At 59.9% G+C, this 56,360-nt stretch carries 49 protein-coding genes and 6 pseudogenes (1 of these 55 running past the window's edge); 19 read left to right on the top strand and 36 right to left on the bottom strand.

Annotated features, from left to right (window positions below; genetic code table 11):
• Positions 1-598: the 3' portion of a hypothetical protein gene (locus BN1800_RS14990; RefSeq protein WP_086998838.1), read on the top strand. The gene continues 83 nt to the left of window position 1, outside the view; only the last 598 of its 681 coding nucleotides appear in the window; its start codon lies off the left edge, out of view; it ends in the stop codon at positions 596-598.
• Positions 599-625: 27 nt separating this feature from the next.
• Here the strand turns inward: BN1800_RS14990 and BN1800_RS14985 are convergent, their stop codons facing one another.
• The 3 genes from BN1800_RS14985 to BN1800_RS14975 are packed head-to-tail and all read right to left on the bottom strand — an operon-like array spanning position 626 to position 3,716.
• Complete coding sequence (locus BN1800_RS14985; RefSeq protein ID WP_086998835.1) at positions 626-973, bottom strand: hypothetical protein; 348 nt, start codon at positions 971-973, stop codon at positions 626-628.
• Positions 973-1,398 (bottom strand): DUF6484 domain-containing protein, encoded by a 426-nt coding sequence (locus tag BN1800_RS14980; protein WP_086998831.1) that lies wholly within the window; start codon positions 1,396-1,398, stop codon positions 973-975. Before BN1800_RS14980 ends, BN1800_RS14985 begins: the two co-directional genes overlap by 1 nt.
• A gap of 11 nt (positions 1,399-1,409) precedes the next feature.
• Positions 1,410-3,716, bottom strand: coding sequence for a type VI secretion system Vgr family protein (locus BN1800_RS14975; protein ID WP_086998827.1), 2,307 nt, complete (start codon positions 3,714-3,716; stop codon positions 1,410-1,412).
• A 283-nt stretch (positions 3,717-3,999) separates the two neighbouring features.
• Here BN1800_RS14975 and BN1800_RS14970 point away from each other — a divergent pair, with 283 nt between their 5' ends.
• The gene (locus BN1800_RS14970; RefSeq protein ID WP_086999285.1) at positions 4,000-6,141 is read left to right on the top strand and encodes a caspase family protein; all 2,142 of its coding nucleotides are present in this window, start codon (positions 4,000-4,002) and stop codon (positions 6,139-6,141) included.
• 11 nt (positions 6,142-6,152) lie between these two features.
• The gene (locus tag BN1800_RS14965; protein WP_244564507.1) at positions 6,153-6,740 is read left to right on the top strand and encodes a hypothetical protein; all 588 of its coding nucleotides are present in this window, start codon (positions 6,153-6,155) and stop codon (positions 6,738-6,740) included.
• Here BN1800_RS14965 and BN1800_RS14960 read toward each other — a convergent pair.
• Both BN1800_RS14960 and BN1800_RS14955 read right to left on the bottom strand, forming a co-directional pair.
• On the bottom strand, positions 6,627-8,900 hold the full coding sequence (locus BN1800_RS14960) for a glycosyltransferase (RefSeq protein ID WP_244564506.1): 2,274 nt from the start codon (positions 8,898-8,900) through the stop codon (positions 6,627-6,629). The genes BN1800_RS14965 and BN1800_RS14960 overlap by 114 nt on opposite strands.
• A gap of 900 nt (positions 8,901-9,800) precedes the next feature.
• Complete coding sequence (locus tag BN1800_RS14955; protein ID WP_027509547.1) at positions 9,801-10,127, bottom strand: GYD domain-containing protein; 327 nt, start codon at positions 10,125-10,127, stop codon at positions 9,801-9,803.
• A gap of 483 nt (positions 10,128-10,610) precedes the next feature.
• Between BN1800_RS14955 and BN1800_RS14950 the strand changes: the two genes are divergently transcribed.
• The gene (locus BN1800_RS14950) at positions 10,611-12,617 is read left to right on the top strand and encodes an ABC transporter ATP-binding protein/permease (protein WP_086998821.1); all 2,007 of its coding nucleotides are present in this window, start codon (positions 10,611-10,613) and stop codon (positions 12,615-12,617) included.
• A 267-nt stretch (positions 12,618-12,884) separates the two neighbouring features.
• Here BN1800_RS14950 and BN1800_RS14945 read toward each other — a convergent pair whose 3' ends face one another.
• The 3 genes from BN1800_RS14945 to BN1800_RS14935 all read right to left on the bottom strand — a co-directional run bounded on the left by BN1800_RS14945 (position 12,885) and on the right by BN1800_RS14935 (position 17,086).
• The gene (locus tag BN1800_RS14945; RefSeq protein ID WP_027509545.1) at positions 12,885-13,667 is read right to left on the bottom strand and encodes an ATP-binding cassette domain-containing protein; all 783 of its coding nucleotides are present in this window, start codon (positions 13,665-13,667) and stop codon (positions 12,885-12,887) included.
• The gene (locus tag BN1800_RS14940; protein ID WP_027509544.1) at positions 13,660-15,915 is read right to left on the bottom strand and encodes an ABC transporter permease; all 2,256 of its coding nucleotides are present in this window, start codon (positions 15,913-15,915) and stop codon (positions 13,660-13,662) included. The genes BN1800_RS14945 and BN1800_RS14940 overlap by 8 nt, the downstream gene beginning before the upstream one ends.
• A gap of 88 nt (positions 15,916-16,003) precedes the next feature.
• Entirely contained in the window at positions 16,004-17,086 is a 1,083-nt protein-coding gene (locus BN1800_RS14935) for a substrate-binding domain-containing protein (RefSeq protein ID WP_086998818.1), read from the bottom strand.
• Between the two features lie 202 nt (positions 17,087-17,288).
• Between BN1800_RS14935 and BN1800_RS14930 the strand changes: the two genes are divergently transcribed.
• On the top strand, positions 17,289-17,930 hold the full coding sequence (locus tag BN1800_RS14930) for an alpha/beta hydrolase family protein (protein WP_086998815.1): 642 nt from the start codon (positions 17,289-17,291) through the stop codon (positions 17,928-17,930).
• A 264-nt stretch (positions 17,931-18,194) separates the two neighbouring features.
• On the opposite strand, the gene BN1800_RS14925 is transcribed toward BN1800_RS14930, so the two are convergent.
• On the bottom strand, positions 18,195-19,187 hold the full coding sequence (locus tag BN1800_RS14925) for an AraC family transcriptional regulator (RefSeq protein WP_244564505.1): 993 nt from the start codon (positions 19,185-19,187) through the stop codon (positions 18,195-18,197).
• 435 nt (positions 19,188-19,622) lie between these two features.
• On the opposite strand from BN1800_RS14925, the gene BN1800_RS14920 reads away from it, so the two are divergent.
• Complete coding sequence (locus BN1800_RS14920; protein WP_027509540.1) at positions 19,623-20,360, top strand: SDR family oxidoreductase; 738 nt, start codon at positions 19,623-19,625, stop codon at positions 20,358-20,360.
• Here the strand turns inward: BN1800_RS14920 and BN1800_RS14915 are convergent.
• Both BN1800_RS14915 and BN1800_RS14910 read right to left on the bottom strand, forming a co-directional pair.
• A complete protein-coding gene (locus BN1800_RS14915; RefSeq protein WP_086998812.1) occupies positions 20,311-21,246 on the bottom strand; it encodes a LysR family transcriptional regulator in 936 nt (311 codons plus the stop codon). The genes BN1800_RS14920 and BN1800_RS14915 overlap by 50 nt on opposite strands.
• Positions 21,247-21,382: 136 nt before the next feature.
• Complete coding sequence (locus tag BN1800_RS14910) at positions 21,383-22,189, bottom strand: class I SAM-dependent methyltransferase (protein ID WP_425299011.1); 807 nt, start codon at positions 22,187-22,189, stop codon at positions 21,383-21,385.
• Between the two features lie 110 nt (positions 22,190-22,299).
• Here BN1800_RS14910 and BN1800_RS14905 point away from each other — a divergent pair.
• From BN1800_RS14905 to BN1800_RS14890, 4 genes and pseudogenes are all read left to right on the top strand, one after another.
• Positions 22,300-23,430 (top strand): annotated as a pseudogene (locus BN1800_RS14905) (ABC transporter substrate-binding protein).
• Between the two features lie 93 nt (positions 23,431-23,523).
• On the top strand, positions 23,524-24,660 hold the full coding sequence (locus BN1800_RS14900) for an ABC transporter substrate-binding protein (RefSeq protein ID WP_086998809.1): 1,137 nt from the start codon (positions 23,524-23,526) through the stop codon (positions 24,658-24,660).
• Complete coding sequence (locus BN1800_RS14895; protein ID WP_027509535.1) at positions 24,660-25,727, top strand: FecCD family ABC transporter permease; 1,068 nt, start codon at positions 24,660-24,662, stop codon at positions 25,725-25,727. The genes BN1800_RS14900 and BN1800_RS14895 overlap by 1 nt, the downstream gene beginning before the upstream one ends.
• Entirely contained in the window at positions 25,721-26,473 is a 753-nt protein-coding gene (locus tag BN1800_RS14890; protein WP_086998805.1) for an ABC transporter ATP-binding protein, read from the top strand. The genes BN1800_RS14895 and BN1800_RS14890 overlap by 7 nt, the downstream gene beginning before the upstream one ends.
• A 65-nt stretch (positions 26,474-26,538) precedes the next feature.
• On the opposite strand, the gene BN1800_RS14885 is transcribed toward BN1800_RS14890, so the two are convergent.
• The 3 genes from BN1800_RS14885 to BN1800_RS14875 all read right to left on the bottom strand — a co-directional run bounded on the left by BN1800_RS14885 (position 26,539) and on the right by BN1800_RS14875 (position 28,098).
• Complete coding sequence (locus BN1800_RS14885) at positions 26,539-26,868, bottom strand: type II toxin-antitoxin system VapC family toxin (protein WP_244564504.1); 330 nt, start codon at positions 26,866-26,868, stop codon at positions 26,539-26,541.
• 73 nt (positions 26,869-26,941) lie between these two features.
• Positions 26,942-27,184 (bottom strand): type II toxin-antitoxin system VapB family antitoxin, encoded by a 243-nt coding sequence (locus BN1800_RS14880; protein ID WP_086998802.1) that lies wholly within the window; start codon positions 27,182-27,184, stop codon positions 26,942-26,944.
• Between the two features lie 329 nt (positions 27,185-27,513).
• Positions 27,514-28,098 (bottom strand): TetR/AcrR family transcriptional regulator, encoded by a 585-nt coding sequence (locus BN1800_RS14875; protein WP_027509531.1) that lies wholly within the window; start codon positions 28,096-28,098, stop codon positions 27,514-27,516.
• Positions 28,099-28,184: 86 nt separating this feature from the next.
• On the opposite strand from BN1800_RS14875, the gene BN1800_RS14870 reads away from it, so the two are divergent.
• Positions 28,185-29,021, top strand: a complete 837-nt coding sequence (locus BN1800_RS14870; RefSeq protein ID WP_086998797.1) for a crotonase/enoyl-CoA hydratase family protein — start codon at positions 28,185-28,187, stop codon at positions 29,019-29,021.
• A gap of 203 nt (positions 29,022-29,224) precedes the next feature.
• Here BN1800_RS14870 and BN1800_RS14865 read toward each other — a convergent pair whose 3' ends face one another.
• Together BN1800_RS14865 and BN1800_RS14860 are read right to left on the bottom strand one after the other, a co-directional pair.
• Positions 29,225-29,884: a peroxiredoxin gene (locus BN1800_RS14865; RefSeq protein WP_086998793.1), complete on the bottom strand. Its 660-nt coding sequence runs from the start codon at positions 29,882-29,884 to the stop codon at positions 29,225-29,227.
• A 97-nt stretch (positions 29,885-29,981) separates the two neighbouring features.
• The gene (locus tag BN1800_RS14860) at positions 29,982-30,563 is read right to left on the bottom strand and encodes an RBBP9/YdeN family alpha/beta hydrolase (protein WP_086998790.1); all 582 of its coding nucleotides are present in this window, start codon (positions 30,561-30,563) and stop codon (positions 29,982-29,984) included.
• A gap of 55 nt (positions 30,564-30,618) precedes the next feature.
• Here BN1800_RS14860 and BN1800_RS14855 point away from each other — a divergent pair.
• Positions 30,619-31,029: pseudogene (locus BN1800_RS14855) on the top strand (NAD(P)H-dependent oxidoreductase); the annotation flags it as partial.
• A gap of 13 nt (positions 31,030-31,042) precedes the next feature.
• On the opposite strand, the pseudogene BN1800_RS14850 reads toward BN1800_RS14855, so the two are convergent.
• The 8 genes and pseudogenes from BN1800_RS14850 to BN1800_RS14810 form a co-directional block, all read right to left on the bottom strand.
• A pseudogene (locus tag BN1800_RS14850) lies at positions 31,043-31,240 on the bottom strand (FMN reductase); the annotation flags it as partial.
• A 657-nt stretch (positions 31,241-31,897) separates the two neighbouring features.
• Positions 31,898-32,002: pseudogene (locus BN1800_RS14840) on the bottom strand (transposase); the annotation flags it as partial.
• A gap of 84 nt (positions 32,003-32,086) precedes the next feature.
• Positions 32,087-32,977: a dihydrodipicolinate synthase family protein gene (locus BN1800_RS14835; RefSeq protein WP_086998784.1), complete on the bottom strand. Its 891-nt coding sequence runs from the start codon at positions 32,975-32,977 to the stop codon at positions 32,087-32,089.
• A 25-nt stretch (positions 32,978-33,002) separates the two neighbouring features.
• Positions 33,003-34,622 (bottom strand): ABC transporter ATP-binding protein, encoded by a 1,620-nt coding sequence (locus BN1800_RS14830; RefSeq protein ID WP_086998781.1) that lies wholly within the window; start codon positions 34,620-34,622, stop codon positions 33,003-33,005.
• Positions 34,615-35,538 carry an ABC transporter permease gene (locus BN1800_RS14825; RefSeq protein WP_086999274.1) on the bottom strand — a complete coding sequence of 308 codons (924 nt, stop codon included), beginning with the start codon at positions 35,536-35,538 and terminating at the stop codon, positions 34,615-34,617. Before BN1800_RS14825 ends, BN1800_RS14830 begins: the two co-directional genes overlap by 8 nt.
• A 10-nt stretch (positions 35,539-35,548) precedes the next feature.
• Positions 35,549-36,463, bottom strand: a complete 915-nt coding sequence (locus BN1800_RS14820) for an ABC transporter permease (RefSeq protein ID WP_086998778.1) — start codon at positions 36,461-36,463, stop codon at positions 35,549-35,551.
• Positions 36,464-36,550: 87 nt separating this feature from the next.
• A complete protein-coding gene (locus BN1800_RS14815; RefSeq protein WP_086998775.1) occupies positions 36,551-38,050 on the bottom strand; it encodes an ABC transporter substrate-binding protein in 1,500 nt (499 codons plus the stop codon).
• Entirely contained in the window at positions 38,047-38,226 is a 180-nt protein-coding gene (locus BN1800_RS14810; RefSeq protein ID WP_086998772.1) for a hypothetical protein, read from the bottom strand. The genes BN1800_RS14815 and BN1800_RS14810 overlap by 4 nt, the downstream gene beginning before the upstream one ends.
• 355 nt (positions 38,227-38,581) lie before the next feature.
• Here BN1800_RS14810 and BN1800_RS14805 point away from each other — a divergent pair, with 355 nt between their 5' ends.
• Genes BN1800_RS14805 through BN1800_RS14795 form a run of 3 tightly spaced genes read left to right on the top strand, consistent with a single transcriptional unit; the run spans position 38,582 to position 41,855 of the window.
• The gene (locus BN1800_RS14805; protein WP_086998770.1) at positions 38,582-39,778 is read left to right on the top strand and encodes a sialidase family protein; all 1,197 of its coding nucleotides are present in this window, start codon (positions 38,582-38,584) and stop codon (positions 39,776-39,778) included.
• A complete protein-coding gene (gene pdxA, locus BN1800_RS14800) occupies positions 39,775-40,737 on the top strand; it encodes a 4-hydroxythreonine-4-phosphate dehydrogenase PdxA (RefSeq protein ID WP_086998768.1) in 963 nt (320 codons plus the stop codon). The genes BN1800_RS14805 and pdxA overlap by 4 nt, the downstream gene beginning before the upstream one ends.
• A complete protein-coding gene (locus tag BN1800_RS14795; protein ID WP_086998765.1) occupies positions 40,737-41,855 on the top strand; it encodes an iron-containing alcohol dehydrogenase in 1,119 nt (372 codons plus the stop codon). Before pdxA ends, BN1800_RS14795 begins: the two co-directional genes overlap by 1 nt.
• Before the next feature lie 115 nt (positions 41,856-41,970).
• Here the strand turns inward: BN1800_RS14795 and BN1800_RS14790 are convergent, their stop codons facing one another.
• Entirely contained in the window at positions 41,971-42,672 is a 702-nt protein-coding gene (locus BN1800_RS14790) for a FadR/GntR family transcriptional regulator (protein WP_086998762.1), read from the bottom strand.
• Positions 42,673-42,675: 3 nt separating this feature from the next.
• Positions 42,676-43,710: a four-carbon acid sugar kinase family protein gene (locus BN1800_RS14785; RefSeq protein ID WP_086998759.1), complete on the bottom strand. Its 1,035-nt coding sequence runs from the start codon at positions 43,708-43,710 to the stop codon at positions 42,676-42,678.
• 288 nt (positions 43,711-43,998) lie between these two features.
• Here BN1800_RS14785 and BN1800_RS14780 point away from each other — a divergent pair.
• Positions 43,999-44,196: pseudogene (locus BN1800_RS14780) on the top strand (transposase); the annotation flags it as partial.
• A 122-nt stretch (positions 44,197-44,318) separates the two neighbouring features.
• On the opposite strand, the gene BN1800_RS14775 reads toward BN1800_RS14780, so the two are convergent.
• Positions 44,319-45,650, bottom strand: coding sequence for a hemolysin family protein (locus tag BN1800_RS14775; RefSeq protein ID WP_086998756.1), 1,332 nt, complete (start codon positions 45,648-45,650; stop codon positions 44,319-44,321).
• A gap of 174 nt (positions 45,651-45,824) precedes the next feature.
• Positions 45,825-46,399: pseudogene (locus BN1800_RS14770) on the bottom strand (FadR/GntR family transcriptional regulator); the annotation flags it as partial.
• Between the two features lie 136 nt (positions 46,400-46,535).
• Here BN1800_RS14770 and nuoH point away from each other — a divergent pair.
• The 3 genes from nuoH to BN1800_RS14755 are packed head-to-tail and all read left to right on the top strand — an operon-like array spanning position 46,536 to position 48,605.
• Positions 46,536-47,522, top strand: coding sequence for an NADH-quinone oxidoreductase subunit NuoH (gene nuoH / locus BN1800_RS14765; RefSeq protein WP_086998753.1), 987 nt, complete (start codon positions 46,536-46,538; stop codon positions 47,520-47,522).
• Positions 47,523-47,552: 30 nt separating this feature from the next.
• Entirely contained in the window at positions 47,553-48,119 is a 567-nt protein-coding gene (locus BN1800_RS14760; protein ID WP_086999271.1) for an NADH-quinone oxidoreductase subunit I, read from the top strand.
• Positions 48,120-48,164: 45 nt separating this feature from the next.
• On the top strand, positions 48,165-48,605 hold the full coding sequence (locus BN1800_RS14755) for a CBS domain-containing protein (protein ID WP_086998750.1): 441 nt from the start codon (positions 48,165-48,167) through the stop codon (positions 48,603-48,605).
• Between the two features lie 68 nt (positions 48,606-48,673).
• On the opposite strand, the gene nuoG is transcribed toward BN1800_RS14755, so the two are convergent.
• The 8 genes from nuoG to BN1800_RS14715 all read right to left on the bottom strand — a co-directional run.
• On the bottom strand, positions 48,674-51,250 hold the full coding sequence (gene nuoG, locus BN1800_RS14750) for an NADH-quinone oxidoreductase subunit NuoG (protein WP_086998747.1): 2,577 nt from the start codon (positions 51,248-51,250) through the stop codon (positions 48,674-48,676).
• 32 nt (positions 51,251-51,282) lie between these two features.
• Entirely contained in the window at positions 51,283-52,548 is a 1,266-nt protein-coding gene (nuoF, locus tag BN1800_RS14745; protein ID WP_086998744.1) for an NADH-quinone oxidoreductase subunit NuoF, read from the bottom strand.
• Positions 52,549-52,552: 4 nt separating this feature from the next.
• Positions 52,553-53,062, bottom strand: a complete 510-nt coding sequence (gene nuoE, locus BN1800_RS14740) for an NADH-quinone oxidoreductase subunit NuoE (RefSeq protein ID WP_086998741.1) — start codon at positions 53,060-53,062, stop codon at positions 52,553-52,555.
• A 17-nt stretch (positions 53,063-53,079) separates the two neighbouring features.
• Positions 53,080-54,294, bottom strand: a complete 1,215-nt coding sequence (gene nuoD, locus BN1800_RS14735; RefSeq protein WP_086998737.1) for an NADH dehydrogenase (quinone) subunit D — start codon at positions 54,292-54,294, stop codon at positions 53,080-53,082.
• A gap of 29 nt (positions 54,295-54,323) precedes the next feature.
• Positions 54,324-54,860, bottom strand: a complete 537-nt coding sequence (locus BN1800_RS14730) for an NADH-quinone oxidoreductase subunit C (RefSeq protein ID WP_086998734.1) — start codon at positions 54,858-54,860, stop codon at positions 54,324-54,326.
• Positions 54,857-55,360, bottom strand: a complete 504-nt coding sequence (locus tag BN1800_RS14725; protein WP_086998732.1) for a NuoB/complex I 20 kDa subunit family protein — start codon at positions 55,358-55,360, stop codon at positions 54,857-54,859. Before BN1800_RS14725 ends, BN1800_RS14730 begins: the two co-directional genes overlap by 4 nt.
• Positions 55,348-55,713: an NADH-quinone oxidoreductase subunit A gene (locus BN1800_RS14720; protein ID WP_027510235.1), complete on the bottom strand. Its 366-nt coding sequence runs from the start codon at positions 55,711-55,713 to the stop codon at positions 55,348-55,350. Before BN1800_RS14720 ends, BN1800_RS14725 begins: the two co-directional genes overlap by 13 nt.
• Before the next feature lie 195 nt (positions 55,714-55,908).
• Positions 55,909-56,360: zinc ribbon domain-containing protein (locus BN1800_RS14715; protein ID WP_143533975.1), on the bottom strand; the 452-nt coding region annotated here is incomplete at its 5' end.

Below are 56,360 nucleotides of genomic sequence, written 5' to 3'. Positions count from 1 at the left end.
CGCCAACCCGGACCTTCGCCCCTACAGAATTAACGACATGCGCGTAGTCAACGGCGAGCTCTTCGGCATTGGCAACGACCAGATGATCTTTCTGTGGAAGGCAAATACCTGGGTTCCAATTACCGAAGAGAAGAAGAGCCTGTACCTCTACGACATCGCGGATTGGGGTGCGAACGGACATATCATTTCTGGCGAAGCTGGGTTTTTGGCAATCCTGAAGGATCGCGCGCTCCATCGGATAGAATTGCCGACAAATGCAGACATAACGTGTGTTTTGCCACTGTCGGCAGAGCGCGTGCTTGTAACCGGATGGGACGCGACGGCGATGTTCGTCGGGCTGAACGAAGTCGTGTCAATCGATGCCGGAGCGCGAGAGCTAAACTTTCTCAATGCGGTCCGGTGGGACTCGAAAGTCCTGATCGCCGCCGAGGATGAAATCCTCGTATTGAAAGGCGATACTGTTGAAACCTTTGCGACAGAGCGCGCTGCACTTCTCAGCACGATTGGTGAGCGATTGTGGCGCCAAGGGGCTGACGGCATAGCATATCTCGATCCAGGCAAGGAATGGGTGCCGATGCCGCTCTCGGCCGATGTGTGATGATATCCTAGCAAGTAATCGTGGTTCCTAAGCACTTCTAAGCCCGGCCGCTAGATAGTTCCTCACCTTTTCCAGATCCAACCGTGCCACATTTAAATTTTCTGCCCCCGGCATCAACATCCTCAGCACAAACAACTCCCCAGCCTCCGGAAACTCGGCGTACCGCTCCTTTGCAATTTCCAGCCCCGCCTGCCCCGCCACTCTGAGCCCGTCGAGGTGCGCCTCAAGCCGCTCGACGAGGCGTGCAAGCCGCTCCTCGTCCATGTCGGGGTTCTCGTCCGGATGAAGCAGGTGGTAATCGTAGACAGTCCACAGGTATGCCGCCATCTCGGCATGCTGTCGGACGATTTCGCGAAGAACAGGCGCAGCAGGCATCAGTTGAGGTTCACCGAGCCGCCACGAATGCGGTTTGCGGCGCTGGCGTGGCTTGTCACATAGGTGCCGCGGATCGTGATATGGCCATCCTTTTCCATGATGATTGTCGCCTTGCCGCAACGAAGCTCGATGCGCTCCTCGCCCGTGATCCGCACGCGCTCTCCATCACGAACGACATTTGGCGTCGAAGACTTGCGCGCCGGCTCCACGATCCGGCCGACGATCAGCGGCCGCAACGCGTCTCCGCCTTCGAAGAGCAGCGCGACCTCGGCGCCGATCATTGCCGATGTGAGGTCGCACAAGCTTCGTGCGGGCAATGCAGTATCCCGGGGGTTGCCGGGAAAGACCACCAGTGGCGCACCGGCGTCGAAACCCAGCAGCACGCCGATCACCACTCCTTCGATACGTTCCCGTGTCTCGAACATTTGAAAACCCCTCAATTATGACTGATCTTGCTGCCCTTCCAAACGACCTCACCGGACGCCTTGCCGTTGAACTTGCCCGTGGCCCTGACCGAAATATCCTTGCCTTCGATCGAGATCGTGCCGTCCTTCTTCATTGCAATGGCCGCCGAGCCGCACTTGATGACCACCGAGTCGCCGGCTTCGATCAGCAGATCCTTTCCGATCTTGATCAGCCCATCCTCTCCGACCTCGACTGCGCTTCCTTTGGCGACCTTCACCATCCGGGCGCCTCCAATCTCGGTCGCATCATCCTCGCCGATCTTGGCGCTGCGGCCCTTGCCGATCTCGCTCGTCTGTCCGCCGCCAATCTCGATGCTTTGATTAGTGCCGATCTCCCAGCTGTCGGATGTACCGATGTCATGGCTCTGGCTGATCCCAACACTGACCGATCGCGTCGCGCCGATGGTGTTCATCTGTGCCGCGCCGACGGTTCTGGTCTCTGCGGCCCCGACCGTATCGATCCGCGCCGCGCCGACGGTGACCGTCTGGACGATGCCGACAGTCTGGGTGTGGTTGGAACCAATCGTCTCGGTGGAATTTGCGCCGATACCGATCGTCTCGTCAGCGCCGACGGTGAGAGAGCGATTGATGCCTACCGTCTCGGTGTCATTGGAGCCGATGTTCACTGTGCGGTCGACGCCCACCTTTGTCGTCTTGTTGTTGCCGACATCCTCGTCGAGGTTCACCCCGACTGAATGCTTGGCGTTGTTGTCGATGCGGTCGGACTGGTCATGTTGGACGAGCTTGCCGCGGTCGTTCTTGATCAGCAGGTTGTGGTCCTTCTGCGCCTGGAAATAGACCTCTTCGGATCCTGCCTTGTCCTCGAAACGCAGTTCGTTCCAACCGCCCCCGCCGGGCGAGGAATTCGTCTTCAATCCGGACTGGGTGGCATTTCCCGGAAGCTCATAGGGAGGCATCTCCTTGCCGTTATAGACCCTGCCAGTGATAATGGGCCGGTCGGGATCTCCCTCGAGGAAATCGACGATCACCTCCTGGCCGATGCGGGGGATCTGGATAAAGCCCCAGCTCCCGCCACCCCAGGTTTGCGAGACCCGCACGAAGCAGGAACTGTTCTGGTCCTTCTTACCGAGGCGGTCCCAGTGAAACTGTACCTTCACCCGCGCATATTTGTCGGTGAAGATTTCCTCGCCCGAAGGGCCGACAACCGTCGCGGTTTGCGGGCCCCGCATGATCGGTCGGGGCGTGGTTCGCGCCGGCCGATAAGTGACGGAGGTCGGAGCAACGTGGAGCGCCGCGCGGAAAGTTTCTTCGCCCGCAAAACCGGCGGGGCGGTAGCCAGGATCGAACAAGCGGTAGTCGGCGCTGAGGACCACATGGTCCGTGTTCTGATCCTTGCGCGGGAAATTTTCCAGTTTGAAGGTGCAGCCCGAAGCCAGTCCCCGCAAAGTGCCGGCGGCGGCGATACGCTGATGGGCTGCCTGAAGCTCCTCGCGACGCACCACGGCAATTGCGTCGCCGCGGCCAACCGTCAGATGGGCGCCGGGATGGCGATAGTGCTCGCCCTGTGATTCCGCGTGAGCAAAGGGCTGCGCCGATTGCGCCATCAGGTCGGCGCCGGGCTTGGTGAAGTCGAAGTCCGTATGAGCATAGGTACCCGGGTGAACAGAACTGGTTGACACCCATTCCGTGATATATTCCTGGTCTCGGCGCAGTGGTTCTCCTTCGGCGCGGAACTTGACCGTCGCATAACCCGGCGCAGGCTTCAGCTTGTTCATGGCGTCGGCAAGAATGAGGGTGTGCTCTCCCTCGCCATATTCGAAGAAATACATGATGCCTTCATGCTCAAGCAGCCGCTGCACGAAATCCAGGTCGGTTTCGTCATACTGCACGCAGTATTCCCGTGCCTCGTAGGAACCCTGCAGCCGCTTCTCGAATTTGGCGGGCTTATATTTCGAGAATATTTCCTCGACGATTTCCACCACACTCATGTTCTGGAAGATGCGGCAGTCAGTGGTGTTGCCCAGCAACCAAAGCCAAGGCCGCAGCTCCGCCTCGTAATAGGCAAATCCTTCTTCGATGCGGGTCAGGCGGAAGTCTGATACGAGCCCGCTGAACCACCGTTTCGGGTCTCCTGCCTCGCCTTCAACCGAAATTGGCTTTCCGAGAAGCCTCAGGGCATCGACGTTCGCGTCGGGGCTGACGAATCCAACGGTGAAGGCAAAACACCTGCTGATCTCATCATGGCCAACAAGGTGCGTGAAGGTCAGCGTCTCTGGTCCAAGCGGCGTCTGGACGGTTGTCTTGCGTTCTTCGGCCATGCGGAGAGTGCCCCTGTTCGTGACGCCGGCAGTCCTGGATCATGAGCCTATCATAAAGACCCGCCACCTCGAAAGCAGCATGGCAATAGCACCGGGTTTATCCTCTCGGGGCAAAGAATTCGGCCAGAAACGCGTCAGTCTGAATTCGCGATGCCATTGGAAGCGGCTTTCGCTGGCATTGATCCTTTACCCCCATGCCAAGGTCCAAAAATTGCATTACTATGGAGGCATTATTCTTACCTCTCGTCAGGACTACGAAGTCAACAATCTGGGCTTACCTGCCATGATGCAAAGAAGTTCCTGCTTTCGGCCGAAGTGGATTTTCCTGATCCCGCTGTTGGCGCTGTTCTTAACGGCATTCTCGCAGATGGCCCATGCGGAGCGGCGAGCCGCCATCGTGGTGGGGAATGGCGAATACGAGTTTGCGCCTCTCGCTAACCCGAAAAACGATTCCAAGCTGATTGCCGCGACGCTCACGGAGCTTGGTTTCGATGTCCTCCTTTTCTACGACGTCAAGAAGGCCGCTCTCAGCGACCTCGAAAATGCCACCCGCGCCCATCTTCTCGGCGCTGATCTGGCTATCCTCTACTACGCGGGACATGCGCTGCAATACGAAGGGCGAAGCCTGCTGCTACCCGTCGATGTAAGGACCGGATCGGCCAAAGAAGTGGTCGACGACGCCATGGTTCTCAATGACCTCATAGACATCGTCAAGGACGACCCGGTCGGCGTCAAGCTGATCATTTTGGACGCCTGCCGCAACAACCCACTGACCTCGGAAAAGGGACTGCAGCAGGGCTTGGCAAATATCGAGGCCGGCTCGGGTCAGGTCCTCATCGCCTTCGCCACAGGCGCCGGCGAAGTGGCTTACGACGGCACCGGAGTGAACAGCCCTTATTCTTTGGCGCTGGCCAATGCGCTTCAGCAGCCGGGCCTCGACATCTACGACACGTTCAGAACAGTGCGTGGAGACGTGCGCCTTGCCACCAGCGGATCGCAAATACCGTGGATCACAGGCTCGATCGAAACCAAATTCGTCCTGAAGCCGGGCGGCGCCGACGAGCCAGCACCCGAGGTCCCGGGGGGCGATGGCGCGCTGACTATTGACCAGGTCCTGTGGTATTTCATTCAAGACAGCGCGGATCCAACGGATTTCGAACGTTTCGCCAAAGTGTTTCCGAAGAGCCAGCTTGCGGCCGAAGCGCTCAAACGCAGCAGTCTCCAGGTTGCAGAGTTGCAGAAGCGCGGGCTGTTTGTCAGCGGCGCACTTGCCGCCACCCCGATTTCAACCGAGCCGCCGTCCGATGAGGCTACTGCAGCCGCTGGAGCGGAGTTTATTTTTCAGCAGGCTGGCGAGCGCGCCGTCAGCGAGACTTTTCGTGTCTGGCCACGCGAAATGCCCGACACACAAAGCGGCATGAAGACGCTCGTTACGGATTGCGACCTATATGCAGCCGATCCAAACGATCCTCAACGCGTGGTACCCGGCGTTACGAACGGGCTGGTGAACGTCCGCGACGGGCTGCGCTCCTGCGGCTATGCGCTCGCTGCAGATCCCAGCAACCCACGCCTGCAGTTTCAGTTAGCCCGCGTCCTCGAAATAGCGAAACGCTATGACTGGGCGGAGCATTTCTACGAACTTGCCAGCCAGCAGCAATACAGCGCCGCATTCGTCAATCTCGGTTACATGGCCCGGGCCGGTATCGGCCGCGAGGTCGATTACAAGCGTGCCTTGGACTTCTACATGAAGGCGGCACCGCTCGGAAATCTCAGAGCAAGGACGAATGTGGGAACGGCTTACATCCGCGGTCAAGGCGTGCCTCAAAATCCCGAAGAGGGGATCCTGTGGTACAGACTTGCAGCATCAAGCGGCTGGTCGAATGCGATCACTGCGCTCGGCGACAGCTTCCGTCGCGGTACCGGCGTGAAGAAAGATGATGTAGAGGCGACGAGGCTTTATGCCGCGGCGGCCGATGCCGGTCAGATCGACGCCATGACCAATCTCGGCCGTGCCTATGTCAGCGGCTTGGGTGTCAAGAAAGATGTCAAGCGGGGTTTTGATCTGATGATCCGCGCGACGGAAATAGGTAACCAATATGCGCCCTTCTACGCAGCACGCCTTCTCGTGAAGGGCGAAGGCAAAGTTCCTCGCGATGCCAATCGCGCACTTACCCTGTTGGAACTGTCAGCACGCCGAGGCTTCGAGGACGCCTATCTCGAACTTGCCAAGGGTTACGCGGAGGGTGGTTTTAGCCGTGGAAAGCCGGATTTGCAGAAGGCATATTTTAACGCAACGCTCGCCACTCGTTTCAAGGTCGAAGAGGCAGAACGGACCAAGTCTTCGGTGGGTGAAAAACTGAACGCTGCCACCCGAAAGGAAATCGAAGGAGAAGTCGAACTTTTTGTTCAGCAAAATGGACTTTGAGGAACACAGGAATGGCTTTGCGCTGGATTATAGACAAAGTTGGCTGGTTTTCGCCGTTCGGCAGGCGCAAGAGAATTGGGAGGATCGTCGATACGGCCGATGAAGAGGACAGCCTTCTTTATGTCCTGCAAGATCCGGTGGAGGAGGCCAGGCCCAGGAGCCTTATCTCTGTCCTCGGCATGATGCCGGCCAATCTTCCCGAGATTCTTGATACGGCCATGGAGGCCTGCAGGGCTAATGGCGAATTTCCTGTTGTCGTTCTGTCAGAGCTGCGTCCCGATCTGATCGCTGCAAGTTCCGCCCCTTTGGAATTTCTCCCTACCCGGAGCTATCTGCCTTCGCTCTCCCCCGAAATCTATGGCAGATACGCTCGCCGGCGCTGGTCATTGATCCTCGCGAAATGGGACATCTCCAACGAAATCGCACTTTCATCAACCATCGACGAGTTTCTTGCCGACCAGGTGAGCGCCGATGCGTCCCTTAGTTCACCTGCGAGCAATCGAGGCATGCAGCGGGCGGTCAGCGCGGATACTGAAGACAAGCTGCTCGATCGCATTCGCGGCCATGGCGGCGCCATTGACGTAACTCACGCGAGCTAATCGTCGGCGAACCTCGGTGCGGAAGGCGTCAGATAGTGCCAGGTCGAGGGTTGTCTCCACACGATCCAACTCCGAGTACCGCAGGCAGAGACCCAAGCCTGCTGTTTGGGCATAAACAGCGCGAAGATGCTGGTCATCCATTTCCGGAGCTTCATTGGGCACGAAGATCGAAGGGATTCCTCCCAAGATGCTTTCATGGAAGCTGTTATACCCGGCGGTGGTGACAAGAAGATCGATCGCGCTGCCATATTCAGCCAAGGGGTAAATGCTTGTGCGCAAAACGCCCCGCCATTCCTGCTTGGAAGGTTTCGCGAGCGGATTGAGAATCTGAACTGTTTGTATATTCCGCCTCACCAGGCCGGCGAAAATTAGGCCGGGCAAATCCTCAAAGTCAAAGTTGCGTTGCGAGCCTAGTTGTACCGCGACGGTGAAGCGGCCAGGGTCGACGCCTAGCTTGTCGGCAGCTTCGCTCCTGGGCAGTCGCGTCCCTGGATCCAACAGAAGCAGAGGGGGGACGGCAACAGATCCCACCATATCGCGGGTCGGACCATGGTCTTCGTCATGAGCAAATTCGCCCGGCTCGATCACCATATCGAATATATCCTGGGAACCTGGATCAAAGTCGTGGTCAAGGCGCCACAAGGCACGCCGGATCCAAATCCAGGCTAGGTCGCGACGGCTTTCGGCAACGGCAATCAATCCTGGAAACGGCCTGTTCCCATCGAACACCACCGCCGAAACATCAAACGACTCCACGGCCGTCAGTAGCTCTTGCGCATATGCCCTATTCCAACTGTCGTCCGTTACTCCGATCGCCAAGCCGGAAGGAGTGTAGTCAACAGCGTGACCTCGCGCATAAGCCAACGCGGATCCGGACGATCGGGTAAAGAAAATAGGATCCGTGTCATCGGGCAGACGCTCTGCGATAGCCATCAGACGCGTGATATGTCCGAGCCCAATACCGTTTGTCGCGACGAAAAGTATCCGCCGCTTTTTGCCCATACGCCGCGACAATGATCCTGGCGCTTTGTCTTCGGCGGTTTTGCCAGTTAGATAGCGCTTGCCCGCGGTTCGGCTGCATTTCAGGGCGGAGGGGCTGGACAGTTCAAGATCATCGCAGAGGCGCGCCATGCGTTGCGGGTATTGATCGATCGCAAACTTTCTCCGGACAAGCTCTCGCGCGGCATTTGATTGTTGGAGATAGGTCGAAGGTGAGGCGACAAATCGCTCGATGACGTTCCGCGTTTCGGCAACGTTGCAATAAACGGCGCCATCTTCGAAGAGGCTTTCAAATGAAGGATCGAGCATCGTCACCAAGCCGCTCGCCATTGCTTCCGCGATACATAATCCGAATGCTTCCACCCACCGCGGGCTGTGAAAATAAACATAAAAATCCAAGCGCCTGAGAAAGTCCGATACGCTGTTTTGCGCGAATGGACTGATCTGCCAGTTCGAGCCTATCCAGGGTTGGATTGACGTCGGGGCACCGCCCAACACCTTGATGGCGAAATTGGGTGTGTCGGGATAGGCTGCCCGTAGCTCATCTGCGGAACTGGGCCATTTCGCCGGGTCCGCTCTCGTGTGGCGCCCCACATTGATGGTGCCTGTTGGAGCTGTTCGCTGGGGAGATGCCCATTCAGCAAGGTCAATCATGTTCCACAAATCGTGCTGAAGCAGCGCAGGACTCTCGGTCCCAATACTGTCGAACTGGGATCGGACCTTCGGCCCAACAGGAGCAAACACGACCGGAACACCAAAGAGCCGATCCAACACGCGTTCCACGACTCCCAGATCGTATTGGGGAACGCGATTGCCATCGAACAGAGGATGATGGACCACACAAACGACGCGGCGAGGCTGCAAACGCACTGGCGAACGCGGCATTCGCTCGAACACTGCAGGATGGTGAGCCAGAAGAATGTCGCAGGTCGCCTCTTCGGATCCTGTGAGCCAAACAGTATTCGATTGCTCGATAACTGCGGCTGTACGACTGTCGAAGACGCCGAGCTCACGCGTGCGCTGCCCCAAAAAAGGCAGCAGGCCACAGCTCACCCCCCACTGATTCGCCGCCTTCAGCTCGGCTCTCAGTGCGCTCGACGTACCGCCGTGAAAGCGCGGGTCAGCAGCATGAACAACGTCAAAATGCACAGCTAACCCCACGATTGTATCCGACGCTGAGCTTCGCGGCCTGCCGCCTATCCCTCAATGAGATCGAAGGGTATCCCCAGGTTTCCAGATGCGGCTGCACATTGCCCCTCGAAAAACGCAGTCTATGAAGCAGAGCAGACAGCGCTAGTAGACTCGCCGTCCCCAGAAGTCTCGCCGAGGTTGGGTCGCCAATTTCCGGACTGTGACAGGCTGCTTTTGAACCGTCGTCTTCACCCTCTCGACGGCCAAAGTCCCGTAGCAGCTGCGAGGATATTCAGCGAGGAAAGCCTGGTAGGATTGACGTGTATTCAGCCTTTGTGCCCGGCGCCAAGCGGCAGATTCAGCTGCGCTCGGCCGTGTGTTTTGACAGTTGCTGGCATTGGGTGGAGCCAATGTTAGGTTCGGCCAGGACGGCACACATCCCGTTAGAGCGACCGAGAAAAGGACGGCAATACGTTTCAGCATTGCGAGAACGCTCCAATCCAGGATAAGGCTAAAAACCCACAAGAAAGAGTAGAATAACTATTGCTAAATAACAAGCTCCGTAGATCACGGGGGCTTCCAACAGCCATCCGGTGCGACTAGTACTCAAGGTGAATTCGAGAGCCGCAAGATCATCGCCCACCATTCCCTCAGTGCCACGACGAGCCAGCGGGAGGGAACGCGACGGGATCCGTATAAACCTTCGCAATAAGAACGCCAGCGAGCGCCGAATGGGCTCCTGTTGCGTCTTAGCAGGGGACCGACTTCGACCAATTCGCATACCAGTCCCTCCGCGCCTGCCAAAAGGCGGTCTTCGGCTCATTGCGGACCCTTATTGCCTCCGGCGCAATCCACAGAGAGCTTGCGCCGGGGACGAGACGCGCGCGAAGCACACTTCTTCAACATGGATGGGAACCATTGGGCCGCCGCCTACGCTGCCGGTGGACGATACCGAATCGACTTCGCCTTTTCCAAGGCTTCGATCGTATCCTCGACGCTGAGGAGGACAGTGGTCTCAATAGAGCTGAGCGCTCCTCCTGCGCCGATGGCAAGCGCGACAGCCGCCATCGACACGTTATCAGGCGCCTCCCACAGATTCCAACCATCATGCTCGCCAAAGGCGTACCAGAATCCATGGAGCTTTCCGCCCACGGATTCAATGTAAGTACGTGCCGCCTCTCGGCGATCCTCGGGGTTTTCGATCATGCGCGCCCATGTCTCGGGCGTGTAGCTGAAGCGCGTGAGATACATGGCCATGGTTTACCTCCTCGGTCAGAACAACAGTTAACGCTCAAGCCCGGGAGAATGCGAGTCATTTCCAATGTGCGGATCAGGCGTCCCTGCCTGTTTGGTTCGCAAAGAGGCAAAGACTAGTGGCACGTGTCGCGAGAGTGAGGGGGCAGGATGTCGCGGAAAGCCGCCTTACGTTCATTGAGGACGTAACAACTACGGCGGGAGCGATACCGGACGCCTACCGGATGGCTGCCGACGAAAGGGCTCAAGGTCTTGCAGTTGTCTTTGCTAGCAGTGGTGAAGCTGCCCCTCACATCGGTGACGTGCCCGAAATTGCCCTATTCTCAGTGTACACGCATCCGACTTGGCCAATGCGCAATGTGTCTTGGTGTCCCGGAGCCTTGTGAGTTCGAGCGGCGACCACCTCATTTTCTCGAGAAGCTATCCGATGCCATGTTCGACGCCGCCATCATGAAACCTTTTGATTTTTAAGCCGTTGTCGTGCGTATGGCCGACGCTAAATTCAATCCGAAATCGGTCGACGGCACCAACCCGTACGGTGCCGAGAAGTCGCGCCAAGAGAAGGCATCGACTGTCGAGGTCGCGCCGCCCCCAAATGTAATCGAACCCGATACAGAGTTGACGCCTGAGGAGGCCGAGCAGGCGCGCAAGAGGTATTTGCTAACGCGTTTCTGGATCAGCGCGCGCGGTTACTGGAGTCGCGGCGGCGACAGGCTCGCTTGGCCGTGCTCAATCGGGCTATTGACCCTGATCTGCATCAATGTCGGCTTCCAGTATGGAATCAACGCCTGGAATCGCGCAATTTTTGACGCCATAGAACAACACAATGCCCGCACCGTATATATTCTGAGCGCTATATTCCTGCCGCTGGTGTTCGGAACCGTCGTCCTTGTCGTTGCACAAGTCTCCCTTCGTATGACCATTCAGCGCCGCTGGCGTTGCTGGCTCACTACCGCAGTCATCGCGCGTTGGCTCGCAAACGGCCGTTACTATCAGTTGAACCTCATCGGCGGCGACCACAAAAACCCCGAAGCGCGCGTCGCGGAAGATTTGCGGATTGCCACCGAATCACCCGTCGATTTCATCGCGGGTGTCATTTCCGCATTTCTGTCGGCCTCGACCTTCATCGTGGTGCTCTGGACGATCGGCGGAGCCCTCAGTCTGACAATCGCAGGTTCGACCATCACTGTTCCTGGCTTCCTCGTCATCACCGCGGTACTCTACGCCGCGATCACGTCGAGCTCGATGGCGGTCATCGGCCGCCATTTCGTCCACGTCTCTGAGGTCAAAAATCAGGCGGAAGCCGAATTTCGCTACACGCTGACGCATGTACGGGAAAACGGCGAGAGTATCGCATTGCTCGGCGGTGAAGAAGAGGAGCGTAACGACGTCGAGAAGACGTTCGCCAAGGTGCTCAGGCAATGGGCGCTCCTTGCGCGCCAACACATGCGCACAGCGCTTGTGTCGCAGGGGTCGAGCTTGTTTGCTCCAGTTGTGCCGGTTTTGCTTTGCGCTCCAAAGTTTCTCGAAGGCAGCATGACCCTTGGACAGGTGATGCAGGCCGCCTCAGCCTTCGCTATCGTTCAAAGCGCGTTCGGATGGCTGGTCGACAACTACCCCCGTCTCGCCGATTGGAACGCCTGTGCACGCCGCGTCGCTTCGCTGATGATGTCGCTCGACGGGCTCGAGCGCGCGGAACAGAGCGACGCCTTGGGACGCATCAAGCGCGGTGAAACTGAAGGCGACACGATGCTCAGCTTAAACGATCTCTCCGTGTCGCTTGACGACGGCACCGCCGTGGTCAAGGAAACCCAGGTCGTGATCGAACCAGGCGAGCGGGTGCTCGTAGCCGGAGAATCCGGTTCAGGCAAGAGCACGCTGGTGCGGGCCATCGCAGGTCTTTGGCCGTGGGGTGACGGCAGCGTCAATTTCCACGCCGACAGACAACTGTTCATGTTACCGCAACGGCCTTATATCCCTTCCGGGCCGCTTCGCCGTGCAGTCGCCTATCCCGGCGCCGCCGATAGCTGGACGCGGGATGAGATCAAGGCCGCCCTCGAGAAGGTGGGACTCGATTATCTGAACGACAAGATCGAGGACGACGCGCCATGGGACCAGACGTTATCGGGTGGCGAAAAGCAGCGGCTGGCGTTTGCGCGTCTCCTGCTACACACTCCCGATATCGTTGTGCTGGATGAAGCAACGTCAGCACTCGATGAGAAAAGTCAGGACAAGATGATGGAGATGTTGATCCATGAATTACCGAAGGTCACCATCATAAGCGTAGCGCATCGAGCTGAGCTGGAAGCCTTCCATAGCCGCAAGATCACATTGGAGCGGCGCGAGGGCGGCGCAAAGCTTGTCAGTGATATTGATCTTGTCCAGCGCAAGAGAAAACGGAACTTGCTGCTACGCCTTTTGGAGAACCGGCGCTCCTCACCGAAAGGGGGCACGACCTCGAGTAACGCGGCGCTGCCCCAGAACAGAAATTGAAGTCCGCCCAGTCGGGGTTCCCGGAAGGTGGTCGAGCCTGCCTTTGGAAGTCCAGGACCATTAGTTGCCCAAACCCGCCCTTTGAGCGACCATCTCTAGCACTAAGGAGCGCTATCTAAATAAAAGGTGCGGGCTCGATTGAAATTCGATAACGAAATCAAAGCCACGTTTTTGGGTGTGCGGGCAACTAAGCTATTGCACTTGGCCGATAATCGCACATTCGCATCGCCCACCATTCATCTTGTTGAAAACATTAAAAGCAGCCGCTCAAACTCGCCGTGCCTCATCGGCTGTCAGTGCGTCCTCTCGCGTGCCCGACACGATGATCTCAAGAACCTCATGCTCGTCGGTGTTCTTGATGTAGCGGTCGCCGACATATTCGCCACGCTTCAGCACCATAACGCGGTCGCCGACGGCGAAGATATCGACGAGGCGATGCGAGATGATGATTTGTGCAACCCCCTGTTTCTTTAGCTCCAGCATGGTTTCGAGCAGGCGCTCGGTCGCCATCACGGAAAGGTTGGCTGTCGGCTCGTCGAGAATCACGACGCGCGGATCGAAAGAAATCGCGCGGGCAATGGCGACGGATTGCTGACGGCCACCCGACAGGCTTTCGACCTTCTGATACACGGAGTTCACGTCGACCTTGAGCCGTTTCAGCACGTCGTCAGCTTCCGCATACATTTTGCGGCGATTGACGAAAGGGCCTTTGAGCGGCCAGCGGCCTAGGAAGATATTCTGGCCGACATCCATGTTTCCGCATAGCGCGAAGTCCTGGTAGATCATCTCGATGCCGACGTCGCGGCTTTCGTGCGGGCTCTTGAAGTACGCCGGTTTCCCGGCGACGAAGATTTCGCCGGCATCGCGCTGATAGGCGCCGGTCAGGATCTTCATGAGCGTCGATTTGCCGGCCGAGTTGTCGCCGACTAGGCCGAGTATCTCGCCGGGATAGAGCACGAGGTCGACCTTGCGGAGTGCCTGCACCGCGCCGAAGGCTTTCTCGATACTCCGCATTTCCACAATCGGATCGGGTCGTGTTATGTCAACCATGAACGATTTCCTTGCCCCTGCGCGCTCTTGCGAGGCGGGCTAGCAGGTGTCCGAATATATTGGCTTGGCGCACCCATATGTCGATCAACACCGCAACGATGAGGATGAGGCCGATGAAGACGTTGATCCAGTGCTGCGGCATATTAAATCCCTGTACGTTGAGCTGCATGAGAGCCCGCACCAGCGTAATCACCGCCGCGCCTGCGAGTGCGCCGATCATCGTGCCGTAGCCGCCGAAGATCGAGCCGCCGCCGATGATGACGGAGGCGATGGCGTCAAGCTCGCGGAACTGACCGGCAACCGGGTTGAAGCTCCGAAAATAGGCGATGTTGATGACCCCGGCCATGGCTGCACAGAGCGCCGCCAGCATGAGAGCGATGAAGCGCACCCGGTTGGTGTGGATGCCGGCATAGGCCGCGGCGCGGATGTTTCCGCCAGTGGCGCGGACCTTGTGTCCGAACGGCATGTAAGCGAGAACGACGCCGGCCATCAGGGCGACGAAACACATCCAGATCGTCTGGACGCTGACGACTTCGGCTACCGTGCGAAGGATGCCGGGCGGCAGCGAGACGCGGAAATGGAGGAGGATATCGTTTACCTTGCGGCCGATCAGGTTGTAGCCTTCCGGCCAGCCCGCCAGCTGCTGTCCGGCGACGAACCAGGCGGCCAGACCGCGTGCCATGTAGTACATGCCAAGAGTGGCGATGAACGCTGGCAACTTGAAGCCAACCGTCACGACCGCATTGACGAAACCCGCGGCCATTCCCGCAAGAAGACCCATCGCGATTGCCGTGATTGGATCGGCGCCGAGAACTTTCAGGAAGTAGGCGGCAGTGCTCCCGGCAAGTGCAAGGACCGATCCGACGGAGAGGTCGATATCGCCGGCGGCGATAACATAGGTGAGCCCGATCGCGATCAGCGCCAACTCGGTATAGTTGAGCAGGATCGCGAAGCTGTTCGACAGGTTCCACCAATAGTCGGGCCTGAGCGCAACACCCGCACACCACAGCAAGACAGCCAGGATGATAGCGAGCGAATCGCGCCGGCCAAGAAACCTTCCGAAGGTGGTCGGCGACATTGCCATGTCGGTCGCCATTGCTCCTTTGGTCTGAACGCCCTCGAGCGCAACGCCGCCGATTTCGTAGGCCAGCGGCGGCGGCTTGCCGCGAAGCCACGCCCAGAAACGTGTTGCAAGCTGGCGCCGAATGAGATGGGGTTCGATCAGCACGGCGATGATGAGAAGTAGTCCGATGAAAACCGGCACCGCACCGACCGGCAGCGAAAAGATCGCATTGACCGTAATTTCCTCATCGCCGATTTTGATGATGCGCGTGATCGGCCAGCCCTCGCGTAGAACCTTGTCGAGAAGGACAACCAGCAAGGCACCGAGGCACGATCCGGCCACGCGGCCGCGGCCGCCAAGAATTGAAGCGCCGCCGATGATCACGGCGGCGATGACCGTCAGCTCGCCACTGACACCGTAAAGCGGCGTCACACCCTTATCCTGGGCGGCGGACATCAGGCCGGCGAGCGTCGCGCAGAGCGAGGAGATCAGGTAGGCCCGGATACGCACCCAGTTCGTCGGTATGCCGGCATAGACCGCTGCCTGCTCATTGCCGCCTGTGGCGAAGGTCTCGTAGCCCCAGCGTGTCTTCGCCAGCACAAGGGCGCCGATCACCGCGACAATGGCAAAGATCACAATCTGGTTGTTGAAACCGAGGATATTTGTCTCACCGAGGTGGAAGAACAGCGGATATTCTTTCGCCTTGCCAGGATAATAGATCGCCTGGCCGTGGGTGAGCGCCAGTACGAATCCGCGGCCTATAAAGAGAACCGTCAATGTGGCAATGAATGCGGGCACCTTCAGGATAGTGACAAGCAGGCCGTTGGCGAGGCCTATCACAACACCTAAAATCATACAGAGGATTGTCGCTGTCAGGACGTTCAGGTCGAGAACGTTGGATGCGAACAGTCGGGCAAAGACGACGGCGACCAGGCCATAAGTGGAGCCGACCGAGAGATCGAGATCCTTGTTGACGATGACGAACGTCATTCCGACTGCGATGATGGCCACACGCGAGGTATCGCGAAGCAGCGCATGGAACGCCTCCGCCGATCCGAAGAAGATGGGATTGACAATCGCGCCGCCGAGATAGAGCAGCAAGAGCAGCCCAACGAGCCCCACCTCCCAGCCGCCGATCAGCTGGGAAGGTGCGCGGTCTGGCCGGGTCGTCGTATTAGGCTCCATAAGCTTCTTCTATTCGGCTTTCGAGACGCCGGGTGCTGTGGGGAGAGCGCGCGCCCTCCCCCAGCGATCTGGAGCATTGCGCGTGACATTAATTCTCGAAGCGTTTGCCGACATCTCCCACAGTCTCCTCGGTCACGAGTTGGGCACGCGTATCGAGATTGGCCGCCGCGATGCCGCGATCGATCTGCAGATAAAGCTGCATGACTGGCCAGAAGCCTTGTAGGAACGGCTGCTGCCCGAGCGCGCCCGTCAGGTCGCCGCTCTTCAATGCATCCTGCTGAGCCGGACCGAGATCGAAGCCATAGGCACAGATCTTGCCGGTCTTTCCGGTCTGGGCGACGGCCTTGGCAAGGGCCGGCGTGAAGACGTTGTTGCCGGCGAAGGCGCCGACCACATCGCCGCGGGATTCAAACAGCGTGACGATACCGTTCACCGGATCATTCGGGTTGGTGTCGATGCCGGTGTTCTCCGGCCCCGCATCGACCTTGAAGTTCTCCAGCTTGCCTGCATCCTTAAGTCCTTTGACGATCGCGTTGAACGCCGATGTCACACGGTTGTTCACCTCGATGTTTCCCATGGCCGTCGACGAGGGCAGCACGATCGAACCTTTCTCGATGCCTTTGTCCGCCAGGCACTTGACGAGCGCCTCGCCGGCAATCGCGGCCGCGGACGCGTCCTGCCCGGTATGGCTCAGGCTATTGCGGTTGAGAATGGTTCCATCGAAGGAATTCGTCGTGGCAACCGGGATGCCCTTCGCTTCGGCGGTTTTGACGATGTCGTTATAGGCGCCGGCCTGCGGCGTTGTCATGATCAGCCCGTCGATCGTCGGGTCCTGCACGATCTGGTTCAGGATTTCGATCTCGCGGGCAGGATCGTCGGTCGGTGATTCCGAGCCTAGCAGCAGGATTTTGGCGCCGATCAGATTGCCGGCAACCGTCGCGCCGACATAGACAGGGTCGAAGAATCCATTGCCAGCCGTATGCGTCACAATCGCGAATGTCAGATGGCCGTCGGCAGAATGGAAATCCTTCGTGCCGGCCGCCTCCTTTGCGGCTTCTTCGAAACCGTAACCGCCAACCGCTTTCTCGACGCTGCCCGATTGCGCGAAGGCATACGAGACGCCGAGCGATACCGCCGCGGTCGATGCCGCGAGCAACAAAATTCGCCTCATGATTGGTCCTCCCTGACCCAGAATCGGAGTCATCCGAGCGCACTTGTCGAGTTGTTCGAATGCCCCTCTCCTCGTAGTTGCTAACATTCTAATATGCTGCGCAAATCCGCCGGAAGTAAATGGCGAACTCATCGTATCGACGAATTAATTCGAGTCCGAAGCGTCCGATGACAAAGGCTGGCCGTCCGTCTATGAATAGCTCATGCAAAATGGCTTTCAGATAAACGGCCGTGACGACGCCGAGTTTACAGTCCTGCTTGCGCATGGTGCCGGCGCGGCGATGGATTCGACGTCAATGACGGCTGCGGCCGAAGCTCTCGCGTCCGCCGGCTTTCGGGTCGCCAGGTTCGAATTCGCCTATATGGCGGCAAGGCGAACGCCCATGGGCCGCAAGCCGCCGCCCCGCGCCGACAAACTCATTCCGGAATATGTTACCGCAGTCGAGCGGCTCGGCGCGCGCGGGCCTTTGATCATTGGCGGAAAATCGATGGGCGGCCGCGTTGCCAGCATGATTGCTGACGAGCTATTCGCCAAAGGCAAGATCGCCGGGCTCCTCTGCCTCGGCTATCCGTTTCACCCCCCAGGCAAGCCTGATGAGCTTCGCACGAAGCATCTCGAAACGCTGAAAACGCCGGCGCTGATCGTCCAGGGAACGCGGGACCAGTTCGGCACAAGGCAGGAGGTTCAAGGCTACGGGATATCCGACAAGATAGAACTGGTTTGGCTCGAAGACGGTGACCACGATCTGAGGCCCAGAAAGAAGATATCGGGCTTCTCGTTCACCGACCATCAGGCGAGCATGGCGGCGGCCGTCAAAGCCTGGGCATCGTCGCTGGCGCCATAGCCATGGCGGGGCACCGTCGCGGCGGGGCTGTATACACATAGCGAATTTCCTATACGAAACACGCAGGAAAGTTAGGAATGAACCGGCAACGAGGGCCGAAAGCATTGATGTTCGGCTTTCGGCCGGGCAGGTTTTAGCGGTGAATGTGGCGGTTGTGATAGCCGCCAGCTTGAGCATCGGCCGCCCATCGACCACCCCTATCTCGATGGGCGGTCCCCGTGAGCACTCGGTCACATTTCGATAGCCGATGAATTTGCCTGGCCGTCACTTTCCTGCCCTTGCGAACCGGCGCGTCTCCGTCGGCATTTCCCCGAACGTTTCCCGGTAGAGGATGGAGAAGCGCCCGACATGCCTAAAGCCCCACTGCCGGGCGATATCGGAGATGGATACGCTGTCCTGGTGGCCGAGAAGGAGGTCTTTTCGCGCTCCCTCCAAGCGAAGCTGGCGGAGGTGGTTCAATGGTGTCGTATTCTTGAATTGCTTGAACGCGGCCTGGAGGGCGCGGGTGCTGACACCTGCATCGCGCGCGACCTCCTCGACGCTTACCGCCCTTGCGATGTTGGCCATCATGTAGTCGATGGCCCGCTTCATCTGCCTTGGCATGGCAGGCGACACGGGGCGTTCCAACAACGCCGAATAGCGATGTGGCACGTTTTCGAGAAGCGTGACCATGATCGTTCGGAAGAAGAACTCCGTGGAACGCGCCGAGATGGCGCCCGCCGGTTCGCTTATCAGATTGTTCCAGAGCAGGTGCACCATCGCGGCGAGTTTCGCACCCGCACCCGAATGTGCATCGTACTCGGCAAAGAGCTCGATATCGTGGGTGACCGGCGCATCAAGAAGTTCGCTCAGCTGGCGGGTGACGGACTGGCGGCTGAAAGCGATTCCGATGTGGCTGCGTTCGTTATGCAGCCGCAGTATGGTGGCTTTTGAAAGGTCTGCGGCCAGAAGTGTCCCGGGCGTCGACGTGAGCTGATGCCCGCGTCCAGCCATCTCCATCGCACCCGCTATCGGAACATAGAGCGCGTAGGCGTCCGGCGGCTCCGAGAAATTGACTTCCATTCCAGACCGGCAAAGGCCCGACCAGATGTCGAAATCTCCAAGGGAGAAATGGGTATCTTCCACGGAAATGGTACTGCTGCGGTCGATCGGGCTAACCTGGACCGGCTTCAAAGTATTGGCATAGTGTTCGCGCAGTTCGTCGACATCGGCTTCGAAGATGCTGAAACGGGAGGCGTGTAGGTTGCCTGTCATCATCTAAACTGGCCCGAAACAACCGAAGCAGTCACACGCAACCGCCCAGGATTAGGCGATGCCTTGACCGAGGAAGAATAGGCGGCTGCGCCGCACAGAGATTCACGAAGAATGCGCCATTCTCCCCGGTTGACAAGTCTCCTCCGACTTGTGCGGCTGCGCTTGCATTAATATTACTTTATGCACACATTAGTGTCTTCGTAAATATCTGGCTCGATTGAGCTGTATCCAGAGAACGAATGGAATGTCCGCTAGGCGTTGGATTGTCATCGGACAATCTCGAAGGTGCGACGAGCCCTGGCCAGGTCATACATCGGATCCCAAATACCTTTTGCGCTCCATCGGGGCTTCCGATGATGCTATCGCTTTTCCCCGTTTTCTCTTTTTGACCTTCTCTGCCAATCCTCGGCTGCAGTGATCATGGGCAGGAGTAGAGACATGGCAACGGCTGAAATTTCGAATTCAAGGATTTTGATTGTCGGCGGCGGTTCTGGAATGGGCCTGGCGCTGACAAAACGCTCTCTTGCCGCCGGTGCGGAGGTCGTCATTGCCGGACGGAACGCCGATAAACTGAGACGCGTCAGCGAGGATTTACAGAACCCCGAGGCGCTTCGCACGGCCGCGATCGATATAGCACACGAGGATCAGGTCGCCGATCTGTTTCGGCGGATAGGTCGGTTGGACCATATCGTCAGCACGGCCGCCGATATCGAAGGAGCCTATCAGCTGCTGCCTTCGCTCGATCTGAAGGCCGCGCAAAGGGTCGTCGAAAGCAAAATTTACGGACCGCTGCTGCTGGCAAAGCATGGTGGCCCCCTGCTCTCCGCCAACGGCTCAATTACCTTCACCTCCGGTATCGCGGCCTATCGTCCATCCGCACGCGGATCGGTTGTCGCTGCCGTCAATGCGGCGCTGGAAGGATTGGTCCGGGCGCTTGCGGTTGAACTCGCACCAATTCGTGTCAATGCAATCTCTCCCGGCTGGGTCGACACACCCATCTGGACAGTCGTTGCCGGCGACAAGAAGGACGACACATTGAGCGCCATGGCAGAACGGCTGCCGGTCGGACGCGTGGGACGGGCGGACGATATCGCCGATGCTGTCTGCTTTCTCATGGGCAATGGCTTCACGACAGGGACGGTATTGCATGTCGAGGGTGGGCATCGACTGATTTAGCTGGCGCAAATCGATCGCTCGCGGCTGCCAGCAACAATCTCAGGGCCGGTGGCTGAACACGTCTGCGCCGCCAGATCATGACAAGCAAAACTGCTTGCATGCCCGGCCAGGACACCTCACTTACTTCGCCGCGGCAAAGGGCCTCGACGACCGCAAGGCGCGGAACCAGGCTTAGGCCCGCGCCCGCCGCCACCAGCTGTGCAATTGCGCCTATGCTGCCAACTTCGGCTCCAATCCTCGGTGCCGCTGCGCCTGCCTCTTCAAATGCCTTCTCGAACAGATACCGGTAGACGCATCCGGCTTCAGTCGCCACGAAGCTCGCCGAGGCGAGCGTGGCCAAGTCCGGTTTCGTCGTTGCGAATTCACATCCAGGAGGCGCAATGAGGACCAATGGCTCTGCGGCAATTGCCCGTTTGGCGAAACGTTCGTCAGGGCCGCTTTGATCAAAGCAGAAGGCGGCATCGATTTCGCCCGCTTCGAGCTTTCGCCGCAGATCACCGCTGCCGGCGACCTTCAGCTTGATATTGATGTCAGGATGACGGTGCTGAAATCCGGACAGCCATCCTGGCAGCTTGACCGAAGCGATCGTCTCAAGCGCACCGATCGTTACCGACCCAGGGTTTTGCACACAGACCGCCGCTACGGCGGCGCGGGCTTCGTCTGACAGCATCAGTATGTCTTCGGCATAGGAACTTAACACCTGGCCTGCTTGCGTCAGTTCCAGACCTGACCTCGATCGGGTAAAGAGTGCCGTGCCAAGTTCAGCTTCCAGGGATTGGATCTGATCACTCACGCTCGATTGGGCGAGATGAACTTCTTCGGCGGCCCGGGTGAAATTTCGTTGCCGGGCGACCGCGAGGAATGTCTTGAGGAATCTGGGATGCATCGACGGACCGAAGTGTCAGAGCCACAGCATAACCATAAAACGCTGGGACGACGCTTGCCACACCGCTTGTGTTGCCGTCAACCTGTTCGAACATAAAGGACCAACGCCCAGCCATCCCCACGTCGAACTCAAAGAATTATCGAGGTTTGCATGCGCTTATCGCGTAGCGGTGCTGCAGGCCTCTCGAAAGCGCCTTGAGGTAGTTCCAGTGGCGGGCCTGGGCTCTGTGCACGTCCCGCAGGTCTTCGTCGATCCGGACATCTTCGAAGCCGGCGTTCTTCAGAAGCGCGGCGATGCGGTCGGCCCGCGCGCCCTTTGAGAAGTAGACCCGTGACAGGATGCTCGTATGGATCTCGGCCATGCCGGGCGCATGCATCGGATCGGCCTTCAGAAGTCCGGCACGTTCGAGCAATTTCATCACACGCCTCACCAGCCGCCCGGCAAAACTGGCGCTGACGAAATCGCCGTCGACGATCAGCAGCGTCCCGCCAGGCTTCAGCACACGTATCCATTCTGCAAAGGCCTTTTCCGGATCGACCAGCGTCCACACCAGATGGCGGGTCACGATGACGTCATAAGCTCTATCCGGCTCCATGGTGTTTTCGACATCCGCCATATGGAAACTGATCGTGCGGCCACGGCTATTGGCTTTGGCACGGGCACGCTCCAGCATCGGCTCGGCCCAGTCGAGGCCGGTCACCTTGAAGCCGAGATCGTCCATGAGATGGGAGATGACGCCGGTGCCGCTCGCAAGATCGAGCGCACGGCGTCCCTCTCCCGGCCCAAGATGCTTCACGATGAGCCGATGCCAGGCTTCCCGTTCCGATTCGCTGAAAACTTCATGACCCGGCGACCGGTCGAAAGTCTCGGCCCGGGCCGACCAGTAGGCTTTGATCTCGTCACGAAGCCCGTAATTCTCACCGACCGCCATTTGTCCGTCCATTGCCATCATCCCTGTCAGTCTCAATTTGAAATCGTTCTAATAGATATAACTTGACGATTACATTCATAAAATAATAGACGGCATTTCAGTTTTCCACGGAGTGAATATTAATGCGCATTACAGGCAAAGCGGCCGTTCTTGCAATGGGCCTTGTCGTCACCGCGGTCTGGCCGGCATTTGCCGACATGATCACCGTCAAGGACGTCACCGGGCGCGATGTCGAGGTGAATGCGCCGGTCAAGCACATGATCCTCGGTGAGGGCCGGCAGATTTATTTTCTCGCGGCACTCGATAGGGAGGCACCCTTTCAACATGTCGTGGGCTGGCGCGATGACCTGCCAAAGGCCGACCCTTAATCCTACGACGCCTATCGCGCGAAATATCCCGAAATCGCCAAGTTGCCGACTTTCGGCGGCATGAAGGACGGCAGCTTCGATATCGAACAGGCCGTTGCGCTGAAGCCCGACGTGATCCTAATGAATATCGACGCGAAAACCGCGACCGAAGAAGCCGGATACATCGAAAAGCTCGGCAAAGTCGGCATTCCGCTCGTCTATGTCGACTTCCGCGAAAAGCCGATGGAGAACACCGAACCCAGCATGCGCATCATGGGCAAGCTGATGGGCAAGGAAGCGCTCGCCGAAGACTTCATCAAATTTCGCGCCGACAGCATCAGCCAAGTTACCGATGTGCTTCAAAAGGCCAAGCCGCCGAAGCCTGTCGTCTTCGTCGAGCGCGCCGGCGGCTATTCCGAGGATTGCTGCATGTCCTTCGGCAACGAAAACTTTGGCAAGATGGTCGAAATTGCCGGCGGCACCAACATGGCCAAAGACATCATCCCCGGCACGTTCGGAACGGTCAATCCGGAGCAGATCATCGCGTCCAATCCGGATCAGATCATCGTCACCGGCGGCAACTGGGACAAGTATGTGCCTGGCGGCAACTGGGTTGGCGTTGGCTATGGCGCGGATCTGAAGGAAGCTCATCGCAAGCTCGAAGCACTGACCAAGCGGCCCGCTTTCACCGGCGTCAAGGCCGTCGTAGACAATAACGTTCATGCGATCTGGCATCAGTTCTACAACAATCCCTACCAGTTCGTCGCTATCCAGGAGATCGCAAAGTGGCTTCATCCGGACCTCTTTGCCGATCTTGATCCCGAAGCAACCTTCAAGGAACTGCACGCCCGCTTCCTGCCGCTTGACTACAAGCCGGGATATTTCGTCTCGCTGAAGGACGAGTGAGCATGAGTAACCGGGCCGGCGGCGCTGAAGCGAACCGCCGGCCCCCGCCCATTTCTGTCGCCGATGCGAATTCCGCGTCGATAGGAGCGCCCCATGCGGTTTTCTGCAATCCGACACATCGCCGCCGTCCTTCTTGTCCTGTTTTCGGCACCCGCCATGGCAGCCGAGATCATCGATGTTGCCGGCCGCACGCTCGAGATCGACCTGCCGGCAAAACGCGTCATCGTTGGCGAGGCACGCCAGATCCATGTCATCGCCCCCCTCAAGGGTGACAAGACCTTTGATCAGATCGTCGGCTGGCGTGATGATCTGATCAAGAAGGATCCAGACAGCTACGCAGCCTATGCCGAGGCCTTTCCGCAGATTACCGACCTGCCGCGTTTCGGTTACCTGCCGCAGGGCGAATTCAGCCTCGAAGCTGCAATTGCCCTTTCACCCGATGTCATCACCCTCAACCTCGAAGCTGAAAAATCCGCCAAGGAAAGCGGTTTCGAGGAACAGGCCGCCGCCGCCGGTATAAAAATCGTGTATCTCGATTTCCGCCTCGATCCGGTTCGCAACACCGAGGCGTCGATCGAACTGCTCGGCCGACTGTTCGACGCCGAAGATCGCGCCGAGGAATTCATTGCCTATCGGCGCGCTGAAATCGCCCGCGTGGCCGACAGGCTCGCAAAGATCAAGGACCTGAAGCGCCCGAACGTGTTTGTCGAGCGGGCGCCGGGCATTTCCGGGGAGAACAACTGCTGCCGCACCTTCGGACCGGTCAATTTCGGTGCCATGGCGGAAGAGGCCGGCGGCCACAATATCGCATCCGATGTCCTTGCCACGACCTTCGGCGATCTCAACCCGGAACAGCTCGTCGTGTCCGATCCCGAACATGTGATTGTCACCGGCTCGAACTGGAAAGCCGAATCCGACATCAACCAGTTCGTCCCGGTGGGCCGTAATGCGGATATGTCGCTCGCACGCGATAGGCTCGCAAAGCTGATGACGCGCACGCCCTTTCCGGCGCTGAAGGCTGTCAAGAACGGACAGGTTCACGCCGTGTGGCACCAATTCTACGGCGCACCATACGAATTCTATCCGATCCAGCAGTTCGCGAAGTGGTTTCATCCCGAGCTGTTTGCCGATCTCGATCCCGACCGGACGTTCAAGGAATTCCACGAAAAGTTCCTTCCAGTCACCTTCAAGCCTGGGTATTTCGTGTCGCTGGAACGAGGATCGAACTGATGGCCGAGGCAACAGAAACACTTATCGAACCGGCGGGGCGCGAGCGATATCGCGCGCTTGCGGCACGCAGAATCCTGATCCTCAGCGGACTGGTTGCCGCGCTGTGCCTCAGTGTTGCGGCCGACATGGCGCTTGGCCCGGCGCGTTATGGTCTTTCGGAGGTGATCTCGGCAATCTTCAGCCCCGGCGACGTGGCAAACCAACTGCGGGTCGTTATCTGGGACATCCGCATGCCCATCGCGCTGATGGCGGTCACCGTTGGCGCCTCGCTCTCGGTCGCCGGTGCGCAGATGCAGACGATCCTCTCCAATCCGCTGGCAAGCCCCTTTACGCTGGGCATTTCGGCGGCCGCCAGTTTCGGCGCAGCTCTCGCGCTCGTTGGCGGTGTGGCCCTGTTTCCCGGCGCCATCGAATACATGGTGCCGCTGAATGCCTTCGTGATGGCGATGGTCGCGGCCCTCTTCATCCACTTCGCGTCAACGATGCGCGGCGTCAGCGTCGAAACCATCATACTGCTCGGCATTGCCCTGGTCTTCACGTTCAACGCGGCCCTCTCCCTCCTCGAATATCTGGCCTCCGAACAGGCGCTTGCGGCGGTCGTCTTCTGGACCATGGGCAGCCTGACGAAGGCCACCTGGGCCAAGGTCTATTTCACCGGGGCTGTACTTCTCGTCACTGTACCTCTCTTCATGAAGGATGCCTGGGCGCTGACTGCCCTTCGCCTCGGCGACGACAAGGCAGCCAGTATGGGCGTCAACGTCCGCCGGCTGCGGCTGCAGACAATGATGATCGTCAGCCTGCTTGCGGCAATTCCGGTCTCCTTCGTCGGCACCATCGGATTCGTCGGGCTTGTCGGGCCGCACATCGCCCGCATGCTGGTTGGGGAAGACCAGCGCTTTTTCCTTCCTGGAGCCGTCATCTGCGGCGCACTTCTCCTGTCGGTGACGTCGGTCGTCAGCAAGATGCTCATTCCCGGTGCGATCCTTCCGATCGGCGTGATCACCGCGCTGGTCGGCGTTCCCTTCTTCTTCGTCCTCATATTCAGCAATCGGAGGCGCGCATGGTAGCGCTTGCGCTTCAGGACGTCGGCGCCGCATACGGCCGCAGGACGGTGCTCTCCAGCGTTAGTACGGACCTGCTCCAGAGCGGCAGCGTGACGGCGGTGATCGGCCCCAATGCCGCGGGCAAATCGACATTGTTCAAACGCATCGCCTCGTTGATCCCCGGGCCGGGGCTTGTCGAGCTCTCCGGTACGGAGCGCGGACCGAGAACGGTGTGCTACATGCCGCAGGATACCGGAGCCAACGCGGTGCTGACGGTCTATGAATCGATCCTATTGTCGGCCAAGCAGGGCAGCGGCTGGCGCGTTCACGACGATGAGCTCGCGGAAATCGACGCCGTCCTGAAAGCACTGCGGATTGAGGATCTCGCGTTCCGGGAGCTTGGAGAGCTCTCCGGCGGGCAGCGGCAGTTGGTCTCGCTGGCGCAGGCGCTCGTGCGCCAGCCCGAGGTTCTTCTCATGGATGAGCCGACCTCGGCGCTCGATCTGCATCGCCAGGTGGATGTCCTTACCTTCATCTCCGATCTGGCCGCACGCAAGGGCATGATCGTGCTGGTCGCTCTCCACGACCTCAACCACGCTCTTCGTTACTGTCAGAATACGATCGTGATTGCTGACGGTTCGATGGCGATCAGCGGCGAGACATCGGCTGTCATCACGGCCGAAATGCTCCGCGACATCTACAAAGTAGCGGCCCGCATCGAAACCTGCTCACAGGGACGAGCGCTCGTCATCGTCGATAACGCCATATAGGCAGCTGAGCTTCGTGATATCCATAGGATGTCATGTTTGGATGCCCCCGATTATAGACGGGCGTGTCAGGGCACGGTGCGCACATCTGTCTGTCTGAACTCATCGGCCGTAGCCAAAATGGGTACATCGAAGTATTTTGCGCAGGCATAGTGGAGGCAATCGCCAAGGTTGAGGCCGCAGCGGCCCGAACGATAGCGATGCCCAGTGGAAAGAGCGAGACGGGTCGTTTCGCTCGCGGGCGGAAGATCGCGGACTTCGATCCCGCGTTCGTCGAGGAACTCGATTACGATGGGCTCTACCTCTGCCACGACGAGACCGAACTTGTCGGGGCGGGCGAGGCCGAGCACCGCCTCCATCACTGCGACCGGGGACGTGAAAGCGTCCTTCGCGGCCACAATAGCATCAGAACACGCTCCGCCTCCGGCTCGTCGGAGAGGAGCGCGATGATGGCGCAGGCATCGACGAACATCAGTTTTCCCACATTTTGTCAAAAGCCTCGCGCGAAAGCGGTTTTCTCGCCGAAGAGCCGAGCGTAACCCCGTGCTTTTCGCGGAGCCGGGCGGCGGTCTGAAGCGGAGTCTCGACTTTCCGCCGGCGTTCGATCGCCTCTTTCATGGCGATGACGATCGCGTCGGTGATACTGACGCCGGCCATATGCGCGAACTTCCGCGTAAGCGTGTCCGCTTCGGGATTGTTGACGTTGATTGGCATGAACCCTCCATGTAGGTAAACTGAAAATGAATGTAGATCATCTTATCTACATTCATAAGGACAGAGGTGGGGAACTGGGGTTCCGGAAATCGGACCGGCGTTTTTAGCGGAAGTTAAGTCACGGATTGCTTCCGATCCGTATTCCGGCCCCCTGAACATTAGAAGGGCACCGATATACGGTAGAAAGTTCAAATCATGAACAGCCCGACGTGCTTCCGCGCGGGAGGGCGGAACTTTACTGTTCGCCCATCGGAACGAGCAAAGAGCGGAAGTTCACTCGATCCTGCGTGATGCCGGTTTTCGCCCCGAGGGCGGTCTAGAAAGTCCGACTACTTGTCTGCGCTCGCGGTACGGATCAGCGACCGGGCCGCTTCCCCCGCGGCTTCGATGTATGCCGGATCGCGATGTAACAGAACGAGGGCGAACGAGCCATCCAGCAAGAGGACGATCTGTCGGGCAAGTTGCGGCGCCCCTGTCCCGATTCCTGCCGCCTCAAGAATGACCCGTAGCCAGTCCTCGACTTTCTTCTTGTGGGCAGTCCCGATTTTCATCGCGGGATGGCCGGGCATGTTGGCGAGTTCCGCCGCGGTACGCAGGAAACCGCAGCCTTTCCATTTCGGGTGGCGGGCCGAGCGGGCAAGATTGCGAAAGATGCCTTCCACCTTGTCTGCCGGTTCACCCTCGGTTTCCGCGAACCAGCGTTTGAACAAAGCGAGATTGGGCTGGTCGCGCGCTTCGAGATAGGCCCCTATGAGGTCGTCCTTGCTCGCGAAATGATAGTAGAGGGTACGCTTCGTGACGCCCGCCTTCTCGGCCACCGCATCGACGCTGACGCTTCTGATGCCCTCGTTGTAGAACAGCTTGGCTGCCGCCGAGATAATGCGTTCGCGCGTCGGGATCGTATCGGAGGCCATGCGATCATGTATACCGACTAGTGAATATACACAAGCGTCGGCTGGTGACATGTTCAGAGGGTTCAACATGCCGGAAAGGAAACCGAATGACCGACACTGTTCTGATCGAGAGCCGCGATGGAGTGGCCACCCTCACGCTCAATCGCCCCGAAAAACTCAACGCGCTCAACTACGCCCTGATTGACCGTCTGCTCGCGATCCTCGACGCCATAGAAATTGATGACTCGGTTCGTGCAATCATCCTGACCGGCGCGGGCGAGCGTGCGTTCTCGGCAGGCGGCGATATCCACGAATTCTCCGAAAGCGTGGCGCGCGGCGCCGATGCCGCCCTGCGCGATTTCGTCACCCGCGGGCAGCGACTGACGGCGAGACTGGAAGCGTTCCGCAAACCCGTCATCGCGGCTGTCAACGGCCTTGCCTTTGGCGGAGGCTGCGAGATCACCGAGGCTGTCCCGCTCGCCATCGCCAGCGAACGTGCCCTGTTCGCCAAGCCCGAGATCAATCTCGGAATGCCGCCGACCTTTGGTGGAACGCAGCGCCTGCCGAGGTTGGCCGGACGCAAGCGCGCGCTCGAATTGCTGCTGACGGGCGACACGTTCTCGCCGCAGCGCGCCCTCGAACTTGGTCTGGTCAACCAGGTGGTCCCGCATGACGACCTGAGGCTTGGGGCGCATGAGCTCGCACGACGCATCATGCGTCATTCCCCGTTGGCAGCCGCTAGTATTCTGACGGCGGTAACGCGCGGTATCAACCTGAGTATCGCGGAGGGGCTATTGATCGAGGGCGAACAATTCGCCCGTATGGCACCAACCGCCGATCTGCGCGAGGGGCTTGATGCCTGGATTGCGCGACGCAAGCCGAACTATCCCGGTTCGTGGTCTGCGGCGGCTTCGGCCGTAAGGCGGAAGCCGATTTCACCGTAGACGCCGTGTCCCCGGCCAAGGAAGTGGAGAGGAACGGTGAGTATGCGCAGAGGTTTGCGCCTTTAATGAACAGTGATTAACGGGGCATCTCACCACTCATTAGAGGCGCCAAACTTCAATTGCTATGGCTCTATAGGGCCCCTCCCTTGAGCCCCATCCAGCCGTCCGAACATCAATTGCAGTTTGAGCGTGTCCTCTTGCGATTAGCCGGCAGGCTGCCTCGTCTTTCTCAGGTAGGGAAGGACGGTGTCAAAGGAGCCGAAGCGCGTAATCGCATCTTCGTTCGAGACAGCGGCCGTTATGATGACATCTTCGCCCAGCTGCCAGTTTGCCGGCGTCGCCACCTGATGCTTGGCCGTCAACTGAATGGAGTCGATGGCGCGCAAGATTTCGTTGAAGTTGCGGCCCGTCGTCATCGGATAAGTGAGGATGAGCTTGATCTTCTTATCGGGGCCGATGATGAAGACGGAACGCACGGTGGCATTGTCGGCCGGCGTGCGACCTTCGGAGCTCTCGCCTGCGCCAGCCGGCAGCATGTCGTAGAGCTTCGCAACATTGAGATCCTTATCGCCGATCAGCGGATAGCCGACATCGAATCCGGTGGCCGTCTTAATATCGTTCTTCCACTTACCGTGGCTTTCGACCGGATCGACGGATATGCCGATGATCTTGACGCCACGTTTGCTGAATTCCTGCTCGAGTCCGGCCATCGCACCGAGCTCTGTCGTGCAGACCGGCGTGAAGTTCTTCGGATGCGAGAACAACACCGCCCAACCGTCGCCGATCCATTCATGGAAACGGATCGGTCCCTGCGTGGTCTCGGCGGAGAAATCTGGTGCAATATCGTTGATACGAAGGCTCATGGGTCGGTTCCTCTATCGCTGGTCTGAATTCGATCTCCCGCTAGCGATATACGCTCATCGTCACCGACGGCAAGCGGCTTGAATTCGGTTGGACGCTTCAAACATTGGTGACCGATAGTGTAGGTTCAACCTTCCGCCGATGGCGGCTGCGGCTCTTTAAAGTCGCAAGCAGACCGTATCCGCTCGGCCAGCGCCCGAAACCGCTTGCAACATTGATGTGTCCGCCCAATCCGATGTTCCTGAGGTCAGATTTCCAGAGGCGCGCAAACAGCGTCAACCGGTCAAGGCTCATGTAACTGTCGTTGAGACTGCCGACGACTATGCTTGGAAAGGGCAGCGCCTTGGTCGGCATCGTGCCGAAGTCCAGGTGGCCGGGATGGAGCGCTTCGGTCGATGACAGATCGCATGGTGCAACAAGAAGAGCACCCTTGACACGCTGAGCCGATAGCCGTCCTGCCAGCCGGGCGGCCAAAACGCAACCGAGACTATGGGCAACGATATAGGCATCGTCCTCATCGGTTAGCGCCTCCTCAAGTCTGAGCATCCAGTCGTGCAAACGGGGCCTATCCCAATCGTCCTGTTCGACGAGGCGGCTGTCCGGATGCTCCTTCAGCCAATAGTGCTGCCAGTGCGTCTCGCCTGATCCAAAGAGGCCGGGGAGAATGAGTATCCTGCTCATCACGATACACCCCTTCGCAAGTCACAACTCGAAATGCCGCGCCAATATTTTGCGGCTGGGCGCAGGCTTGTCTGCATCGGATCATCCCCGTATCCGGTACGTCATCGATGCGATCGTCAGCGCTGACGTGCTCGTCATCGGTTCGCCGACGTACAAAGGGTCCTATCCGGGTCTCTTCAAGCATTTGATCGACCTTATTGATCCCCACGAATTGCGCGCAAAGCCGATCATCATCACGGCAACCGGCGGCGGCGACCGGCATGCTCTGATGGTCGAGCATCAATTGCGGCCGCTCTTCGGGTTCTTCATGTCCCACACTCTGCCGACAGCCTTATACGCATCGGATCGCGATTTTGCCGATTACGAGGTCTCGTCGGAGCCTCTCTCAAAGAGGATTAGCGAGGTTGTGAGCGAGCTTGCGGCTTTCTTTCCCGTAGCCAATCCGATTCTCGCGGCCGCCGAATAGCGTTCAGCGGCTTGATATCCTTCGCCTGATCGTCCAGATCCTTTCGCCAAAGCGCAGGGCCGAGCGATGGGCCGACATCGTGCAGATCATATACGGTACGGTCGAAGCCATATCTTTGCGCCGCACGATCCGCAACGTCTTGAACGAGCGCGTAAGTCTTCGAAGGGCGGTTGAAGCTGCCGGCAATCCCAACCAGTCGCAGAGCGGCCATCTGTTTTCCTTTCCAATTCGAATGGTGAAACAGACTATTGTCTATAAAAATAATAGATAAAAGGAATGAGTATTTCCGGTCACGGGCAATCGGGAAATTTCTTTCTGGCTGGAGTCTGGAACGTGGGAGACGGGAAACCTCAATACCGATGACCATTCCGACATGGCCAAGTCCCACCTCGGCGACGAGCCGTTGAAAGCCGAGTCTGTCGAGCGCCGATGCCCCTGATCGACCCAGATCATCGTCGATGACCACGATTTGCTCTCGCCGCCAACCGAGCCGACAGGCCCTGTCTGCCAAAGCATATTGTAACCGCGTAGATTCCCGGTTGTGCTCAACCTGCCGGACCGTCGATTGCCCGACGTAAACAATGGCCTGGCGATCATTATTACGGGCCTGGATCTTCTCCAGTAGGTCGAATTCGAGAGGGCTCGGTTCCGCGTTCATCTCTAGCCTCCCGATCTGCCGTCAAATGCCGCTGTATCAGCGTGTTTAGCACCCTCACCAGGCGCCGGCGTCGTTCCTGCGGCAGGTCCGTCCCTCGGATGTGTGCACGTTTCTGATTCATCTCGTGTCATCTATCGGGCCAGCAATATCGACGCGCTATGGCCGACATGAGGTGTCAACGGAAGCTCACCTTCAGAGGTTCCCGCCTTATGCGTTTTCGATGGGGTTGAGGTCAGGACTATAAGGCGGGAGGAACAAGAGCCATGCCCCTTTCGCCCTGACCAATTCTTCGGCTCTTTCGCTTTTGTGAAAGCCCGACGCGCCGGTGGCCATATCACTGAGTTCGTCCAGCACTTCCGGAGGCTGTCGATCTGCTTTTCACCTCAGCGCGATCCAACCTTACTCGGTTTTAGAGAGGTCGTACCGGCGCAGGATTGCCGCAATTTGGGCGTCCTGTTCCTTGTTCGGCAACAGCGCGGGCTGGCGGCTGGCGCCGACAGAGGCATCCTGCAAATAAAGGGCGCGCTTGACCATCGCCGGCGCGAAGCCGAGCGCGTAGAGGTCCGTCCGGAAAGCGGCGAAGGTCGCCTGCTGACGTTCAGCTTCGGCAATGTCGCCCGAATTGACAGCCTTCAGAATGCCGGCGAGCACGTGAGGCATGGCGTTGCCAAGGCCAGAAATGCAGCCCGCAGCGCCGTTCTGCAGCGCCCAGAGCACCAGGTTGTCCGGCCCCGAATAGACCTCAAAGCCGCCGATGCCCTTGGCGACGGCGAGATAGGCTTCCAGCGTTTCCTTGGCACCGCCGGAATCCTTGATGCCGGCAATGTTGCCGTGGCCGGCCAGCACGCGGGCGGTCTCCGGCTCGATGTGGTTCTGCGTTCGGGCCGGAATGTCGTAGAGATACACCGGGGTTTTCACCGCATCGGCGACGGTCGAGAAATGGCGAATGAGGCCGTCCTGCGTGCAGGCAATGAAGAAGGGTGTGATGACGGCGATGCCGTCAACGCCAATGCGATCGAATTCGCGCGCCAATTTCACCGTTTCGAAGGTCGCCGGCATGCCGGCATTGACGATCACCTTGACGCGGCCGCCAACCTCATCGACCACTTCTTCCGTCAGGTGCACCTTCTCCTCGAAGGTGAGCGCGGAAAAATCGCCGTTGGTGCCGGCGCACATGATGTTGTTGCCGGCCTTGACCTGACGGCGGACCTGGGCGCGGGTCGCCTGGTAGTTAATGGTCTCGTCCTCGTTGAAGCAGGTCACGAGGGCCACAAAGGCTTGTTTGGTCATGGGAATGTTCCTCTGAATGGAGCGCTCAGGAGGCGCGTTCAAGGCGGGCGGCGCGATGGGCGGCCTGCACGTCGGGATCGGGGTCGAGGCCAGCGGCGAGAAGGGCGCGTGTATAGTCCTGCCGCGGCGTGTCGAAGACCTCGCGCACAGTGCCGACTTCGACGACGTTGCCCTTCTGCATGACCATGACATGGTCGGCGAAATCGCGCACCACCGGCAGGTCGTGGGCGATGAAGATGAAGGCTATGCCCATCTCCTTGCGCAGTTTGTCGAGCAGCGCGATGACCTGCGCCTGCACCGAGACGTCGAGCGCCGACACGGCCTCGTCGCAGATAATGAGCTGCGGCTCGAGCGCTAGCGCCCGGGCAATGGCGATGCGCTGGCGCTGACCGCCGGAGAATTGATGCGGATACCGCCCCATATGTTCGGGACCGAGGCCAACCTGTACCAGCAGTTCGGCCACGCGCGCCCGCCATTTCGCCTTGGGCAGGATCTCCGGATGGATGATCCAGGCCTCGGAAATCAGCTGATAGACGGTCATCCGCGGGTTGAGCGACTGCGTCGGATCCTGGAAGACCATCTGCAAATCACGGCGCAGCTTGTAGAGCTCGGCCGGAGACATCGTGAAAAGATCGCGGCCCTTCCAATGCGCGCTGCCGCTGTTGGGCTCGTCGAGACGCAGGAGGATGCGAGCGAGCGTGGACTTCCCCGAGCCACTCTCGCCGACGATGGCCATTGTCTCTCCGGGCATCAGGTCAAAGGAAACGCCCTTGAGCGCATCGAATGAGCCATAGCGCTTGTGGACGTTGCGAACGACGAGAACAGGTTCGGCACGGGAGGCCGGTTTGTGCATCTCGCCCTTGCCGGGCGCCGCGGCGATGAGCTTCTTCGTATAGGGATGCTGCGGGTTCTTGTAGACGTCGCGGACCGTGCCGGTCTCGACCAGCACGCCCTTTTCCATCACCACGACCCGATCGGCGATCTCGGCGACGACTCCGAGATCGTGAGTGATGATGAGCACGGCCATGCCGGTCTCTTCCTGCAACTCCTTGAGCAGGGCGAGAACTTCCGCCTGCACGGTCACATCGAGTGCCGTTGTCGGCTCGTCTGCAATCAGGAGGTCGGGCCGAAGCGCCAGCGCCATGGCGATCATGACGCGCTGGCGCTGGCCGCCGGAGAATTCATGCGGATACTTGTCGAGCGAGTGCTCGGGGTCCGGAATGCCGACACGCGTCATAAGTCGCAGGGCTTCGGCCCGAGCGTTGGCGGAGCTGGTTCCATGCGTGGTCAGCGCTTCGCGGACCTGCCAGCCGACGGTGTAGACCGGGTTGAGATGGCTCAGCGGATCCTGGAAGATCATCGCGATGCGGCGCCCGTTTACCTCGCGCCGCTGATGCGCCGGCATTTTCAGAAGGTCGACGCCGTCGAGCAGGATCTCCCCGGAGCTGATACGGCCGGGCGGCATGTCGATGAGGTTCATGATCGCCGATGACGAGACCGACTTGCCGGACCCGCTCTCGCCGAGGATCGCCAGCGTCTCGCCGCGGTCGAGGTGGTAGGAGATGTCACGAACCGCCTTCACCACGCCCATCGCTGTGTGGAACTCGACCGAGAGATTGCGGACTTCGAGGAGATGGTCAGCCATTCTTGCGACCCTTCATTTCGAGGCGCCAGCGCTGCACCGGGTCAAGCGCGATGCGCAGCCAGTTCGACAGGAGGTTCAGCGACATGGTGGTGAGAATGATGGCAAGGCCCGGCCAGAAGGACAACCACCACGCATTGGTAAGGTATTGCCGCCCCTGCGAGATCATCAGGCCCCAGGTGATTTCCGGCGGTTGGATGCCGATACCGAGGAAGGAGAGCGCACTTTCGGCGAGCATCACATACGCGAAATCGAGCGTGGCGAGCGTTGTCAGCGTCGGCAGCACTACCGGCAAAATGTGCCGGAAGAGGATGCGCTTCGAGGACGCCCCCATCACATAGGCGGCCTGCACGAACATGCGCTCGCGGATTTCCAGCACTTCCGCCCTCGTGGTCCGGAGATAGACCGGAATGCGGGTGACCGACAGCACTAGCATCAGGTTCAGGATCGACGAGCCAAGAATATAGAGCACGATTACGGCGATCAGCAGAGACGGGAAGGACATGATGACGTCGGCAAGCCGCATGATCACCTGATTGACCCGCTGCGAGGAGAAGCCCGCAATGAGCCCAAGCACCGTGCCGACGACAGCGGAGAGAACAACGGCCCCTGCCGCCACCATGATCGTGTTCTGTGTGGCGACGACAATGCGGGCAAGCAGCGGTCGGCCGAGCGCATCCGCGCCCATCCACCAGACCCAGCCGCGTTCCCAATCGAAGGGCGCAGCATTGCGGCCGCGAAGGTTCTGCCTGGTCGCAAGATCGCCGAGCCAGCTCGGCCCGACGATAGCCAGAACAATAATGAATAGCAGGAAGATCGCCGCACACAGCGCGAACTTGTCGGCAAGCAGCATATGGAACATGCGTTTTGCAAAATGCGGTTCTTCGGTGATGGCGGCATCGATGGTCTGTAAGGTCATGAAGCGTTCCTCAGTGCCGGATTCGGGGATCGAGTAGCGCATAGGCAAGGTCAATCAACAGATTCATGAGGAAGATCGCCAGCGCGGTGACGAGGATGGCGGCCAGGACGACATTGAAATCGCGCTGCAAAATGGAATCGATCATCAGTTTGCCGACGCCCGGAAAGCCGAAAATGGTTTCGACGATAACGGCACCGTTCAGCAGGCTCGCCGCCTGGTCGCCGATCACGGTGATGACCGGCAGCATGGCGTTTCGCAACGCATGAACGAAGATGATCGGCCCGGATTTAACGCCCTTGGCGCGTGCCGTCTTCACATAGGCTGACGACAGCGCGCCGATCATCGAGCCGCGCACGACCTGCACGATGATGCCGAAGGGCCGGATGAACAGCACCGAGATCGGCATAATCCAGTGCAGGAGGGAGCCCGTGCCGGAGGTCGGCAGCCAGGCGAGGTTGACGGAAAAGACGACGATCGCGACCACGGCCAGCCAGAAATCGGGGACGGATGCACCGATGAGCGAAATAACCGAGGATAGCCTGTCGAAGAATCCACCGGCGCGGAAGGCGGCCAGTGAACCGACGACAATGGCCGCACCCGTGACCAGCGACATGGTGATGACGGCAAGCCAGAGGGTCCAGACAAAGGCCTCCAGCACGACACCGAGCGCCGGACGGGCCTTTCGCAGGGATTCGCCGAAATCGCCAGTCACGACGTCGCCGACATAACGCATGAACTGCGTCAGCAGGGGATCGTTCAACCCATGCAGTTCGCGGAACTGCTGCTTCATCTCCGCGGACGCTTCGACCGGAAGGAACAACGCGGCCGGATCCCCCGTCAAGCGCGAGAGAAAGAAGACCATGACGATCAGTCCGACAAGTGAGATCAGACTGGCCACGGCGCGTTTTCGAATGAATCTCAACATGGCGCCCTCGGAGGAATTGGGCGGCGGATCATCCCGCCGCCTTGATTGCTGTCGTGGCTGGCAAACATGGCGTTCGCCAGGACAAGTTCACTTGATCTTGATCTCCGAAAGCTGAAGCGTCGAGTTGGTCGCCATGGTCGGCTTGAAATCCAGACGTTCGGAGACGCGCGAGAAGCCGACCATGTGGAAGAGCAGGACGTCGGCGACGACGTCGTCGTGTACATAAGCGATCACCTCCGACCAGAGCTTCGCGCGTTCTTCGCCGACGGCGGCCGAAGCGCGCTTGATCAGGTCGTCGACCTTGGGATCGGAGAAGCCGGACTGCGTGCCTTCGGTCGCATACTTGAAGAACATCGAGAACGAGGGGTCGCCCTTCGAGTTGTCGTGCATGGCGGCGACGAGCTGCGGACCACGGCCTTCCTTAAACGGCTTGGAATAGTATTGCTCGTGCTCGGCGACCTCGACGAACTTCAGCTCGACCTTGAAGCCGACGTCCTGCAGCTGTGCCTGGATGGCTTCCATGATCTCGGTGACGTTCGGGAAGTTGGCCGAGCGGGCGATGATGGTGATCGGCGTGTCGACCTTGACGCCGGCGGCCTTGGCTTCCTCGAGCAGCTTCTTTGCACCTTCAGGATCAAAGGGGAAATTCTTCACATCGGGGTTCCAGCCGAGCGTCGGCGGTGGCACGATTGCGGTCGCCAACAGCGCGCCTTCCGGAACGAGCGTGCCGATAAAGGCCTGGCGATCGACCGCCATGTTGAGGGCCCGGCGAACCCGGACGTCATTCAGCGGCTCGATATTGTGGTCGATGCGCAGATAGACGGTTTCGCTGTCGAGATAGGAGAAATCGGTCGCCGCATTGGTTGCATCGAGCTGTGAGATCGACGGCGATAGGTCCGCCTCGCCGGTCTGCACCATGGCGGCACGAACGGACGGATCAGCACGGAAAAGGTAGGTCGCTTCGGTCACCTCAGGCTTCGTGCCCCAATAGTCATCGCGCCCCGTCAGCACGATCTGCTGGCCCGGTGTCCAATTGGTCAGCTTGTAGGGTCCGGTGCCGACCGGCTCGCGCACGAATTCCAGCTGCGTTTCCTCCGGCACGATGGTGACGAGGGACATCAGGAGCGGCAGGATCGGCTGAACCGGATCGGCCTTGAAATCGATCGTGTGGTCGTCGACCACGGTCGGCGTGACCGTCATTCCGCCGAAGTAGCGGCGCGATTCACAGGCGTTCTTGTCGCTCATGATACGGTCGAAGCTGTGCTTGACATCCTTGGCGTCGAAGGCCGTGCCGTCGGAGAACTTGACGCCCTGGCGCAGATGGAAGCGCCAGCTTCCGTCGGCGCTCTGCTCCCATTTTTCGGCCAGGCGGGGCATCACGCCCTTGTCGCCGCGCAAATCCAGCTCGGTCAGCGTTTCGCTGACGTTCTGCATGATGACGCGGCCGATGTTGGAGCGGGTCGCCATGCAAGGTTCAAGCAGGTCCGCTTCTTCCGGCAGCACGATCTTGATCGGGCCGGACCCGGCAAAAGCCGGCGATAGAGCGGCGCCCAGCATGAGGGTACCCCAGATAAGCATTTTTTTCACGACGTTTCCTCCCTTGTGAAATCTTGTTCAGCCAAAGTAGCTTTTCCGGATCGCGCGGCGATCAACGCCGCGCAATAAATGAGCCCGCCAACGGCGACGAGCGGCAGGCGCAGAAAATCGACAGGCGCGGCAACCGTTGCGGGAGCCAGCGCAAAGGCATAGGTCATGATGCCCATGCAGACTCCGTTGACTCCCCGAAGCGCCAGGAGACCCCTCTCCCTCGCCCCGGGCGTCGTCGGCCAGCGCCAACCGCCAAGGCGACAGCCATCGTAGCCTCCCAGGAGCCGACACTTGCGGCATGAAAGTCCTCCTCTCCGGCATTTTCTCGCCGGCTACAGAGACCATCTCTTTTCCGAGCAAGTTTGTCAAATTGTTTTGCGATGTAAATTGACATGTTACAATGAAGCAAAAATAACGTTGATTTATCACTTACTTAATGATGATCTCATCGGAGGCGCCAGCTGGACGTTACATTATTAAACTTGACAACTTAGAAAAATGAACGATTTTCGACGTCAGTAGGAGGATCAGATGAACCCCGAGAAAATAGCCCGCGGCATGAACGGCCTGCTCAAGCCCGCGTCGCACGGACGCGTGGAAGCACTATTGCCTTCGCCTATGATCCAGAATCATGCGGCGTTTTTGCACCTGCTTTCCGATGGCGCTCTCGCCTGCACATGGTTCGGCGGCACACTTGAGGGAAAGTCGGATATCTCGATCTTTGCCTCCGTGCTGACGACGGACGCCACCGCCTGGGGGCCGCCCCAGCGCCTAAGCTTCGACCCGTCACACTCGGAGCAGAATCCGGTATTGTTCACGGCCCCCGATGGCAAGCTCTGGCTTTTCCATACTTCTCAGCCGTCCGGCAACCAGGACGAGTGCCGGATCCGCATGGCCGAAGTCCTGCGCGATGCATCCGATCCGCTGAAGCTGACGACCTCTGATGGCCGATATCTGGACCTACCGCGCGGCTGCTTCGTCCGCGCGCCGGTGTTCGTGCGTGACGATGGAGCCTGGCTCTTGCCGATCTTCCGCTGCGTCCAGCGTCCCGGCCAGAAATGGAACGGCAGCCACGATACGGCCGCCGTCGGTGTTTCGCTGGACCAAGGCAGGACATGGCAGCTGGAAGACCTCGACCAGTCCACAGGTTGCGTTCACATGTCACCCGTTCCGCTGGGCGAACGGCGCGTCGCCGCATTTTTCCGACGCCGGCAGGCGGACTTCGTCTACAGGACAGACAGTACCGATGGTGGACGCAGTTGGTCGGCTCCCCGGGCCACCGACGTGCCCAACAACAATTCTTCGATCGCTGCGATACGCCTTGCCGACGGACGGGTTGCTCTGTTCTGCAATCCAGTAAACGCCGCCCAGTCGGCCGACCGACGCGCCTCGCTCTACGACGAGCTTGGCGAGGACGATAGCCGCCCTGACGCGGACCCCACCGGCGGCTGCGCCCCGATCTGGGGCGTACCGCGTGGGCCGGTCGCTCTCTGCCTGTCGGACGATGGCGGCAAGACCTTCCCCAGCCACCTGGTGATCGAAAATGGTCCGGGAACGTGCCTCTCCAACGACTCGACTGATGGCCGCAACAAGGAAATGTCCTATCCCTGGCTTCTCGAAGGGCCGGACGGTACGCTGCATCTCGTCTACACCTATCATCGGCGCGCAATCAAATATGTCCGCTTGGCCCCCGGCTGGGACAGTGCCGCCGCACGGAGTTCTTCATGAGCAATATCATTGGCATAACCATGGGCGACCCCTGCGGCGTCGGCCCGGAAATCTCGGTCCGCGCGCTTGCTGGCATGTCCCCCGAAGAGCGTGATACGACCCGCATCTACGGCAACCTCTTGACGCTCGAGGCGGCCCGAGCGGCTCTCGGCCTCGATGTAGATCTCGCCGCGCATGTCGTGGACCTGCCCATTGACGGCGCGCCGCTGGCCTGGGGACAGTTGAGCCCCGTCGCCGGCGACGCCGCATTCCGCTTCATCGAGAATGCGGTTCGCGATGCGGAGGCGGGTGTCATCGGCTGCATCGTCACCGCACCGATCAACAAGGAAGCGCTGAACCTTGCAGGCCACCATTATGATGGCCACACCGGCATGCTGCGCAGCCTGACGGGCGCCACGGCGGCGTACATGCTGCTGGCGTCCGAGCGGCTGAAGGTCATTCACGTCTCGACCCATGTGTCGCTGCAGGAGGCGATCCAGCGTGCGACGACCGAGCGGGTGCTTGCCACCATCCGCGCCGGCAATGCGCATCTGAAGCGCATCGGCTATGCCGCACCTAAAATCGCCGTCGCCGGCATTAATCCTCATTGTGGCGAGAACGGCCTGTTTGGCACCGAAGACGACGACCAGATCGCGCCGGCGGTACAGGCTGCGCGGGCGGAAGGCATCGACGTTCATGGTCCGATCTCGGCTGACACGGTCTTCTATCGCGCCTATTCCGGCGTTTTCGATCTCGTCGTCGCGCAGTACCACGATCAGGGGCATATCCCGATCAAGCTTGTTGCCTTCGACACAGCCGTGAACGTCTCGGTGGACCTGCCGATCGATCGCACCTCCGTCGACCACGGCACGGCCTTCGATATCGCCGGGAAGGGTATCGCCAATCACAGCAACTTGAACTCCGCCATCGCCTACGCCCGCAGGCTTGTGGCGGACGCGGCAAAACGAGGATCACGCTGATGACCATTGCTCCCATAACCCTTCATCAACCTCGCCGCCTGACCGTCGGCGCCGGCTCAATTGCGGAAGTCGGCACCTGGGCGGCTGATGCCCGATCGGTGCTGGTCATCGCGACACCCATCACGGCAGGTTTCGTCGACCGCCTGAAGCTCTCCAGTCACGTCACCGTGTTCGACGCCATCCCCGGCGAGCCGGATACGGGGACGCTCGACGCCGCGCGTGACGTTGCGCGGCACAGCAAGCCGGACCTGATCGTCGGCCTTGGGGGGGGCTCTGTCCTCGATGTCGCCAAGCTTGTGGCGGTGCTGTGGGATGGCGAGCAGACGCTTGCCGATGTCGCCGGGCCGAACCGCGTCGCCGGCCGCCGCACGCGCCTCGCCCAAGTGGCCACCACGGCTGGAACAGGCTCGGAAGCCGGCATTCGCTCACTCATCACCGATCCCGGCAAGGGCAACAAGATCGCGGTGGAGAGCCCGCACATGATCGCCGATTTCGCCGTGCTCGATCCGGAACTGACCTATTCCGTGCCGCCTGCCGTGACGGCGGCCACCGGCGTGGATGCCATGGCGCACTGTGTCGAAGCCTTCACCAATCGCCGCGCGCATCCAATGATCGACGACTTCGCCCGCATGGGCTTCCGCCTCATTGGCAAATATCTGGCACGCGCGGTTAAAGACGGTGCCGATACCCAGGCGCGCCAAGGTCTGATGCTTGCCTCCTACTACGGCGGCATATGCCTCGGGCCGGTGAACACCGCGGCCGGCCACGCCATCGCCTATCCGCTTGGTACGCGACTTCGCCTGCCGCATGGCCTGGCGAATGCTATCATCTTCCCGCATGTCCTGGCCTTCAACCAGTCGGTTGCAGCGGGCAAGACGGCCGAAGTCGCAGAAGCGCTCGGGCTCGACGCAGGCCTCTCCAAGGCGGACTTACTCAGCGCCGCCTCCGATTTCTGCAACGGTCTCGGTATCGAGATGTCGCTTGCCGCTCATGGCGCGAAGGCGGACGACCTGCCGCTTTACGCCAGCGAAGCGCATGCGATCCGTCGTCTGATGGACAACAATCCGATCGATATGAGTGTCGAGGATGTTCTCGGCGTCTACAGGGCAGCCTTCTAAAACGCGTCGCCGAACATTGTGCAGCGGGCCGCGCGACATACCTAAAATCGAGACTTGAAGGCGGCGATTCCCTGTCGAACCCCCTGCCTGAAGCCAGGGTTTTCCAAGGGGGGAACTACTTTGTCGCCAGAAAGAGACGTTCGCGGGACCCGGTGAGATGCGCATGCATGAATTGTTTTGCCTTTGCGGCGTCACGTGCGGCGATGGCTTCAGCGATCGCCTCGTGTTCGGCAAAAACCCGCATCAGGCCGGCGGCTTCGCGTTTAACCGAGGCGCCGTGAAACTTCATGCCGACGGCGATGTGATCCTTGAGCGCTTCCATGGCAGTGTAGAAGTAACTGTTCCCGGCGGCGCGCGCGATCGCGAGATGAAACTGGAAGTCCGCATCTTCTCGGTGGGATTGGCGGTTAGTGGCATCCCGCATGAGTTCAAGTGCCTGAAAAATGGCAGCGAGGTTTGTAGCGTCGTGACGATCCGCCGCCGCTGCCGCTGCCGCTGGCTCCACGGCCAACCGGAACTCGTAGCAGTTTAGAAGATCGGCGACATTTTCCAACTGTCCGAAACCGAGCGGCTCGCGCATGCCAACGGCGCGAACGAAGCTGCCGGCACCACGGCGCGAATAGATGAACCCCTGCTCGCGAAGACGTCCAAGGGCTTCCCGAATGATCGGGCGGGAGACCTCGAACTCGATTGCAAGATCGTGTTCTGTCGGCAGACGTTCGTCGGGCTTATATGCACCGGACTTGATTGCCCGGTGCATGCGCTCGAATACTAGATCGCCAAGACTCCTGCGTGCTGTTCCGCTCTCCAATCCCATCTGTCATCCCATATTGCGAAGCATTATGCCCGCGATCTCTTTCAACGTATCCGGATGCCCAAATCCTCCGGATTTTGCAATGATGCAATGTCCATGGGCGTGAGCCAAGCCCAGGCCGGGCATGCATTCCCCAAGCAGACGGAAACGCGTTATGCCCATTCTTTCGAGCACGGCCTCCGCCGTCGCGCCGCCGGCAAAGAGCAATGTCGAGGCTTTGTTCGTTAAATCTGGAAACACACTTTCGGCGAGGAAACGCGACACATCATGAGAGCCGACGACGCCCTCTCCTGGCACGGCCTGGACAAGGGTGATCACACTGCCATCGGACCGGTCTCCTCCCCCGGCAAGGTGGCCGTTGGGCGCGGGCAGGTAGCGAAGGGCGAAAGCCGCACGAAGCGCATCGATCTGGGCAAGGGTGATCGGATCGCGGGAGCCGATGACAAACAGCGCCTTGCCACTTGGTATCTCAGCAGTCCGCGCGGTTGCATTGCCGCTCAGGCGTTCGGCAAGCGCTTCGGCCAAGCCCCGCGCTCCGATCAGAAGATCGAAGCCAGAGCTCTCCGACTGATCGAGCCAGGCATGCATCTCGCTCTGGCTGGACATATCGGGGATCGTGGCACAAGCAACGTGGTGTCCGAGCTTTTCGGCAATGGAAATTGGCGTGTCCACCCCGAAGCCCGTCACACAGCCATCCTTCACGACGCGCCCGAATGCAGGGATCGCTGGCGCCGCGAGAGCTGCCCGAAAGGACATGGCATCGAGCTCGGCCGCGATATGCCCCTTGAGACGCGAGTCTACCTTCTTGAAGAGCCGCGTTCCCGCCGGCAGCGCGGCAAGTGCCATCTCCACTTGCCGCCGCGCCGCCGGAGCGCTGATCTCGCGTGAGCCTAGATTGATCGACAGGACATCCGGCGCCTCGCAGAGAGCCTTGCCAATGGCTCCGGTCGCCAGAGCCACTTCCACATGCATCCCCCGCGTCGCGAACGGCGCGGCACTATCCACCGCGCCCGTCAGATCATCGGCAAGAATCGCCAGCATTGCACATCCCAAATTGTTGTAATCTTAATAGCGCTATTCTCTATTGAAATGTCAATGATATCTGATGCGGCATTACAAATATCCGAGCAGTTGCGAGCGGGATATCATCCCTTTTTAACACCTTCCTCCATGACTTGGTGTCCACCGCTTTTCAGACCGTGCAAAAGCTCTGGGGAAGATTCCGACGGCAAGCGAACTGTAGTATTTTTCCGCATGGCACATTTATCTGGCTCAGATCGCTCGCAACTACTGCCTCTTCCTTGATGATATGTCGGATCAGACAACCCGGTCCGCCTCACAGAGGCTTTTGTGGATAGCATCGATCTTGTCGCTGCTGTGTTTTCCCGGGTGATGGCAAAAGGGACCGGACGCCCCGGCTACGATCCGGCCGATCTGCTTAAACTTTATCTCTACGGATACTTAAATCGGGTTCGTTCGAGCCGAAAGCTGGAAGCTCGAAGATCAGCGTCGCCGGATAGCCCTTAAGAACTAGAACACCGCGAAGAAGGCGACGACCAGCACGATCACCACGACGATCGGCAGGCGGTTGAGCCGGCGGATACCGGCTTCGGCTTCCTGGTTTGCAGCGCTGCCTAGCTATAGCTAGCCTAAACGTCCGCTCCTTCCGTCGAGCTTCGCGTCGCCAAGATCTTGTCGATGCGCATGCCGTCCATATCGATAACCTCGAACCGCCATCCGTCGAACTCGAAAACCTCACCGGTTTCCGGGATGTGCTGGAGCTGATGAAGGGCAAAGCCCGCGAGCGTATGGAAATCCGCGTCCGGTCTGTCACGCAGACCTAGTCTTTCGAAGGCGTCGAAGGCAGGCATCATTGCATCGACGAGCAGCGAGCCGTCCTCGCGAACGACGATGGCCGGTTCCTCGTCGGACCCCGGCAGTTCCCCGGCGATTGCCTCGAGCAAGTCCGTCTGCGTGACAATCCCCTCCAAGCTGCCATATTCGTCGATGACGATAGCGAGGTGGACCGGTGATGCCTTGAAGCTACTGAGCACGCGGACGACCGAGGTTCCTTCATGAAGCACCAGCGGCTGCTTGATGACATCCATCGGCCGGATCTTGCGGCCGTCCAGAACCTGATCGAGCAGATCCTTCTTGAGAACCATGCCGATCGGCTCGTCGATTGAGCCGCGAGCGACGAGAAGCTGTTCGTGCCTGCACTCCCTAATCGTCTTTAAGATTTCCGCCTCGCTGTCGTCGGCGTCGAACCACTCGACATCGAGACGCGGGGTCATGACGTCGGAGATCGGCCTCTCGCCGATATTGAGCACGCGCTCGACGAGCTGTTGCTGCACCTGGTTGAGAAGTCCCGCCTCCTGGCTCTCGGCCACCAACAGCTTCAACTCCTGCGGAGAATGGAAGGAAGATTCCCCCGTTCCGGCCTGAAGACCGAAAGTACGAAGCACGAAGTTGCCCATGCCATTGAGAACGAAGATTGCCGGTTTGAAGACGATCAGAAAAAAGCCGAGCGGCCGGACCACAGCCAACGACGTTCCTTCGCTCCGCTGCAGAGCGAGACTCTTCGGCGCCAGTTCGCCAAGGACGATATGAAGCGCCGTTATAATGATGAACGCGATGGCGACGGCTATGGCATGGGAACCCCTCGCCGCCCATTCACCGGGCAACCATGCCAATAGAGGCTCGATCAGATGCGCCAATGCCGGTTCGCCGACCCAGCCGAGGGCGAGCGAAGAGATCGTTATGCCGAGCTGTGTGGCTGCAAGGTTCGCATCAAGATTATCCACGGCACGCTGAAGCGCCGAAGCGTTCATCCGGCCCGCTGCCGCGAGTTCGGCCACCCGGCTACGTCTGACGGAAACCAATGCGAATTCGGCGGCCACAAAGAAACCGTTGGCGCCCACGAGAAGAAACACGGCAAGAATCCCGACATAATCGAGAATACTGCCATCCTGGCCCGTCATGAGTTGATCGTCCCTAATTGTTGAAGGAAACAGCATCGTAGCATGCGCAAGCGCGGACGGGCACACGGCAACAGCGCCTGTATCGTCTTTTCTGAGAGGAAATGCACAATCTCAGCCGCGATCTTCGGAAAGCGGCAGCGGCGGGAACTCTATTGCGCGACAGCTGATATCTAAAAAGGAGAGGTCGAGAGCCCAGCCCTCGAAAAGGCGGTCTCGCGATCCTTCGAGATGGGCTCGCATCAGGTCCCGGGCATCATCCGCCCGGCCTTCGGCAATCGCCTTGTAGATTTCTTCGTGCTCCTGAAACACTTTCTGGAGGCCTTGCCGGGGGGCGAGAAGCGACAGCCCGTGCAAAGCATACCGACCGCGATATGCGGTTTGAGGGCATCCATCGACGCCGTGTAATAGTGATTGTTCGCAGCCTCGGTAACGGCCCGATGAAACAGGAAATCGGCGTCCGTTCGATGCAGCAGGTGGTTTGTCGTCTCGCGAAGATCCGCAAGCGCCGTTGCGATCTTCTCAAGCGCCGAACCGTCGCGGCGCTTGGCGGCAAAGTAGGCCGCGGCGGGCTCAATCGTCAGGCGGAAGTCGTAGCAGCGCTGAATGTCAGCGAGCGTTTTGACAGGCGAGTAGGCCAGTTGCGTCGCCGGTGAACCGTGAGCGCTGACGAAGGTTCCTGCGCCCTGCCGGGCATAGACCATGCCCTGGTCGCGCAAGCGCGCAAGCGCATCGCGGACGATCGGTCGCGATCGGCGTTGATTTCCGCTTTGCAAGTGGCGCGTCGCCGCTGTACCGTATCAAGCTGACAAGTGCGCAAAGTGCTCAGTGCATAACCGGGCAAAGTCCGGTCGCACGTTTCAACCGATGAATAAGTAGCCGCGGATCATGGAACTTATCGTCGCCCTCGGCCTGATCGTCTTCAAGGTCGCGTTTCTAATCGCGATCCTGCTGCTGCTGCCTTTGCCGCTGACCTGGCTGGAACGCAAAATCGCCGGGCACATCCAGCAGCGGATGGGGCCGATGCGCGTGGGGTGGCACGGGTTGCTGCAGCCGGTGGCGGACGGAATCAAGCTCTTAACGAAAGAGGACCACATCCCGGCTGAGGCCGACCGCTTTCTGTTCAAGCTGGCCCCAATCCTGGCACTCGTCCCACCCTTTGTGGTGTTCGTCGCGATCCCCTTCGGCGAAACCGTATCGGTGCTCGGTGCCGAGATCTCGCTCTACGTCTCCGACATGAATGTGGCGCTGCTTTTCGTCTTCGCGGTGATTGGGATCGAGGTCTATGGCGTCATCTTCGGCGGCTGGGCCGCTAACAGTAAATACGCTGTCTTGGGCAGCCTCAGGACCTGCGCGCAGATGATCAGCTACGAGATCCCGATGGGGTTCGCGGTCATCGGCGTCGTCATGCTGGCGCAATCCATGAGCCTGCTCGAGATCGTGCGGGCACAGGCCGATGTCTGGAACATCGTTTACCAACCGATCGGCTTCTTCGTGTTCTTCGTCGCCGGACTGGCCGAAGCCCAGCGCATTCCCTTCGACCTTTCGGAAGCCGAAGGTGATCTGGGGGCCGGATTCCATACCGAATACAGCGGTATCCGCTTTGCGTTTTTCATGATCAGCGAATATGCCATCGTGTTGCTGGTGTCTGTCCTGGTGGTGATCCTGTTCTTCGGCGGCTGGAACGGCGTACTGATCCCCTTGCCACCGCTCCTCTGGTTTGTGCTCAAGGTCTCGTTCTTCGTCTATTTGTTTATCTGGTTCCGCTTCACTTTCCCCCGCTACCGCTACGACCAACTGATGGCGATCGGATGGAAAGTCTTGCTTCCTTTGTCGATGGCGAACATAATCATAACCGGAATTGCTTTCTTTTAGGGGCCGCAACGGCTCCGGAGCGGGGCGATGATGTCGCGCGCGCAAGACAGAATTGGAACATGGATTGGCTGGGTGTTCTTCGCCGATCTGGCGAGAGCTTTGGGCCTGACCTTCGGCTACATGTTCTCCAAATCCGTCACCATGCAGTATCCGGACAAGGAAAAATGGCTGCCCTACTCGCGCCACCGCGGGCATCACTTCCTGAAGCGCGACGAAGAGGGCGAGATCAAATGTGTGGCTTGCGAACTCTGCGCCCGGATTTGTCCCTGCGACTGCATTGAAGTCGTCCCCTACGAGGATGAGAAGGGCAACCGTCGCCCGGCAAAATTCGAGATCGACACGGCCCGCTGCCTATTCTGCGGGCTGTGCGAGGACGCCTGCCCGGCGGACGCGATCGCGCTTGGCCAGCAGTACGAATTCTCGAGCTTTTCCTCGGGTGATTTGGTGATCGGGCGCGACGATCTGCTCGCCAAGCCGGGCAAGGCGACAACCGGCGGCGGCGTGATTGCCGCGCGCCTCAATACGAAGAGGGACGTGCTCGTCGAGACGAAAGAGACGCAGGGCTACAACTGGTGGCGGAATATCCGGCGAACGTGAACGCGCGCCAGCTGTCAAACCGAAGCGCTCAGACAGGAGGCTCAGATGTTTGTCGGCGAAATCATGAAGAACAAGGGTGTCGGGGTCATTTCGGTCACTCCCGATCAGACGATGGTGGAAATCCTGAGGCTGTTTCGCGACAACAATATCGGCTTCGTCGTCGTCAGCCAATCGAACAGCGAATACCTGGGTACGCTGTCAGAGCGCGATTGCTGCAATGCGGTAGCCGAATACGGGGCCGAGGCGGCAAGGATGCGAGCCGCGGACATCATGAACCGCAATGTGGCGATCTGTTCGACACGGGATTTGCTGCCCGTCGCGATGGGAATCATGACCCGGCGGCGGACGCGTCATGTGCTGGTCATGGATGGAGACGACGTTGTCGGCGTGGTCAGCATCGGCGATGTGGTTAAACACAGGCTCGACGAAGCGGAGCGCACCGAGCAGGATCTGCAGGATTACATCTGCGGAACCAGGTATCACTGACATGGCCAGCTCGATGTGACGACGCTTGGCCAGGGCAGCTTGCCGGGGGCCATGCGGTCCCCCGATCGTCAGACCCCACGCCAGATCCGTTTTGTGCGATCGACCAGAAGGTTGGGATGCACCTTCTCGACCTCCACCGGGCATGGGTATTCACCCCGCCGCATCAAGCTGTTGAGACGCAAGCCCCTGTAGTTTTCCGGCACGAAGACAAGGCCCTTGGGAAACTGTCTGCTGACCTTGAGTTGCGCCGTCAGTTCGCCTCGGGCAGAACGCACAACCACTTGATCGCCATCCGAAAGGCAAAGCTGTGCGGCATCCTGCGCGCTCATTTCGACATAGGGGTCGTTGGCGACCGTATTCAGAACCTCCGAGCGTTCGGAAAGATATCCGTTGTGGAACAGGCAGTTGCCGGTGATCAGCATGAGCCCATCTGATTCTGTCGGGGCAGGCGGCGGCGCGGAGAACTCGCCAGGCCGTGGCGTCGGAACCACCTTGGTGAATGCGCCATCGGCGCCGAGCCCCTCCTGCGTCAGCCCCGCGTAGGGCGGAAGCAGCCAGGTAATCTCTCCGAAAATTTCGCCTTCTGTCGATGATGGCAGCGCTTGGTTGCGGAGCGCCGCGACGAAGGCGAAGATCGCCAGATTGCCTCGCGCCTCGAAGACGGGTTCGCGGAATTTGCGGACTTTCTGGATCCGGCCCTCGTTGTTGGTGAACGTGCCGGATTCCTCGCCGTAGCCCGCCGCGGGCAGGACGACCTCGGCCAAGCCCGCCGTATCCGTGAGGAAGGTGTCCTGCACGATCAGGAGATCGGCCGCACGAAGCGCCCGCGTCACGAAATCCCTGTCGGGATGGGCGATCAGCGGGTCGGTCCCGGCGATGTAGAGCGCACCCATCCGCCCGCCGAGGCACAGCTCCAGCATCGCGTCGAGATCCACGCCGGGTTCAGACGGGATTTCAGCGCCCCAGTTCCGTGCAAGAGCTGTGCGTGCAGCGTCATCGGCGACCGCCTGCAGTCCCGGCAGAGCCCCCGGCAGAACCCCCATATCCCAGGCGCCCATCTGGTTGGCACGGTCGAAGAGAAACTGCATCGCTAGGCCCTTACCGAGCACGCGGAGAACCTGCAGCAGGTTGTTGATCTGCTGCAGCGTCGCGCGTGCTGCGGGTGATCTCAGAAGGTCGACGCTGACAAGCACGGTGACGCTTCGGCCTTCCACGAGCGCGTTGGCCAGACGGTCCGAACCATCACTGTCGGCTGCTCTCGGCCAGCCGGTTGCCGCCCGGATGTCCGCAAGAAACTCGGCTGGCAGGGCCTGACCAGCCGCTGCCACGAGACCAGCCACCACCGAAGCAACGCTCGCCGCTTCTCCGCCCGGCGGCACGCGAACCACCACCCGCGCATCAGCATCCAGACGGGATGGCCGCGTCGCGAGCATGAGCAATTCTGTCTGTTTCCGTCGCGCGCCGTCCCGCAGCAGGTATTCGGTGACCGGGTTCTCCTCGGTTACGTTGCCGCCGACGACGAGCACGCAGTCGTTGGCGATCACGTCGTCCAGCGGTGCGCGGCTGTAAAAGTCAGCGACCAGTGGACCGAGCGCATCGAAGGGCGTGAACCAGCGCGACGAGCAGTCGATGTTGTTGGTCCGGAACACTGTCCGCATCAGCTTCTGGAACTGATAGAGTACCTCGTTGGGCAGGCGCGGTGAGGCCAGCCCGCCAGCCGCCTTGTCCTCGACGGCCGACAGCCGCCGGCGCAGGTAGTCCCCTGCTTCGTCCCAGGAAACCGGAACCAGGGCGCCATTGCGACGGATCATCGGCCGCTTGATCCGGTCGCTGCTAGAAACGAAATCGAGGCCGAAGCGTCCCCGCACGCAGAGCGTTTCGCGGTTGAGCCCCTCGTCCCACTTCGAACGCACCCGCATGAACTCGCCCTTGCGCGTGCCCACGGTAAGCTGGCAACCGGTTCCGCAATGCGGGCAGACCGTGTCGGTCTCGACAAGGTCCCAGGGCCGCGCCTTGTAGCGGTAGGGGAAGCTCATCAGCGCGCCGACCGGACAGACCTCGACGCAATTGCCGCACTGGTCGCAACTCGCAAGACTACCCTCGAAGCCGGTGACGGCCGTATCCATGCCTTTTTCGACGGTGCCGAGCGCGACCGCGCCGACGACCTCCTCACACATCCGGACGCAGCGCTGGCACTGGATGCAACGGTTGACGTTCATGATGATGACCGGGCTGAGGCGGATGTCCTGGGAATGGAACACACGCTTGGGATCGTGGAACTCGCTTTTGCGGGGGCCATATGCCATCACCATGTCCTGAAGCTCGCATTCGCCGCCCTTGTCGCAGATCGGGCAGTCGAGGGGGTGGTTGGCAAGCAGCATGTCGAGCATGGAAGACCGCGTTTCCTCGATCAGCGGCGTGTTCGTCCGCACGACCATGCCATCGGTGATCGCGGTGGCACAGGAAGGCTGCAACCGCCGCATGCCCTCGATCTCCACCAGGCACATGCGGCACGATGCCAGTGGCGGCAGCCGCTTCAGATAGCAGAAGGTTGGGATATCGATGCCCAAACGCTCTGCGGCTTGCAGCACCGTCGAGCCGACCTCAACTTCCAGCGTTTGTCCGTCGATCGTAAAGCTAACCATAGTTCCTCGCAGTCCTGTCGCAGCGCGCTCCTTCAATGAAACGGGCACTTCCGCTCCTCGATATGGGTGACGAACTCATCGCGAAAATGCTTAAGTGCAGCCCGCAATCCCATCGCCGCGCCGTCTCCCAAGGCACAAAACGTATTGCCGAAGATGCCCTTGCAGAGCATCTCCAGCTGTTCCAGATCGCCGGGCGCGCCCTCCCCGGCCTCGATCCGGCGCAGGACCTTTACGGCCCAGTTCAATCCTTCCCGGCATGGCGTGCACTTGCCGCAGGACTCATGGTGGAAAAACTCGATGATCCGGGTGGTGATCTTGACCATGCAGGTCGAGTCGTCGACCACGATCACCCCGGCTGAGCCGAGCATCGAACCGGCGGCAGCAAGCGAGTCGAAGTCCATCGCAACGTCCAGACCGTGCTCCGGGATGACCGGCGCCGAAACCCCGCCCGGGATCACCGCCTTGATCCTGCGTCCCGGCAGCGGGCCGCCGGCGTGGTCCTCGACCAGTTGACGCAGCGGTATGCCCATCGGCAACTCGTAGAGGCCGGGTTTGCGCACCTGCCCGCTGAGGCAGTAGAGCTTCGGGCCGGGGCTCTTGTCCGGGCCAATACCCCGAAACCAGTGCGCGCCCCGCATCACGATATGCGGCACACAAGCGAGCGTCTCGACATTATTGATGACAGTCGGGCTGGCGTAGAGTCCGGCTGCTGCCGGAAACGGCGGTTTCAATCGCGGCTGCGCCCGCTTGCCCTCAAGCGACTCAAGCATCGCGGTCTCCTCGCCGCAGATATAGGCGCCGGCCCCGCAATGGATGTGCACGGCGAAATTGAAATCGGAGCCCAGAACGCCCGTTCCCAGATAACCTTTTTCGTGCGCCTCGGCGATCGCCTGCTCCAGGCGACGGATCGCTGTCACATATTCTCCGCGGATGTAGACATAGGCGGTCTTGGCCCCGATCGCGTAGGCGCTGACCGCCAACCCCTCGATGAGTTGGTGCGGGTCGCGCTCCATGATGATGCGGTCCTTGAAAGTACCCGGCTCGCCCTCGTCGGCATTGCAGCAAAGATATTTCGGCTTGTCGGCCAGCTTCGGCACGAAACCCCATTTCATGCCCGTGGGAAATCCGGCGCCGCCGCGGCCGCGCAGATTGGACTGCTTGACGAGATCGACGACCTCGTCAGGCGTGTGCTCGCGCAGCACCTTTGCCAGCGCCCGGTAGCCGCCGCCGGCCTCATAGGTCGGCAGCCGATGGCCGTCCGGCACGTCGATGTTTCTGAGAAGGACCGGTTCGAACATGGCGCTACTCTCCCGATGGTGCTGCGGCGAGATCGGTGCCACTTGCTCGCCCCGCCACCGCCCGCAGCCTGTCCAACAGCGCGTCGATCCGCGCGATGTCGAGGTCGCCGTGATAATCGTCGCCCACCTGCATGACCGGGGCCATCTCGCAAGCGCCGAGGCATTCGACGGTGGAAAGCGTGAACAGCCCGTCCGGGGTGGTTTGGCCCTTGTTGATACCGAGGACCGCCTCCAGATGCCGCAGCAGATCCTCGGATCGCCGCAGCATGCAGGAGACGTTGTCGCAGAGCTGCAGGTGGAACATGCCCACCGGCTCGGTATGAAAGAGCGTGTAGAAGGTCGCCAGCTCGTAGACCCAGATCCGCTCGACACCGAGGATGTCGGCGACCTCTTCCAGCACCGGACCGGGCAGATGGCCATGCTGCCTCTGCGCGATCAGAAGCGCGGGCATGATCGCCGAGCGCTGGTCGGGATACCGCGCCGCTGCCTCTTCGATCTTTTCGCGCATGGTCATCACGTCCAAATCTCCTGCTACTTGTCCACCTCCGCCATCACGGGATCGAGGCTGCCGAGCACGGCGATCATGTCGGCCAGGTAGCGCGCGTTGGTGACCCCGAAGAGCGCCTGAAGGTTGACGAACGAGGGTGCCCGCACCTTCATGCGGAACGGCTTTGGCGACCCGTCGCTGATGATGTAGAAGCCGAGCTCGCCCTTTGGCGCCTCGATCGCCGAATAGACTTCGCCCTTCGGCACCTTGAAGCCGTAAGCAGACAGGTCGAAATGCTGGATCAGCGTCTCCATCGAGCAGTGCACCCGATCCTTGTCCAGCGGGAAGGCGATCGTCGGCATGTCGACCTGGAACGGCCCCTCCGGCATCTGGTCGAGACATTGCTCGATGATCCGCATGCTCTCGCGCATTTCCTCGACCCGGCACTGCCAGCGCGCGTAACAGTCGCCCTCGTTGCGGGTAATGATGTTGAAATCGAGCCGATCGTAAATCTCGTAAGGCTCGTCGCGGCGGATGTCCCAATCGACGCCAGAGGCGCGCAGGTTCGGGCCGCTCAGGCCGAGATCGACAGCGTCCTCGCCGGTAATCACGCCGATCCCCTCAGTGCGCTTGAGGAACACCCGGTTGTTCTCGAGCAGCCGTTCATAGTCGCGGATACGGTTCGGGAAGATGTCGCAGAACTCGCGGATCTTGGGAAGGAAGCCGTCAGGCAGGTCCTCGCGCACCCCGCCAACCCTGCAAAATGATGTGTGCATACGCGCACCAGTGACCATTTCCATAAGATCCATGATCATTTCGCGCTCGCGCATGACGTAGAGCAGCGCGGTCATGGCACCGAGGTCCATCGGCAGTGCGCCGGTGATCAGGAGATGGCCGGATATCCGTGCCAGTTCGGCCATCATCACACGGATATACTGCGCCCGGACCGGTGCCTCTATGCCGAGGAGTTTCTCCACCGCCAGCGCAAACGCCAGGTTATTCGAGGGCGGGCAGAGATAGTCGAGCCGGTCCGTCAGCGGGAAGATCTGGGTGTACGTGAAGCTCTCCGCCAGTTTTTCGGTGCCGCGGTGGAGATAGCCGATATGCGGGTCGACGCGTTCGACGTACTCGCCGTCCAGTTCGAGGACGAGCCGAAGTACCCCGTGAGTGCTGGGGTGCTGCGGGCCGAGGTTGAGAAGCACTTCCCGAGTATTGAGTGCTTCGCCTTCCGGCCTGCTGAACTCGGTGACTTCGGTCATTTCAGTTTTCCGGCGTAGAACGGCCTCCCTTAAGGAATATCCCTGGTGGCGAGGTCAGGCTGTGTTGGCGGCGGACCTTCGGCACCGAAAGGGTTCAACTTGTCCTTGTAGCCCCGCAGAGGGAAATCCTTGCGCTGGGGAAAACCCTCGAAGCCTTCCCACATGTAGATCCGGCGCAGATCGGGATGCCCCTCGAACCTGATACCATACATGTCCCAGGCCTCGCGCTCATGCCAGTTGGCGGTGCGCCAGACCCCCGTGACCGAGGGAAGCTGTGGCGGATCGCCAAGCCGACACTTGATGCGAACCCGCCATTTGTTCGGCAGCGAATAGAGGTGGTACACCGCCTCGTAGCGCGGCATTGCGGGATAGTGATCAACCCCACAGATATCCGAGAGGAAATTGAACTGCAGCGCCGGATGTTCTTTCAAGAACCGGCAGAAGTCGACGATCTTCTCTGGTGGAACGGCAAAGGCGTGAATGCCGTGCACGGCACCGAGGTCCTCGATTGCTTTCCCGAAGCGCTCCATGATCAAAGCATGATTGAGAAGCGGCTTCACGCTCATGGCATGGCAACCCGATCCAGAGGCGTCCCGGCCAACGCGCGGGACCTCTTGATCTTCTCTTGAAGCAGAAGGAAGCCATGCATCAGCGCCTCGGGCCGCGGCGGACAGCCGGGCACATGCACGTCGACGGGCACGAAGGTTTCCGACCCCTGCACCACGGCATAGGTGTTGTAGACGCCGCCAGAAATAGCGCAGGTACCCATTGCGATCACCCAGCGCGGTTCCGGCATCTGATCATAGAGCCGCCGCACGACGGGCGCGAATTTCCGGGTCACGGTGCCGGCGATGATCATCACATCGGACTGTCGCGGCGAAGGGCGGAACACCACGCCGAATCGGTCGAGATCGTAGCGTGCGCAACCGGCCGAGATCATCTCGATGGCGCAACAGGCAATGCCGAAGGTCTCAGGCCATAACGCCGAGCTTCGGCTCCAGTTGATGACACTTTCGGCCGTAGTGAACAGCACGCTGTCGCGGATCGTGTTGTTTACGCCTCCCATTCCAGCGCTCCCTTCAGCCAGGCGTAGGCGAAGCCCACGAGAAGCAGCAACATGAAGACGAACATCTCGACATAACCGACAAGCCCGATCTCTTTCAGCACGACGGCCCAGGGAAAGAGGAACATCGCTTCGACATCGAAGACCACCAGCAAGATCGCAAGGATAAAGAACGGCACCCTGAAGCGCCCCGCCGCCGCCTCGCCCGAGGGGTCCATCCCGCATTCATAGGGCGCGTTCTTCGCGGGATAGGGATTAGACGGGCGCAGTAACGAAGAAACAAAAAGCGTCGCCATCGCCACCAGAACAATTCCGGCGATCATCACAAGAACTGGCAGGAATTCCATTGCACTCATGTCGCATTTCCCCGGTCACCCACCGAGGGCCTTGCTCAGGCCGCGACCGGCCCCATTTGGACCGGCAATGCGGTCGCCCCAGTAAGTGACTTGGGCGCTCCTTTCTTCGGTAATCAGTCTATTCCGTCGGGGGTATCATTGCAAATCCAATAGGTGACTACTCCCCGGCCTGAAGGGCGGAGCTTCTGGTCTTGATCAGGCCGCTTGCGCGACCTGACTGCTACCGTCTTCTTCCTGCTTCCGACCTCCAGCGAGGTTCGATCCACAGGCCATCCCCGGATGTCCTCCGGTTCGGGCCTTGCGGCCCAGATGAAGAATGTTGCGGCCGGCGTTGTGGTCGGCGCAGGCGGCGTGGCCGCATCTGACGCATTCGAACCGGTCGCGGTCGATCCGGTTCTTCGGATCGACATGCCCGCACTCGGCGCATCGCTGCGACGTCCGTGCGGGGTTGACGTAGAAGACGGCGCCGCCGCGGCGGCGCATCTTGTATTCGAACTGCAGACGCGTCGCTCCGGGCGACACGTCGAGGATCGCCCGGTTCAGTCCGGACTTCTGCGCGACGTTGGTGCCCGGCTCCTCGACGGTCCCCTTGGCCGAGGCGGTCATGTTCTTCAGCTTCAGGTCCTCGAGATAGAGGACGTCGCAGC

Source organism: Rhizobium sullae (assembly GCF_900169785.1).
Taxonomy (GTDB): domain Bacteria; phylum Pseudomonadota; class Alphaproteobacteria; order Rhizobiales; family Rhizobiaceae; genus Rhizobium; species Rhizobium sullae.
The sequence above is the reverse complement of the archived record's forward strand: the minus strand, read 5'-3'. Positions and strand labels throughout refer to the sequence as shown.

Excerpts from the sequence above, each read along its gene's own strand:
- BN1800_RS14985 (WP_086998835.1), bottom strand. The coding sequence starts at position 973 with ATGCCTGCTGCGCCTGTTCTTCGCGAAATCGTCCGACAGCATGCCGAG.
- BN1800_RS14980 (WP_086998831.1), bottom strand. The coding sequence starts at position 1,398 with ATGTTCGAGACACGGGAACGTATCGAAGGAGTGGTGATCGGCGTGCTG.
- BN1800_RS14975 (WP_086998827.1), bottom strand. The coding sequence starts at position 3,716 with ATGGCCGAAGAACGCAAGACAACCGTCCAGACGCCGCTTGGACCAGAG.
- BN1800_RS14970 (WP_086999285.1), top strand. The coding sequence starts at position 4,000 with ATGATGCAAAGAAGTTCCTGCTTTCGGCCGAAGTGGATTTTCCTGATC.
- BN1800_RS14965 (WP_244564507.1), top strand. The coding sequence starts at position 6,153 with ATGGCTTTGCGCTGGATTATAGACAAAGTTGGCTGGTTTTCGCCGTTC.
- BN1800_RS14955 (WP_027509547.1), bottom strand. The coding sequence starts at position 10,127 with ATGGCCATGTATCTCACGCGCTTCAGCTACACGCCCGAGACATGGGCG.
- BN1800_RS14950 (WP_086998821.1), top strand. The coding sequence starts at position 10,611 with ATGGCCGACGCTAAATTCAATCCGAAATCGGTCGACGGCACCAACCCG.
- BN1800_RS14945 (WP_027509545.1), bottom strand. The coding sequence starts at position 13,667 with ATGGTTGACATAACACGACCCGATCCGATTGTGGAAATGCGGAGTATC.
- BN1800_RS14940 (WP_027509544.1), bottom strand. The coding sequence starts at position 15,915 with ATGGAGCCTAATACGACGACCCGGCCAGACCGCGCACCTTCCCAGCTG.
- BN1800_RS14935 (WP_086998818.1), bottom strand. The coding sequence starts at position 17,086 with ATGAGGCGAATTTTGTTGCTCGCGGCATCGACCGCGGCGGTATCGCTC.
- BN1800_RS14930 (WP_086998815.1), top strand. The coding sequence starts at position 17,289 with ATGCAAAATGGCTTTCAGATAAACGGCCGTGACGACGCCGAGTTTACA.
- BN1800_RS14925 (WP_244564505.1), bottom strand. The coding sequence starts at position 19,187 with ATGATGACAGGCAACCTACACGCCTCCCGTTTCAGCATCTTCGAAGCC.
- BN1800_RS14920 (WP_027509540.1), top strand. The coding sequence starts at position 19,623 with ATGGCAACGGCTGAAATTTCGAATTCAAGGATTTTGATTGTCGGCGGC.
- BN1800_RS14915 (WP_086998812.1), bottom strand. The coding sequence starts at position 21,246 with ATGCATCCCAGATTCCTCAAGACATTCCTCGCGGTCGCCCGGCAACGA.
- BN1800_RS14910 (WP_425299011.1), bottom strand. The coding sequence starts at position 22,189 with ATGGACGGACAAATGGCGGTCGGTGAGAATTACGGGCTTCGTGACGAG.
- BN1800_RS14900 (WP_086998809.1), top strand. The coding sequence starts at position 23,524 with ATGCGGTTTTCTGCAATCCGACACATCGCCGCCGTCCTTCTTGTCCTG.
- BN1800_RS14895 (WP_027509535.1), top strand. The coding sequence starts at position 24,660 with ATGGCCGAGGCAACAGAAACACTTATCGAACCGGCGGGGCGCGAGCGA.
- BN1800_RS14890 (WP_086998805.1), top strand. The coding sequence starts at position 25,721 with ATGGTAGCGCTTGCGCTTCAGGACGTCGGCGCCGCATACGGCCGCAGG.
- BN1800_RS14880 (WP_086998802.1), bottom strand. The coding sequence starts at position 27,184 with ATGCCAATCAACGTCAACAATCCCGAAGCGGACACGCTTACGCGGAAG.
- BN1800_RS14875 (WP_027509531.1), bottom strand. The coding sequence starts at position 28,098 with ATGGCCTCCGATACGATCCCGACGCGCGAACGCATTATCTCGGCGGCA.
- BN1800_RS14870 (WP_086998797.1), top strand. The coding sequence starts at position 28,185 with ATGACCGACACTGTTCTGATCGAGAGCCGCGATGGAGTGGCCACCCTC.
- BN1800_RS14865 (WP_086998793.1), bottom strand. The coding sequence starts at position 29,884 with ATGAGCCTTCGTATCAACGATATTGCACCAGATTTCTCCGCCGAGACC.
- BN1800_RS14860 (WP_086998790.1), bottom strand. The coding sequence starts at position 30,563 with ATGAGCAGGATACTCATTCTCCCCGGCCTCTTTGGATCAGGCGAGACG.
- BN1800_RS14835 (WP_086998784.1), bottom strand. The coding sequence starts at position 32,977 with ATGACCAAACAAGCCTTTGTGGCCCTCGTGACCTGCTTCAACGAGGAC.
- BN1800_RS14830 (WP_086998781.1), bottom strand. The coding sequence starts at position 34,622 with ATGGCTGACCATCTCCTCGAAGTCCGCAATCTCTCGGTCGAGTTCCAC.
- BN1800_RS14825 (WP_086999274.1), bottom strand. The coding sequence starts at position 35,538 with ATGACCTTACAGACCATCGATGCCGCCATCACCGAAGAACCGCATTTT.
- BN1800_RS14820 (WP_086998778.1), bottom strand. The coding sequence starts at position 36,463 with ATGTTGAGATTCATTCGAAAACGCGCCGTGGCCAGTCTGATCTCACTT.
- BN1800_RS14810 (WP_086998772.1), bottom strand. The coding sequence starts at position 38,226 with ATGGGCATCATGACCTATGCCTTTGCGCTGGCTCCCGCAACGGTTGCC.
- BN1800_RS14805 (WP_086998770.1), top strand. The coding sequence starts at position 38,582 with ATGAACCCCGAGAAAATAGCCCGCGGCATGAACGGCCTGCTCAAGCCC.
- pdxA (WP_086998768.1), top strand. The coding sequence starts at position 39,775 with ATGAGCAATATCATTGGCATAACCATGGGCGACCCCTGCGGCGTCGGC.
- BN1800_RS14795 (WP_086998765.1), top strand. The coding sequence starts at position 40,737 with ATGACCATTGCTCCCATAACCCTTCATCAACCTCGCCGCCTGACCGTC.
- BN1800_RS14790 (WP_086998762.1), bottom strand. The coding sequence starts at position 42,672 with ATGGGATTGGAGAGCGGAACAGCACGCAGGAGTCTTGGCGATCTAGTA.
- BN1800_RS14785 (WP_086998759.1), bottom strand. The coding sequence starts at position 43,710 with ATGCTGGCGATTCTTGCCGATGATCTGACGGGCGCGGTGGATAGTGCC.
- BN1800_RS14775 (WP_086998756.1), bottom strand. The coding sequence starts at position 45,650 with ATGACGGGCCAGGATGGCAGTATTCTCGATTATGTCGGGATTCTTGCC.
- nuoH (WP_086998753.1), top strand. The coding sequence starts at position 46,536 with ATGGAACTTATCGTCGCCCTCGGCCTGATCGTCTTCAAGGTCGCGTTT.
- BN1800_RS14760 (WP_086999271.1), top strand. The coding sequence starts at position 47,553 with ATGTCGCGCGCGCAAGACAGAATTGGAACATGGATTGGCTGGGTGTTC.
- BN1800_RS14755 (WP_086998750.1), top strand. The coding sequence starts at position 48,165 with ATGTTTGTCGGCGAAATCATGAAGAACAAGGGTGTCGGGGTCATTTCG.
- nuoG (WP_086998747.1), bottom strand. The coding sequence starts at position 51,250 with ATGGTTAGCTTTACGATCGACGGACAAACGCTGGAAGTTGAGGTCGGC.
- nuoF (WP_086998744.1), bottom strand. The coding sequence starts at position 52,548 with ATGTTCGAACCGGTCCTTCTCAGAAACATCGACGTGCCGGACGGCCAT.
- nuoE (WP_086998741.1), bottom strand. The coding sequence starts at position 53,062 with ATGACCATGCGCGAAAAGATCGAAGAGGCAGCGGCGCGGTATCCCGAC.
- nuoD (WP_086998737.1), bottom strand. The coding sequence starts at position 54,294 with ATGACCGAAGTCACCGAGTTCAGCAGGCCGGAAGGCGAAGCACTCAAT.
- BN1800_RS14730 (WP_086998734.1), bottom strand. The coding sequence starts at position 54,860 with ATGAGCGTGAAGCCGCTTCTCAATCATGCTTTGATCATGGAGCGCTTC.
- BN1800_RS14725 (WP_086998732.1), bottom strand. The coding sequence starts at position 55,360 with ATGGGAGGCGTAAACAACACGATCCGCGACAGCGTGCTGTTCACTACG.
- BN1800_RS14720 (WP_027510235.1), bottom strand. The coding sequence starts at position 55,713 with ATGAGTGCAATGGAATTCCTGCCAGTTCTTGTGATGATCGCCGGAATT.